General features: G+C 70.9%; 44 protein-coding genes and 1 pseudogene (1 of these 45 running past the window's edge). 23 read left to right on the top strand and 22 right to left on the bottom strand.

Annotated features, from left to right (window positions below; genetic code table 11):
• The 5 genes from ACWC5O_RS24875 to ACWC5O_RS24855 all read left to right on the top strand — a co-directional run.
• Positions 1 to 940 carry the 3' portion of an FHA domain-containing protein gene (locus tag ACWC5O_RS24875; protein ID WP_450582986.1) on the top strand. Its footprint begins 791 nt before the window's first position, so 940 of the gene's 1731 nt are visible here — the last part of the coding sequence; the start codon falls outside the window, past its left edge; its stop codon occupies positions 938 to 940.
• Positions 937 to 2496, top strand: a complete 1560-nt coding sequence (locus ACWC5O_RS24870; RefSeq protein ID WP_450582988.1) for a serine/threonine-protein kinase — start codon at positions 937 to 939, stop codon at positions 2494 to 2496. The genes ACWC5O_RS24875 and ACWC5O_RS24870 overlap by 4 nt, the downstream gene beginning before the upstream one ends.
• Before the next feature lie 27 nt (positions 2497 to 2523).
• The gene (locus ACWC5O_RS24865; RefSeq protein WP_450582990.1) at positions 2524 to 4194 is read left to right on the top strand and encodes a hypothetical protein; all 1671 of its coding nucleotides are present in this window, start codon (positions 2524 to 2526) and stop codon (positions 4192 to 4194) included.
• Between the two features lie 120 nt (positions 4195 to 4314).
• Complete coding sequence (locus tag ACWC5O_RS24860; protein WP_450582992.1) at positions 4315 to 5802, top strand: AlkA N-terminal domain-containing protein; 1488 nt, start codon at positions 4315 to 4317, stop codon at positions 5800 to 5802.
• A 13-nt stretch (positions 5803 to 5815) separates the two neighbouring features.
• A complete protein-coding gene (locus ACWC5O_RS24855; RefSeq protein WP_450582994.1) occupies positions 5816 to 6388 on the top strand; it encodes a methylated-DNA--[protein]-cysteine S-methyltransferase in 573 nt (190 codons plus the stop codon).
• Between the two features lie 19 nt (positions 6389 to 6407).
• On the opposite strand, the gene ACWC5O_RS24850 is transcribed toward ACWC5O_RS24855, so the two are convergent.
• The 4 genes from ACWC5O_RS24850 to ACWC5O_RS24835 form a co-directional block, all read right to left on the bottom strand.
• A complete protein-coding gene (locus ACWC5O_RS24850) occupies positions 6408 to 7142 on the bottom strand; it encodes an SIR2 family NAD-dependent protein deacylase (RefSeq protein ID WP_450582995.1) in 735 nt (244 codons plus the stop codon).
• A gap of 132 nt (positions 7143 to 7274) precedes the next feature.
• Positions 7275 to 8270 carry a terpene synthase family protein gene (locus ACWC5O_RS24845; RefSeq protein WP_450582997.1) on the bottom strand — a complete coding sequence of 332 codons (996 nt, stop codon included), beginning with the start codon at positions 8268 to 8270 and terminating at the stop codon, positions 7275 to 7277.
• Positions 8271 to 8548: 278 nt separating this feature from the next.
• A complete protein-coding gene (locus tag ACWC5O_RS24840; RefSeq protein WP_450582999.1) occupies positions 8549 to 10225 on the bottom strand; it encodes a SpoIIE family protein phosphatase in 1677 nt (558 codons plus the stop codon).
• Between the two features lie 520 nt (positions 10226 to 10745).
• Positions 10746 to 12338, bottom strand: a complete 1593-nt coding sequence (locus ACWC5O_RS24835; RefSeq protein ID WP_450583001.1) for a hypothetical protein — start codon at positions 12336 to 12338, stop codon at positions 10746 to 10748.
• A gap of 332 nt (positions 12339 to 12670) precedes the next feature.
• Here ACWC5O_RS24835 and ACWC5O_RS24830 point away from each other — a divergent pair, with 332 nt between their 5' ends.
• Together ACWC5O_RS24830 and ACWC5O_RS24825 are read left to right on the top strand one after the other, a co-directional pair.
• Positions 12671 to 14206, top strand: a complete 1536-nt coding sequence (locus ACWC5O_RS24830; RefSeq protein WP_450583003.1) for an MFS transporter — start codon at positions 12671 to 12673, stop codon at positions 14204 to 14206.
• A 263-nt stretch (positions 14207 to 14469) separates the two neighbouring features.
• A complete protein-coding gene (locus ACWC5O_RS24825) occupies positions 14470 to 15867 on the top strand; it encodes a hypothetical protein (protein ID WP_450583004.1) in 1398 nt (465 codons plus the stop codon).
• A 488-nt stretch (positions 15868 to 16355) separates the two neighbouring features.
• Here the strand turns inward: ACWC5O_RS24825 and ACWC5O_RS24820 are convergent, their stop codons facing one another.
• The gene (locus ACWC5O_RS24820; protein ID WP_450583006.1) at positions 16356 to 16817 is read right to left on the bottom strand and encodes a MarR family winged helix-turn-helix transcriptional regulator; all 462 of its coding nucleotides are present in this window, start codon (positions 16815 to 16817) and stop codon (positions 16356 to 16358) included.
• A gap of 135 nt (positions 16818 to 16952) precedes the next feature.
• On the opposite strand from ACWC5O_RS24820, the gene gap reads away from it, so the two are divergent.
• The 14 genes and pseudogenes from gap (at position 16953) to ACWC5O_RS24750 (ending at position 33263) form a co-directional block, all read left to right on the top strand.
• Positions 16953 to 17957 (top strand): type I glyceraldehyde-3-phosphate dehydrogenase, encoded by a 1005-nt coding sequence (gene gap, locus ACWC5O_RS24815; RefSeq protein WP_450583008.1) that lies wholly within the window; start codon positions 16953 to 16955, stop codon positions 17955 to 17957.
• Between the two features lie 116 nt (positions 17958 to 18073).
• Positions 18074 to 18928, top strand: a complete 855-nt coding sequence (ptlH, locus tag ACWC5O_RS24810; RefSeq protein WP_450583009.1) for a 1-deoxypentalenic acid 11-beta-hydroxylase — start codon at positions 18074 to 18076, stop codon at positions 18926 to 18928.
• A gap of 84 nt (positions 18929 to 19012) precedes the next feature.
• Positions 19013 to 20380 (top strand): MFS transporter, encoded by a 1368-nt coding sequence (locus tag ACWC5O_RS24805; protein WP_450583011.1) that lies wholly within the window; start codon positions 19013 to 19015, stop codon positions 20378 to 20380.
• A gap of 142 nt (positions 20381 to 20522) precedes the next feature.
• Positions 20523 to 21335, top strand: a complete 813-nt coding sequence (ptlF, locus tag ACWC5O_RS24800) for a 1-deoxy-11-beta-hydroxypentalenate dehydrogenase (protein WP_450583012.1) — start codon at positions 20523 to 20525, stop codon at positions 21333 to 21335.
• Positions 21308 to 23176 carry a neopentalenolactone/pentalenolactone D synthase gene (gene ptlE / locus ACWC5O_RS24795; RefSeq protein WP_450583013.1) on the top strand — a complete coding sequence of 623 codons (1869 nt, stop codon included), beginning with the start codon at positions 21308 to 21310 and terminating at the stop codon, positions 23174 to 23176. The genes ptlF and ptlE overlap by 28 nt, the downstream gene beginning before the upstream one ends.
• A gap of 64 nt (positions 23177 to 23240) precedes the next feature.
• Positions 23241 to 24161, top strand: coding sequence for a neopentalenolactone/pentalenolactone F synthase (gene ptlD, locus ACWC5O_RS24790; RefSeq protein ID WP_450583015.1), 921 nt, complete (start codon positions 23241 to 23243; stop codon positions 24159 to 24161).
• On the top strand, positions 24158 to 25171 hold the full coding sequence (locus tag ACWC5O_RS24785) for a polyprenyl synthetase family protein (RefSeq protein WP_450583017.1): 1014 nt from the start codon (positions 24158 to 24160) through the stop codon (positions 25169 to 25171). Before ptlD ends, ACWC5O_RS24785 begins: the two co-directional genes overlap by 4 nt.
• Before the next feature lie 299 nt (positions 25172 to 25470).
• Positions 25471 to 26481: a pentalenene synthase gene (ptlA, locus tag ACWC5O_RS24780; RefSeq protein WP_450583019.1), complete on the top strand. Its 1011-nt coding sequence runs from the start codon at positions 25471 to 25473 to the stop codon at positions 26479 to 26481.
• 114 nt (positions 26482 to 26595) lie between these two features.
• Positions 26596 to 27993, top strand: coding sequence for a pentalenene oxygenase (gene ptlI, locus ACWC5O_RS24775; RefSeq protein ID WP_450583020.1), 1398 nt, complete (start codon positions 26596 to 26598; stop codon positions 27991 to 27993).
• Positions 27990 to 28979 carry a 4-hydroxy-3-methylbut-2-enyl diphosphate reductase gene (locus ACWC5O_RS24770; protein WP_450583022.1) on the top strand — a complete coding sequence of 330 codons (990 nt, stop codon included), beginning with the start codon at positions 27990 to 27992 and terminating at the stop codon, positions 28977 to 28979. The genes ptlI and ACWC5O_RS24770 overlap by 4 nt, the downstream gene beginning before the upstream one ends.
• Positions 28976 to 30847 carry a 1-deoxy-D-xylulose-5-phosphate synthase gene (locus ACWC5O_RS24765; RefSeq protein WP_450583024.1) on the top strand — a complete coding sequence of 624 codons (1872 nt, stop codon included), beginning with the start codon at positions 28976 to 28978 and terminating at the stop codon, positions 30845 to 30847. The genes ACWC5O_RS24770 and ACWC5O_RS24765 overlap by 4 nt, the downstream gene beginning before the upstream one ends.
• A 13-nt stretch (positions 30848 to 30860) precedes the next feature.
• Complete coding sequence (ispG, locus tag ACWC5O_RS24760) at positions 30861 to 31988, top strand: flavodoxin-dependent (E)-4-hydroxy-3-methylbut-2-enyl-diphosphate synthase (RefSeq protein WP_450583026.1); 1128 nt, start codon at positions 30861 to 30863, stop codon at positions 31986 to 31988.
• Positions 31985 to 32305, top strand: a complete 321-nt coding sequence (fdxA, locus tag ACWC5O_RS24755) for a ferredoxin (protein WP_450583028.1) — start codon at positions 31985 to 31987, stop codon at positions 32303 to 32305. The genes ispG and fdxA overlap by 4 nt, the downstream gene beginning before the upstream one ends.
• Positions 32306 to 32471: 166 nt before the next feature.
• A pseudogene (locus ACWC5O_RS24750) lies at positions 32472 to 33263 on the top strand (integrase core domain-containing protein).
• Here ACWC5O_RS24750 and ACWC5O_RS24745 read toward each other — a convergent pair.
• The 6 genes from ACWC5O_RS24745 to ACWC5O_RS24720 all read right to left on the bottom strand — a co-directional run bounded on the left by ACWC5O_RS24745 (position 33206) and on the right by ACWC5O_RS24720 (position 42351).
• Entirely contained in the window at positions 33206 to 33709 is a 504-nt protein-coding gene (locus tag ACWC5O_RS24745; protein ID WP_450583029.1) for an NUDIX domain-containing protein, read from the bottom strand. The pseudogene ACWC5O_RS24750 and the gene ACWC5O_RS24745 sit on opposite strands and share 58 nt — an antisense overlap.
• Positions 33710 to 37429, bottom strand: coding sequence for an SAV_2336 N-terminal domain-related protein (locus ACWC5O_RS24740; protein ID WP_450583031.1), 3720 nt, complete (start codon positions 37427 to 37429; stop codon positions 33710 to 33712). It abuts the gene before it with no gap.
• 81 nt (positions 37430 to 37510) lie between these two features.
• A complete protein-coding gene (locus ACWC5O_RS24735; RefSeq protein WP_450583033.1) occupies positions 37511 to 38509 on the bottom strand; it encodes an AAA family ATPase in 999 nt (332 codons plus the stop codon).
• Positions 38506 to 40683: a VMAP-C domain-containing protein gene (locus ACWC5O_RS24730; RefSeq protein ID WP_450583035.1), complete on the bottom strand. Its 2178-nt coding sequence runs from the start codon at positions 40681 to 40683 to the stop codon at positions 38506 to 38508. Before ACWC5O_RS24730 ends, ACWC5O_RS24735 begins: the two co-directional genes overlap by 4 nt.
• A complete protein-coding gene (locus ACWC5O_RS24725) occupies positions 40684 to 41049 on the bottom strand; it encodes a CU044_2847 family protein (RefSeq protein WP_450583036.1) in 366 nt (121 codons plus the stop codon). It abuts the gene before it with no gap.
• 213 nt (positions 41050 to 41262) lie between these two features.
• Positions 41263 to 42351, bottom strand: a complete 1089-nt coding sequence (locus ACWC5O_RS24720) for an ADP-ribosylglycohydrolase family protein (RefSeq protein WP_450583037.1) — start codon at positions 42349 to 42351, stop codon at positions 41263 to 41265.
• 149 nt (positions 42352 to 42500) lie between these two features.
• Between ACWC5O_RS24720 and ACWC5O_RS24715 the strand changes: the two genes are divergently transcribed.
• On the top strand, positions 42501 to 43652 hold the full coding sequence (locus tag ACWC5O_RS24715; RefSeq protein WP_450583039.1) for a glycerate kinase: 1152 nt from the start codon (positions 42501 to 42503) through the stop codon (positions 43650 to 43652).
• Positions 43653 to 43673: 21 nt separating this feature from the next.
• Here ACWC5O_RS24715 and ACWC5O_RS24710 read toward each other — a convergent pair whose 3' ends face one another.
• The 10 genes from ACWC5O_RS24710 to ACWC5O_RS24665 form a co-directional block, all read right to left on the bottom strand.
• Positions 43674 to 44891 carry an alpha/beta fold hydrolase gene (locus ACWC5O_RS24710; RefSeq protein ID WP_450583041.1) on the bottom strand — a complete coding sequence of 406 codons (1218 nt, stop codon included), beginning with the start codon at positions 44889 to 44891 and terminating at the stop codon, positions 43674 to 43676.
• A gap of 206 nt (positions 44892 to 45097) precedes the next feature.
• Positions 45098 to 45916, bottom strand: coding sequence for a CDP-diacylglycerol--serine O-phosphatidyltransferase (gene pssA, locus ACWC5O_RS24705; protein ID WP_450583204.1), 819 nt, complete (start codon positions 45914 to 45916; stop codon positions 45098 to 45100).
• A gap of 22 nt (positions 45917 to 45938) precedes the next feature.
• Positions 45939 to 46595: a phosphatidylserine decarboxylase gene (locus tag ACWC5O_RS24700; RefSeq protein ID WP_450583042.1), complete on the bottom strand. Its 657-nt coding sequence runs from the start codon at positions 46593 to 46595 to the stop codon at positions 45939 to 45941.
• A gap of 170 nt (positions 46596 to 46765) precedes the next feature.
• Complete coding sequence (locus tag ACWC5O_RS24695; protein ID WP_450583043.1) at positions 46766 to 47971, bottom strand: acyl-CoA dehydrogenase family protein; 1206 nt, start codon at positions 47969 to 47971, stop codon at positions 46766 to 46768.
• Positions 47972 to 47974: 3 nt separating this feature from the next.
• Entirely contained in the window at positions 47975 to 48502 is a 528-nt protein-coding gene (locus ACWC5O_RS24690; RefSeq protein WP_023545597.1) for a MaoC family dehydratase, read from the bottom strand.
• Between the two features lie 5 nt (positions 48503 to 48507).
• Entirely contained in the window at positions 48508 to 49467 is a 960-nt protein-coding gene (locus ACWC5O_RS24685; protein WP_393481466.1) for an HpcH/HpaI aldolase/citrate lyase family protein, read from the bottom strand.
• The gene (locus ACWC5O_RS24680) at positions 49464 to 51491 is read right to left on the bottom strand and encodes a protein meaA (protein ID WP_450583044.1); all 2028 of its coding nucleotides are present in this window, start codon (positions 51489 to 51491) and stop codon (positions 49464 to 49466) included. Before ACWC5O_RS24680 ends, ACWC5O_RS24685 begins: the two co-directional genes overlap by 4 nt.
• A 9-nt stretch (positions 51492 to 51500) precedes the next feature.
• Entirely contained in the window at positions 51501 to 52838 is a 1338-nt protein-coding gene (gene ccrA / locus ACWC5O_RS24675; RefSeq protein WP_450583206.1) for a crotonyl-CoA carboxylase/reductase, read from the bottom strand.
• 447 nt (positions 52839 to 53285) lie between these two features.
• The gene (locus ACWC5O_RS24670; protein ID WP_450583045.1) at positions 53286 to 54107 is read right to left on the bottom strand and encodes a TetR family transcriptional regulator; all 822 of its coding nucleotides are present in this window, start codon (positions 54105 to 54107) and stop codon (positions 53286 to 53288) included.
• A gap of 169 nt (positions 54108 to 54276) precedes the next feature.
• Positions 54277 to 56082 carry a 3-hydroxyacyl-CoA dehydrogenase family protein gene (locus tag ACWC5O_RS24665; RefSeq protein ID WP_450583046.1) on the bottom strand — a complete coding sequence of 602 codons (1806 nt, stop codon included), beginning with the start codon at positions 56080 to 56082 and terminating at the stop codon, positions 54277 to 54279.
• A gap of 377 nt (positions 56083 to 56459) precedes the next feature.
• On the opposite strand from ACWC5O_RS24665, the gene ACWC5O_RS24660 reads away from it, so the two are divergent.
• Positions 56460 to 57041, top strand: a complete 582-nt coding sequence (locus tag ACWC5O_RS24660; RefSeq protein ID WP_450583047.1) for an adenylosuccinate lyase — start codon at positions 56460 to 56462, stop codon at positions 57039 to 57041.
• Between the two features lie 7 nt (positions 57042 to 57048).
• Here the strand turns inward: ACWC5O_RS24660 and ACWC5O_RS24655 are convergent, their stop codons facing one another.
• The gene (locus ACWC5O_RS24655) at positions 57049 to 57567 is read right to left on the bottom strand and encodes an N-acetyltransferase family protein (RefSeq protein ID WP_450583048.1); all 519 of its coding nucleotides are present in this window, start codon (positions 57565 to 57567) and stop codon (positions 57049 to 57051) included.
• Between the last annotated feature and the right edge of the window lie 104 nt (positions 57568 to 57671).

Here is a 57671-nt window from a genome sequence, read left to right as displayed (position 1 = left end):
GCTGCTCAAGCTGGAGGTGTCCGTTCCCGGCCTCGACGGGCTGGTGACCCGGCTCTACCAGGGCTTCGGCTGGCGGCTGTTCACCCGGACCGGGGTGCTGCTCGCCTGGCTGTCGGTGGCCGGCGGCCTGGTGGCGTTCTTCGCCGCCCAGGGTCGGCACCACCTGCTGGACTTCGCCGGGGCGGGCGTGTGGGGCCCGGTCCTGCTGGCCGCCGGGTACGTCACCGCGCTGCTGGTCCACGAGCTGACGCACGCGCTGGCCGTGAAGTCGTACGGCCGCAAGGTACGGCGTGGTGGATTCCTGCTGATGATGGGCATGCCGTTCGCGTTCGTGGACACCAGCGACATGTGGTTCGGCTCCCGCTGGTCCCGGGTCGTGGTGGCCCTGTCCGGGCCGCTGTCCACGGCGGCGCTGGCCGGCTGGTGCGCCACGGGCGCGGCCCTGCTGCCCGCCGGACCCGCCTCGGCGGTCCTCTACCACCTGGCCTTCGGCCTCTACCTGAATACCCTGTACAACTTCAACCCGCTGATGCCGCTGGACGGTTACCAGGCGCTGACCGACGCGCTGCGGGTGCCCCGGCTGCGTGAGGAGGCGAGCGCCTACTTCCGCACGGGCCTGTGGCGCGACCTGCGCGCGGGCAACCGGCCGGGGCCGCGCCAGGCGGGCATGGCCGCCTACGGCCTCGCGGTCGTCGTGGGCACCTACGGCTTCCTCGCCCTCGCCCTGCTGGCCTGGCGTTCCCGGATCGGCGACCTGCTGGAAGGCCGACTGGCCGAGCCGTGGACCACGGTGATCGAGGCGGCCGTGGTCGCCCTGGTCGCCTTCCCGGTCTGGGCCGCCCCCGTGCGCTGGGTGCTGCGCCGGGTACGGCGCCGGCGGGACGCGAAGGACGTACCGCAGGGCGCCGGGATCGCCACGCCCGTGGAGGGGACGGCATGACCGACGACGCCGCCTGGGCCGTACCCGGCTACGAGACCGTCCGCACGCTCGGCGAGGGAGCCGGCGGCCGGGTCGTCCTCGCCCGGCACACCGCGACCGGCGTGCCCGTCGCGGTCAAGTACCTGGGCGAACGCCTGCGCGTGGACCGCGAGTTCCTGGCCCGCTTCCGGTCCGAGGCCCGGCTGCTCGGCGAGCTGCGGCACCCGTGCGTGGTGCGGCTGTACGAGTACGTCGAGGCACGTGCCGGTGCCGCCATCGTGATGGAGGCGGTCGACGGAGTCAGCCTGCGCCACGTGCTGCGCCGGCACGGGGCGACCGGCCCCGAGGCCGCGCTCGTCCTGCTCAAGGGCTCCCTGCTCGGGCTGGGCGCGGCCCACACTGCCGGAGTGGTGCACCGCGACTACAAGCCGGAGAACGTCCTGGTCCGCGCCGACGGCACCAGCGCGCTGGCCGACTTCGGCATCGCCGTGCGCGGCGGCCGGGAGACCGAGGCCGCCGGCACGCCCGCCTACATGGCACCCGAACAGTGGGACGGCGAGCCGGCCGGCCCGGCCGCCGACGTCTACGCGGCCGCCGTGGTGTTCTTCGAGTGCCTGACCGGACGGCGGCCGTTCCCCGCCGACGACCTGACCGCACTGCGCCTGCAGCACCTGCGCGCACCGGCCCCGCTGGACGACGTACCCGCACCGGTACGGGGGCTGCTGCGCGCGGGCCTGGCGAAGGACCCGGCGGACCGGCCCGGCGTCGAGTCCTTCCTCGCCGACCTGGAACGGGCCGCCACCGAGGGGTACGGCGCCGACTGGGAGGAGCGCGGCCGCCGCCGGCTCGCCGAACTTGCCGCGCTGCTGGCCCTGTTGTTCCCGTTCATGACGACAGCGACGCTCGACGGCTCGGCCACCGCACTCACGCTGCTCGGCCGGCTGAAGCGCGGGGGATGGAAGGCGGCGACCGGCGGGGTGGCCGCGCTGGCGGTCGTCGCGGGCGGAGCGACCTATGCGACGGGCCACCCGCACGAGACGTCGACGACGGTCGCGAGTTCGACCCCGACCCCGGTCGACCCGCCTGCGGCACCAGGCACTTCCCCCTCCCCCTCCCCGTCCACTTCGCCGGGCAGCCTCCCGCCCACGGCCGACACCGCACCCTCGGCCGCCCCCTCGGGCAGCACGTCGTCCTCGCCCACTCCGTCCACGGAGCCGACCGCACCGGCCGGGCCCCCGGCCACGGCGGCCCCCAGCGCGGCCACGCCCGGCACCATCACCATCGCCATCGGCTCGTGGCAGCGCGGGCAGAGACCGGGCACGCTCGTCGCGGCGGTGACCGTCGAGACGACGGGCACCGGTCCACTGACCGTCACCGCGAACTACTACGTCGACACCCCCGCCGACCCGTACGGCTCCCAGTCCCAGCCCCTGTCCGGGAGCACCCGGTACGACCTGACCTTCGAGGCGGACTTCTCCAACCACCCCTGCCGGGGGAGCTGGGACGTCACGCTCAGCAGCGACCCGGCGGCCGCCGGCGGCCCCCAGACGGCCTCCCTGGACGCACCGCCGTGCTGAACACCGCCCGACGAGAAACGGAATGACATGACGACAGCCACCACAGTGGCCGGCCGGCCCCTGTCCGGCTGGTCACGGGACACGCGCTTCGGCACCTGGCACGCCCTGCGCCCGGACGGTTCCGGCGAGGCCGTGCTCGGGGCGCTGCGCATCGACCCGGCCCTGCTCGGGCCGCAGGGTACGCGCGAGCGCCTGGCGGCCGTGGTGCTCGCCACGGCGAAGCTCCGGCTGCCCGGACTGCTCGGCACGGTCGATCTCGTGGCCGAGGCCGGAGAGGTGTGGCTGCTCACGGCCCGGCCGCCGGCCCCCGCGCTCGCCGACGTCCTGTCCGCCGACGGCCCCCGCCCGGACGCGGGCAGCGTGGCGAGCATCCTCAACGAGACCGCACAGACCCTGCTGGCCCTGCACACGGCAGGCCTGGCGCACGGCTCGCTCCGCCCGGACACCGTGGTCCTCGCGCCCGACGGCGTGGCCCTGCTGGCCGAGGCGGGTCTGAGCACGGCGCTGGGCGACGCGCCGCACGCCGAGCCTCCGGCGGCGGAGACCGGCGGGGCGGTCGTACCGGTGCCGGGTGATCTTCCGCGCTCGGACCGCCGGGCAGCCGACACCGCGGCCTGGGCCGCCCTGGCCCGCACCCTCGGCGCCGCCTGGACCCAGACCGGAACCCCCGCGGCGGACTTGTTCGCCCACTGCGCCACCACCGCCGAGTCCGAGGGCCTCGCGGCGGCCCGCGCCGCGCTCGTGACCGGGCGCGCGGCACTCCCGGCGGACTTCCTGCGCCGTACGGCACTGCGCGCGGCGGCGGCAGCGGCGACTCCGCGGTACGCCCCACCGACCACACCACCCCCGCCCCCGACTCCAGCGGCCCCCGAGAGCCCGGCTCCGCCGGAGGACCGACACCCGACGCTCACACCGCCCCCCGTTTCACGTCCGGCCGCCGCCGAGCCCCCCGCCCCCGCCCCCACACCCGACACGACGACCCCGGACCATCGAGCCACCGCACCTCACCTCTCGGTAGCCGCCGGCCAGCTCACGGCTTCAGCAGCCGCAGCGGAGCTCACGGCCTCAGCAGCCGTCGACCAGCTCACCACCCCCGGCCGCGCCCACCGCTCCACCGCCCCGGACACCCAGGCCACCGTCCTCGGCAAGCGCCACCGCGTCACCTCGCACCCGGTACCCGTCGGGGAGGACTCCGGCGAGATCCTGCTCCGGTTCGGGCCCGGGGTGCCCGCCGACGAGCAGGACGTGCTGCGAGCCCGGTGGCGTGCCGAAGCCGCCGTACCCGCGCGGCAGCGGCCGCGCCGCAGACGCCGGGGCTGGGTCATCAGCACCGCAGCCGTGGCGATCGCCGCCGTCCTGCTCTGGCTCCTGTTGCGCCCGGCCCCCGCCCCCGAGGTCGTCGCCGTCCGGGTCCAGGCCCCCGCAGGGACGCTGCACTGCGGGCAGACGGCCGATCTGGCCGGTGTCGTCACCACCGACGGACACGGCGGACCCGTCACGTACCGGTGGCTGCGCGGGGACGGCCAGGACTCGGGCGAGCTGGTCCGCACCGCGCACCGCGGAGAGCGCCGGTTCCGGGTGCACCTGCGCTGGACGGTCCGCGGTCCCGGCCGCTTCCAGGGCACCGCCCGGCTGCGGATCGCGCACCGGCGGACCCCGATGGAGGCCAAGGCGAGCTTCACCTACGTCTGCCCCTGAAGCCCGGAACGCCACGCCTGCCGCGAGGGCCGGCCGCACGCCGCCGGATCCCTGGCCGGCCCCAGGTACGTGTCGGATTCTCGCCAGCGGACGCCCCCCGCGCTGGTCGATCCTGGACGCATGCAGACAGGGACGCACTTCGACCGGGAGCACTGCGTGCGCGCCGTGCAGTCCAAGGACGCGCGGTTCGACGGGTGGTTCTTCACGGCCGTCCTGACCACCCGCATCTACTGCCGGCCCAGCTGCCCGGTCGTCCCGCCCAAGGCGGAGAACATGACCTTCTATCCGAGCGCGGCCGCCTGCCAGCAGGCCGGGTTCCGGGCCTGCAAGCGCTGCCGCCCCGACACCAGCCCCGGCTCCCCGGAGTGGAACCGGCGTGCCGACCTGGTGGCCCGGGCGATGCGGCTGATCGCGGACGGGGTGGTGGACCGCGAGGGCGTGCCCGGGCTCGCCGCCCGGCTCGGCTACAGCGCCCGACAGGTGGAGCGGCAACTGCTCGCCGAGCTCGGCGCCGGCCCCCTCGCGCTGGCCCGTGCCCAGCGCGCCCAGACCGCCCGCCTCCTCGTCGAGACGACCCCGCTGCCCATGGCGGAGATCGCCTTCGCGGCCGGCTTCTCCTCCATCCGTACCTTCAACGACACCGTCCGCGAAGTCTTCGCCCTGTCCCCGAGCGAGCTGCGCGCCAGGGTGCCGAAGGACCGGACCAGTGCCCCGGCCACCCCCGGAACGCTCGTGCTGCGGCTGCCGTTCCGGGCCCCGCTCAATCCCGACAACCTCTTCGGACACCTGGCCGCCACGGCCGTACCGGGCGTGGAGGAGTGGCGGGACGGCGCCTACCGGCGCACGCTGCGGCTGCCGTACGGACACGGAATCGTCGCGCTCACCCCGAAACCCGACCACATCGCCTGCCGCCTCACCCTCAGCGACCTGCGTGACCTGACCGTGGCGAGCAGCCGCTGCCGGCGCATGCTCGACCTGGACGCCGATCCGGTGGCGGTCGACGACCACCTGCGCACGGACCCGTTCCTCGCGCCCCTGGTCGACAAGGCGCCGGGCCGCAGGGTGCCGCGCACGGTCGACGAGGCCGAGTTCGCCGTCCGGGCCGTGCTCGGGCAGCAGGTCTCCACGGCCGCGGCTCGCACCCACGCGGCCCGCCTGGTCACCGCCCACGGCAAGCCGCTGGACGACCCCGAGGGCGGACTCACCCACCTCTTCCCGTCCCCCGAGGCACTGGCCGCCGTGGACCCCGAGACCCTGGCCATGCCCCGCACCCGGCGCACCACCTTCACCACCCTCGTCCGTCAACTGGCCGACGGCACACTCCACCTGGGCGTCGAGTCCGACTGGGCGGCAGCCCGCGCACGCCTGCTCGACCTGCCCGGCTTCGGGCCGTGGACGGTCGACGTCATCGCCATGCGTGCCCTCGGCGACCCCGACGCCTTCCTCGCCACCGACCTCGGAATCCGGCGCGCCGCCGGGGAGTTGGGCCTGCCCGCCACCCCGGCCGCGCTCACCGCCCGGGCCGAGGCCTGGCGCCCCTGGCGGGCCTACGCGGTCCAGTACCTGTGGGCGACCGACAGCCACCCGATCAACTTCCTGCCCGTGTAAGGATCTCCGCGAGATGAGCGACATGAGTGACCTCAGCGAGACGCGACGGCACACCGTCGCCGACAGCCCCTACGGCCCCCTCACCCTCGTCGCCGACGACGGCGTCCTGTGCGGCCTCTACATGACCGACCAGCGCCACCGGCCGCCGGAGGAGACCTTCGGCAGCCTCGACGACACCCCCTTCGCCGCGGCCGAGGAGCAGCTGGCGGCCTACTTCGCGGGCGAGTTGACGGAGTTCACCCTCGAACTCCGCCTGAACGGCACCCCGTTCCAGCGCAGCGTCTGGGACCAGCTGACCCGCATCCCGTACGGCGAGACCCGCTCCTACGGCGAACTCGCCGAGGCCCTCGGCAACCCCGGGGCGTCCCGCGCGGTCGGCCTCGCCAACGGCAAGAACCCGATCGGCATCATCGTGCCCTGCCACCGCGTCATCGGAGCGGGCGGCGATCTCACCGGCTACGGCGGCGGCCTGGACCGCAAGCGCCGCCTGCTGGACTTCGAGCGGGGGACGGCCCTGTTCCAGCCGTCAACCGGTGCAGCCGGAGATGCCGCCCAGCGGGGTGCAGTTGTGCCAGGTTGTCCGTAAAGCCACGCCACCGGGGCGTTCAGTCGTTCTCGCAGCGCAGCCGGCGCAGAAGCTTCGGTAGGGCCGTGCCGATGGGTTCGTGGATCACCTCGTCGGCCCGGTCGTCGTACGGCGTGGGCTCGGCGTTGACGATGACGAGTCGTGCGCCGTTGTCGGCGGCGACGCCTGCGAGCCCGGCGGCGGGCTGTACCTGGAGGCTGGTGCCGACGGCGATGAAGATGGTGCAGGCCTTGGTGATGGCGAGTGCCTCGCCGAGGACGACGGGGTCGAGCCGCTGGCCGAACATGACGGTCGCGGACTTGAGGATGCCGCCGCATCCCAGACAGAGCGGGTCCTCCTCGCCGGCCTCGACGCGGGCGAGGGCGTCCTCCATGGGTCCCCGTGCGTGACACTTCGTGCACACCACGCTGCGTGCGGTGCCGTGCAGCTCGAGCACCTTGCGGGCGGGCATGCCGGCGAGCTGGTGCAGCCCGTCCACGTTCTGCGTGATCACCCGGACCGGGATCCCGGACTTCTCGAGCTCGGCGACGGCGAGGTGCGCGGCGTTGGGCTCGGCCTTCAGGGTGCGGTTCTTTCGCCGCATCTGCCAGGAGCGTCGGCGGATCTCGGGGTCGCCCATGTAGTGCTCGTACGTCACGAGCTTCTCGGCCTCGGGGTCACGCCGCCACAGTCCGTTCGGACCACGATAATCAGGGATCCCGGAATCGGTGGAGATGCCTGCTCCACTGAGGATGGCGACGAGTGGCCTGTTCATGGGCCGAGCGTAGGACGGCTACTCGCTCGGGGCGAACGGATATCCGTCGGCCGGTTCGCCGCGGCCGCACAGGGGAGGAGGACACCGGCCGTGTCGCGGGACCGCGGCGCACTTGGGCGATGGCCGAGGGTCCTACGGAATGAACAAGTCCGCCAGATAGGTCGGCTTGGCTTCTATCTCCGCATAGCGCCCGGTCTCCTTCGACCAGGCGACGTTCCCGGAAGTGAGCGCGTTGAAGTCCCTGACACAGCGCAGCGCGTCGTCGACGACGTCGTCGGCGAGGCCGGAACGCGTCAGCCGCCCGGGCAGGACCTGTTCGAGATCAAGGATGCGCTGGACGTATCCGGCCTGCATCGCGGCCACTCGCTCCGCCGCTTCCTGGAGGCTGCACCGGTGATGATGGCAGATCACCGTGACGGCGTTGAACGCATAGTCATGGGCGAGCTCTTTGGGCAGCGAGTAGAGATCGTTGATGCAGGCATTCGCATAGATCACTGCCTCTCGCATGTCAGCGAAGGCCGGGTTGGCATGCAGTTGGTCAGGCAGGTCCACACCGGTGCCGATCTCCATCAGGTCGAGGACGGCGTCGAATGCGAACGAGGCGCGGCGGTGCGCGAGGTATTGCTGCAGGCCGGGTACCCGCCCTTGCTCCCGATGGATCATATCCGCCCGGTAGCTGTCGAAATACCACAAAAGGTGCGGTACGAATCGGCGCTGCCATACGGAAGAACGAACATCCGTCGTGCGGCGCCACAGATCGGCCAAGGAGCGCGCCAGCCGCCCAGCCGTGACATCTCCGTCGAACACGGCGAACAACGGCCCGAACGCCTCCCGCCACTGCTCGGGCCGGTAACCCCGCACCGGGTCGTCGTCGAACTGGTCGTCCAACTGGAAGAGCCACGCGTTCCACTGGGTGATAAGCGTCAGCGCCTCCTGTGAAGCGTTCGGGCACAGCCACGCGGTGAGCCGGTCGACACGAGTGCGCTGCACATGCCGACGCGCCTCCTCGGTGGGCACCAGGCCGAACTCGTCCAGCCACGCCTCAGTCGCCGCAGCAGCCTCCTGGAGTTCCGGATTCAGCGCTGCCGGTACGGGTATGCAGAGGTCCGGAATCCGGAAATTGTCCATACGTCAGCTCGCTTCTCCGTAATCCGCTGCCCTTCGCGACATCCAGCGACATTGCCGATGCGGCATGCCAAAGCCCGCATGGAGCACGACCAGGCAGTCCCAGCCACCGACGTAAATTACCCTGCCTGTCGACGGCGTTCGACCAAGGTCTCGTTTCTTCGGCCTCATTGCCCCGCCCGGGGAGCGTCGCTTGTCGCAGACCGGGCAGATTCGGTTGGCCGCCAATACAAGTACCCGACGATCCACGCCTGTTGAGAACAGGCCCGCTGAGGGCCGGGTCAGCTGTGGCGGCCGGGCCTGTTCAGACGAGCCAGGAGCAGAGCGACGTCGTCGCCCAAGCCGTGAGTCTTCTGCGTACCGGCAAGGAGGTCGTCGACAACCGTCTCCAGGTCCGCCGTGGGAGCCCCTCGCAGACCCCGGAGAAACCTCTCGATGCCCTGGTCGATGTCCTTGTTCACTGCCTCGAGCAGGCCGTCGGTGGTCAGTGCGAGCACGCTGCCCGGAGCGATACGCAGGCGGGTGGTCGGGTACCGCTGCTCCCGGTCGATCCCCAGAGGCAGACCGCCGGGGACCTCCAGGAGGCGCGGCGGTTTGCGGGGCGTGATCAGCGCTGGGGCCGGATGGCCCGCCCGGCACACTCGGAGCGTTCCGTCGGAGGGGTTGAGTGCGATGTAGCAGCATGTGGCGAACAGGGCCCTGTCCGGGTCGTTGTTCAGTTCGGCCAGCAGGCGGTTGGTGCGTTCCAGGACGGCCGAGGGCGTGTGTCCTTCGTTCGCGTAGGCGTGTACGGCGGTACGCAGCCGCCCCATGAGAGACGCGGCGTGAACGCTGTGTCCCTGCACATCTCCTATGACCAGAGCCACGCCGCCGTCGGGCAGGCTGATGGCGTCGTACCAGTCGCCACCGATCCACATGCCGGAGGTGGCGGCTTGGTAGCGGGCGGCGATGGTCACACCCGGCACCGTGAGCGGCCCACGCGGCAGCATGCCGCGCTGGAGCTCGGTGGCGAGTGCGTGTTCCGCCTCATACATGCCGGCTCGCTCCAGTGACTGGGCGAGCAGTCCCGTGGCGGCGACCAGGAGGGCCCGTTCCTCGGGCAGGAATTCTTGCGGCTCGGGGAAACCGACAAGGCAGGAACTGACGCGGCCGCGCGAGTCCGTGAGCGGCAGTACCGCCCACGCCTGTGGGGCCGACTGTGCGTGCGGTGCCAGGTGCGGATAACCGGTGATCAGCGCGTCCGCGGAGCCGATGAGAACGGGCGCCCCACGGTCGAGCGACTCCTCCACGAGTGTGCGGGCCGTGGGGTCGAGGACTCGCAGGGAGTCCTCGCCCTGCTCGTCGTCGGCGCACGAGGCGACGACGGTCAAGCGGTTTCCCTCCGGGGCGATCACCGCCAGCGTGTCCGCTCCGAAGGTACGCAGTCCTGCCTGTGCGGCGGCCATGATGTCCTTGACCGTCACCGCGGCGGCCAGGGCCGCGGTCAGCTCCCGCATCCAGCGGTCACGGGTGGCGCGCTCGTACAACCGCCGCCTTTCCGCCTCGTGGCGTTCATGGACGGCCGTGGTGTCCATGACCACTCCGACCATGCGGGCCGGCAGCCCGTCGGGGCCGGGCAGGACGCGGCCCCGGGCTTCCAGGGACCGGTTCCGGTCGTCGTCGGAAGTGACCCGGTACTCGATCTGGTAGTTGCCGCAGGATTCCGCTATCAGGCCCAAGGCATTGCGCACATCGGCCAGATCGGACTCGTGAACCGCGGCCAGGAAGCTCGAGATGTCCGACGGGCCGTTCTCGGGCATGCCGTGCAGCGCGAGGGTGAGCGGATCGCAGCTCACCTCGCCCGTGGCGATCTCCCAGCAGAAGAAGCCCGCCTGCACGATGCTCGCGCTGGCCTGGAAGGCGCCGGGATCGGACTCATCCTCTCGTACGGCGGTACGCACCGGCCCGACGTCTTTCACCAGATCTCCCTGCCGTGGCGTGAACTGCTTCCCTCCGGGGGATCAACGGCGCTCAACCGGATGGGCCACGCACTGTGCTGGGTGGCCGATGGAAACCGGTCAGTGGGGCGACTCGAGAGCCTACGGGACTGCGACACCATTCCCTCCTAGAGACGAACGGGGCTCTTGCACCGGGGTGTGCTCCCGCTCTTCCGGGGAAGATCGCCTGACCGACCCGACTGTGGCCGGATCGTGCGCATGCTAGTGACTTTCCGGATCTTGCGCTAGACACCCACCCGGCAGACTCGGGGCCGCCAGGACGAGCCGAAGGGCTTCGGGTGGCGGGACTCCCGCGATCTGATCGTCCGGGCCCGCTTCCAGCTCGGCGGCACGGCCTGAATACGAGCCCGGGGTGACGAGCGGGACACGCCGACGGGCCTGCAACCCTGCGGCGAGCGATCGCCAGGCTGAGGAACGCCGGCTGAACCAGCGGCCGGGATGCACTTCCTCTCGGGGTGCGTCGTGCCCGACGGTCGGTGAGCTACTTCCCCGGCTGGGTGAACGTGAGGATTCTCGGTGTCAGCAGCTTGGAGGAATCCGGCCCGCGTGCGGTTCCCGGCTTGATGTAGTCACGCAACGAGGCCATGAACATGCCGTGCAGAGCGGGGTCACCTTCCGCGGTGGTGTTCACGTGTGACGGCAGCATCCGAGTGGTGATCTCGGTGCAGTTCTTCGGCCAGCCGGGCAGGCCCCGGAGCACCGCGCAGTCCCGGGCGAAGTAGTGCACGAAGAATTTGCCGCTGTTCTTGACCGTGTTCGCATAGCCGTCCGCGGACCCTTTCAGGGTGGTGTCCAGAACGTTCGTCACGCCCGCCAGCAACGAAGCGTCGTTCACGGACAGAGCGGTGTACGTCGCGTTGCCGGTTTCGGTGGCGAGGGTGTCGACCACCGCGTAGACCTGTCCGGAATCGAGCGGGAGCGGCCGTTCGAAGAAGTAGGCCGCGTCCTGCTGGTCGCCCAGGCAGTTCATGTTGATCTCGCGGCAGTACGGCCCGGTCCACCCGTAGTCCCGCACCAGGTCGGGGATCAGGAGGGATGCCGGCTGCTGCTGCGTGCAGTCGCTGGTCTGAAGATGCGCCGTACCGCCGACACGGTCGCACACCGCTCTGACCAGGTTTCGCAGGTCACCTGCCAGGTGAGCCTCGCTGTTCGCCGTTCGCTTCGCGAAGGTCAGCGATCCGTAGCGCTGTACCGGCCCCAGGGAGGCAGGGGCGCGTACGCGCATCACCGTCAGCGGAGGATTCTTGCGCCACTTGTCCGCAGCCTGCTCCTGGCCCGGGGCGGGAACGGCGTACCGGAACGCGGTGAAGAAGTCGATGGCGTTCTTGCCCATGCCCAGCGGCCCGAGCGAGCCGTGGTTGTCGCGGGCGGGAATCTGCTCGGTGAAGATGTCCTCGCCGGGAACGCCCTGGGCCCGCAGGGCCTGGCGTACGGCGCGGTCGGTGGTGGCGCTGGGGGTGATGACGAAGTACCGGTTCTTCTCGAAGGAGTAACCGGATTGCCGTTCCATGACGACGTTGTTGACGGTGTCCCCGAGTGCGGACGCGCTCTGGACCCGCCCCGACCGCCGGCCGTCGGCTGGGATCGTGTCGAACAGGTACTGCATGGGGACAGGCCGGTCGGCCGTGCGCTCCCACTTGAGGTAGTCACTGGCCTTCCACTGCCCCCACTGGCTGAATTCCCATGTCTGCAGCCCCATGTAACGGCCCGGGGGAGGCATCTTCCCGTAGATCACGACCGCGTCCCGCGGATCGAGCCGGTAGGTCGTGGTGTAGCCGGGCCGCGTCCGGCCAAGAGCGTTCACCGTTGCCGGGTCTACGTACTCGTTCGGCCAGGTCTTCACGACGGGCGTCACGTACGGGGCCGCGGGGTTGTTCGCGAGGCAGTTCTTCAGCAGTGGATAGGTGTAGTCCTTGCAGTCCTGCTGGGTGTACAGCCACGGGTACCCCGAATTGACCTGAAATCCGCTCTTTTGCAGGTCGGCGACCAGTCCCGCGGTGATCGCATCACCGGCTGCACCCGATTTGGCGCCGGTCTGGGGCCGGCCACACCCGGATGCGGCGATGAGCATCACGCACGTCAACGAATACCAGACCCTCGGCGCGACGTGGCCCACAGTCGTCCCTCCATGTTGCGCAGCCAGGTCGTGCCGTGGCTCCGCGCACTCCGGCCCGACACCGAAGCACCCGGCAGCATGACTCTCAGTAGTCGAAGTGTCACCTTTCGTGCGCGATCTTGGCAAACGTAATGGGGCAGCCGGGCGAGGTGCGGCCAGTGCCGGCCCCGGACTCGGGCTGACCCGAACGTTGGGCTTCTGTGCGCGTCGGCCCGGCGAAGCCCGACGGCACGCGGTGGCCTGGTCTAGCGTCGACCTGCGCACGACGTGGGAGCAGGGGAGGTGTCGCGGTGTCGGCAGTTGGGTCACGCACCGACGCGACACCCCTGCCGATCATCCTCGGACTCGCCCTCGCTTTCACGGTCACGGTCGTCGACCCGCTGGTGTTCAGCCTGAATCTGCCGCAGGTGAGCCGGGCCCTGCGCGTGCCGCCGCAGCTCGTCGGGCTGCTGGGCGGAGCGGCGACGCTGGTGATGGCCGCCTCCGTCCTCGCCGCGGGCAGGCTCGGGGACTCCGTGGGGCTCAAGCGGCTGCTGATGCTGGGACTGATGGTGGTCACGGTCGTCGACCTCCTCTCCACGCTCTCGCCCGGTTACGGCTACCTGCTGGCGATGCGCTTCCTGGCCGGACTGGGGATGACCGCCCTGCTGGGAGTGCCGCTGGCCCTGCTGAAAGTGTCCGTGGCGCCGGAGAAGCGGCCGGTGGCCATCGGTGTCCTGATGGCCATCGACGTGCTCCTTTGCGGGGTGATCCCCGCATTCACCGGTTGGGTGGTGGCGGCCGTCGGCTGGCGATTCCTGTTTCTGATCGCCCCACTGCTGTGCCTGGCCTCGCTCGGGTTGACCGCCCGGTACGTCCCGGAGTCGCCCGTCCAGCAGCACCGTCGTCTCGACGTGGTCGGTGTCACCCTGATCGGGGTGGCCCTGCTGGCCCTCGTCGTCGGGCTCGCCGCGGCGCAGAACGGCGTCTCCCGGTACCAGACGTGGGGACCGCTGGTGATCAGCACGGTCGTCGCCGTGCTTTTCGTGCTCCATGCCCGCCGCGCTCCCGACCCCGCCCTGGATCTGGCGCTGTTTAGCAGCGCACCGTTCAGCGTGGCTCTGGCGGCGACCCTCACGCTGAACTTCCTGATCGCCGGGCTCGGCATCGTCCTCGGGCAGTTCGGCAGCGCGGTGCTGGCGCTGTCCCCCGAGACCATCGGCTTGCTGTACCTGCCGGGAACGCTGCTGATCGCCGGTGCCGTGATCCTGGCCGGGCGCCTGGTCGGGAAGTACAGCCCGCGGCCGGTGATGGTCACCGGACTGCTGGTGATGGCGGCAAGCGGGCTGCTGTTGGCGGGCACCGCCGGCCCCGGGATGGCGGTGTGGCTGCTCGTGCTGGCCACTTGGCTGTGCAACCTCGGGTCGGTGGTCACTTCCACATCGGTGTCCGAGACGGTCCTCTCCCAAGCGCCGCCCGGGCGTTCGGGCACGGTCGCCTCCGTTCAGATGGCCTTCGCGGTGACCGGCGCCGCGTTCGGGCCCACCGTCTACCTTCTGCTTCTCAACTTCTTCTTCCAGCGGCGATGGCTGGCGGACGCGAAGTCACGCGGGCTGTCGGTGGCCGGGGCCGAGAGTGCCGTGAATGCCGTGCGCAGCGGGATGGCGCAGAGCCCGGGGAGCACCGTGTACGACCCGAACCTGCTCCGTCAGGCTTCGGGACTGGACCTCGGGCTGGACTTCGCCACCGGACTGCGGCTCACCATGCTGATCGTCAGCCTCCTGCCGCTCGTTGTGGCGCTGGTGGCCTTCCTGCTGATGCCCCGCCGCAAGGAGCCCCGCGCATAGGGCTCGGCTCAGGCTGTGCCGGGATGACGTCCCCGGACTGGATCACGGCTCGGCGCGGAATTCCTTTTCGATACCAGTGCGACTCTCGTCGAGCCTGCACCTCAGGATCTTTTCCTTCGTCGAAGACTCGAGTGGTGAATCGATTGTGGTGCCTTTACAGTGAGAATGGAGCCTTGAGGAGCATATTCATGGTCGCGAAACCGAATCCACCGCTTTCCGCTCCGAGTCGCACTCTCACCGCTCGGCCGGAATACGATGCAGTGGTGCGTGAATTCGCGCTCGATGACACGCCCGCCAGCTTGCGGTACAGCTTGAATGTGGGTGATCTGTCCTTTTCGTCCGTCATCTCTTACGACTCGATTCCGGCGTGGTCCGACGTATTTGCTGTCATGCCCGTAGAGGAGAACGCTCTACGGCTCGTCAGCGCGTTGATCGCCTGGGACGCCATGCGGTTTCTTGCACTGGGCGGTGAGCGGCTTGTGCTGCCCCCTGGGCTGCCCTGTGATGCCGTGATCAGCTCAATCTGGCGCAGGTGTTTCCTGAGCCAGTTCGGTGAGTGGCGTTACCGCAACGGCATCCGCTACCGCGGTGGAGCGCCGGAGTTGATCCCGTCCACGCGTTCGTCCTCGGTGGAGGTACGTGGGGGAGGCGGCACGTCGCGCACCGGGGGCCGCGCCCTGTTGACCAACGGCGGCGGCAAGGACACCTTGGCCGGAATGATGATCCTCGACAGGAGCGGGATCGATCACGATGTATATGAGGCTTGTTTGCCGGTCGGCGGTGACCATGAACTCCAGCGTCGTCTGCTGGACAACCTGAGGACCAGTGCGTCGGCGCAGCACACCAAGGTGGTCCGCGTGTACGTCCGTGACGACTTCTACGGCAGACCGGCCATCGAGTTCACTGACGCCGGCGTGACAGCTGATCATTATCAGACCGACTTCGCCGTCGGACACACTGCCGGCTACATCGGTTACATACCGGTCATCCTCCATGGTGGCTATGATCGCGTCTGGTTCAACATCGAGCGATCCGCAGACGACCCTCATGTGGTGTGGGAGGGCGAGGAAATCAGCCACCAGTGGTGCAAGAGCAGAGAATACATGTCGATATCATCGAGACTGTTCTCGGAACTTACCGGCTGCGACTGGTTCATGGGGTTCGATTCCACGCTGCGCGGTCTTTACGACCATGCAATCTACGGTATAGTCGCCACCCGGCCGGACCTTCTTCTCCGAACACACTCGTGCAACTATGGAAAACCTTGGTGCGGCAGGTGTCCAAAATGCTGCTTCTGCTACCTCATGACGACCGCGTTTCTGGGCGAGGATTATGCTCGCCGATTGCTTGGTGTGAGAGACAGTCTGCTGGCGGATCCGCGGAATCTTCCGGTATGGGAGTCCCTCATGGATTCATCCCAGGTGGCATGGGAATGTGTACCGTCTCATCAAGAAATTGTAACCGGGGTGGACCAATGCCTTGCGCGAGGCGTTGATTACCCGGTACTGCGCCAGTACGCGCCTGGGCGGGCGGCGGCGGCCCGGCTCCGCAGACACTTTGTCGACATCGACTGGTCGAACGTCCCCGCTCCGATAGCGGCAGCCGTGCGTGAGCTGGCGAGAAGTCCGGCCCTCTCGTCGCAGGTGCGGTACCCAGGTTGAACTGGGCCGTCCGGTCGTGTCGCCGCAGCAGCTGAACCCGTCAGCCGAGCCAGGCCCCCACCGCATCCCCGCCACCACCCCCAGGGTCAGGGCCGGTGTCACCCAGCCCCGCCCCGCCAACCGCCGTACCGACGGCAGCAGCCGCAGGATCAGCACGGCGGCCGCGGCCAGGAGGCTCAGGGCGCAGGACAGGACGATTGCGGCGTACGCCTCGTCGTCCCAGGGGTCCGACGGGCGGATGGTCGGCGCGGTCCGGCAGAAGAGCGCGGTGGTGAGGGCCGGCAGGGTCAGAGGGACGGCGAGGACCAGGCGGACGCAGCCGCGGTCGTCGTCCGGGCCGGCGGGGTGGGGCATCGGTGTGGCGCGTTCCTTGCGGGTGGTGGAGTGGACCATTTCGGTGCGGGGCTTCGGATGCCGGCGTCCGCATGGCCCAGGCGGCCGTCGTACAAGTGCCGCCGGAATGGGAACCGGCCGACGCGCGCTTCGTCCTACGGCCGTGCCCGCATGCCGAGTTGGGCCAGGTGGGCGAAGACGGGCAGGGCCGCGGCGATGGTCCGCCGCTCCTCGGACGTCAACTCGTCGATCAGGGGCCGCAGATGACGGGCCCGGTCCGCGTGCCGGGCCTGACCGATCTTGCGGCCCTCCTCGGTGATGTGCACGAGGACGGCACGGCCGTCGGTCGGGTCGGGGCGGCGTTCCACGAGTCCGTCCCGTTCGAGCCGGGTCACCAGCTGGGTGACGCCCGGCTGGCTCAACTGCTCCGTTCTGACCAGGTCCGTCAGTCGTGTCGGACCCCTGAAGGCCAGCGTGTCCAGCACCGACAGCGTCGTGAACGACAGCTTCTGCACGGAGGCGAGCCGGATGTAGAAGCGGTTGAAGTTCTCGATCGCCCTGGTGAGGTCGTCGACGTCCAAGTCGGCTTCGTGGCTGGTGTTCTGATGAGAGGTCACCCTGGAAATGTATCGCATGCTTATATAAGGTCGTGATGCACCACGTCCCCGCCCCGCGGTGATGTGTGGTCCGGCATCGCACCTCGGCGCAACGGCGCGTCAACCACCCAGCAGCGCAAGGTGAGGGACACATCTATGACTGTGCGCATCGGCATCAACGGTTTTGGACGCATCGGCCGCAACGTCTTCCGCGCGATGGCCGCGCGGGGCCCGGAGTTGGAGATCGTCGCCGTCAACGATCTCGGTGACGTCGACACCATGGCCCATCTGCTCGCCTACGACTCGATCCTGGGCCGCTTCCCCGAGGAGATCGCCGCCGAGCCGGGCGCGATCCGCGTGGGCAGCCGGACGATCAAGGTGCTCGCCGAGCGCGACCCGGGCGCCCTGCCCTGGGGCGATCTCGGCGTGGACATCGTGATCGAGTCCACCGGCATCTTCACCGACGCCGCCCGGGCGCGCGCCCACGTCGACGGCGGTGCGAAGAAGGTCATCATCGCCGCCCCGGCCAGCGGTGAGGACATCACGGTCGTGCTCGGGGTCAACGAGGACGCCTACGACCCAGAGCGGCACACGATCATCTCCAACGCCTCCTGCACCACCAACTGCCTCGCCGTGCTGGCCAAGGTGCTGCACGAGAGCGTCGGGATCGAGGCGGGCATGATGACCACCGTCCACGCCTACACCCAGGACCAGAACCTCCAGGACGCCCCGCACAAGGACCTGCGCCGGGCGCGCGCCGCGGGCCTGAACATCGTGCCGACCTCCAGTGGCGCCGCCAAGGCCATCGGCCTGGTCCTGCCGGAACTGGCCGGCCGCCTCGACGCCTTCGCCCTGCGTGTGCCCGTGCCCACCGGCTCGGTCACCGACCTGACGGTGACCCCGAGCCGGCGCACCTCCGTCGCAGAGGTGAAGGAGGCGTACGCGGCGGCCGCGGCCGGCGCCTACAAGGGCCTGCTGTCGTACACCGAGGCGCCCCTCGTCAGCACCGACATCGTGGGCGACCCCGCCTCGTGCGTCTTCGACGCCGAACTGACCCGCGTGACCGACCAGCAGGTCAAGGTCGTCGGCTGGTACGACAACGAGTGGGGTTACTCGAACCGTCTCATCGACCTCGCCCTGCTGGTCGGCGCCACCCTCTGACGCACCGGCCGGCCACCGACGCCGGCGCGGCCGCCGGCCTTCCCGCGCGCCGGGCGGGACACGTCTCACGCCCCTTCGGACCATGCCACCAGGCCATGTCACAAGGACGGGAACCCATGACGTACATGACCGGGGAATACACGGACTGCGCGCCTCTGCTCGACGACCGCGAGGCGCTCGACGGCTTCTTCGAGGAGCACGGCTACCTGTATCTGCGCGGCGTCCTCGACCGTGACCTCGTCCGGACCGCCGCGGAGCAGATGCTGGAGGGCCTGATCGCGCTGGGTGCGGCGGACCCGGCGGCCACGCTGGACGACGTCGGCATCGACTCCTTCGAGGAGGTCGACGAGGTGGCGATGCACAAGTACGTGAAGTACGACGAGTTCTGGAACCACCCCTCGACCCTCAGGGTGTTCGAGCAGGTCTTCGGTGAGCCCGTCTTCGTCTTCCGCTCCACGACCATCCGCTACTACCCCTCGGCCGCGGCCGCGGAGAACCCGTCGTTCGCCCACCTGACGCCGTTCCACCAGGACGGCTTCTACATAGGTCCCAACAAGGACTTCCGGCCCACGTGGATACCGCTCATCGCGACCACCGAGGAGTCCGGCGGGGTCGCGCTCGCGGACGGCAGCCACCGGCGCGGTCCGCGCGAGCACGTCGTCCACGAGTCCTTCCGCAGGTTCGGCCACCCAGTGCGCGGCATACCCGCCGAACTCATGGGCGACGACGAGGTCTTGCTGCATTCCGCCATGGAGCCGGGCGACGTCCTGTTCCTGCACGCCTACACCTGCCACAGGTCGGTACCGAACCTGTCCTCCCCGCCCGTCATGCGGATGTCGATGGACACCCGGGTGCAGCCGGCCGCGTCGGAGCGCGGCTTCAACGCGCTGACGCCGTGGACGGAGTCGGCGAAGGACCCCGCCAAGGGAATCATGTCCAAGATCACCGGAACCCCCAGCTCGGTTGAATAGATGACTCATCGCGAAGCACCCCCCACCGGCGCTCCCGGAATCCAGGAGCAGCCACCCCCGCGGGAAGCCGACAGGCCCGCCGGCTTGTCCACGACCGGACTGGTCGTGGTGCTCACCGGGTTCGCCCTGTCCATCGTCGACTTCTTCATCGTCAACGTGGCGCTGACCACGATCGGCCACGACCTGAACGGCAGCGAGACCGCACTGGAGCTGGTGGTGTCCGGCTACGGCATCGCCTACGCGCTCGGGCTCGTGCTCGGCGGGCGCCTGGGCGACGCCTACGGCAGGCGCCGGCTCTTCGTGTGGGGCCTGATCGCCTTCACCCTCAGCTCCGCGCTGTGCGGTGTGGCCCCGACCGTCGGCTTCCTCATCGCCGCCCGGCTCCTGCAGGGCGGGGCCGCGGCCCTGCTCGTGCCGCAGGTCCTCGCGACCATCCAGGCGGCCACCGAGGGCCAGGCCCGCGCCCGCGCCATCAGCCTCTACGGCGCGACCGCCGGACTCGCGGCGGTGGCCGGGCAGATCCTCGGCGGACTGCTGGTCTCGCTGGACATCGCCGGGGTCGGCTGGCGGTCGGTCTTCCTGATCAACGTGCCCGTCGGGGTGGCCGCGCTGCTGGCCGTGCGGCACATGCCGGACACCAGGGCCGAGCGCAGGCCGGGCTTCGACCTGACCGGCACCCTGCTGTTCGGGGTGGCGCTGGTCTGTGTCCTGCTGGTGATCGTGGAGGGGCAGGCGCTGGGCTGGCCGCTGTGGCTGTGGGCGCTGCCCGTGGTCGCCGCCGCCGCGGTGGTGGCGCTGGTCCGGGTCGAGCGGCGGCTGGAGGCGGAAGGCGGTTCGCCGCTGCTGCCTCCGTCGGTCCTCTCGCAATCCGGGATGCGCCGGGGACTGCTCGCGATGGTTCCGTTCTCGATCGGCTTCGGCAGTTTCATGTTCGTCTACGCCCTGGTCGCCCAGGACGACTTCGGTCTGGGCGGGCTGGGCTCGGGAGCGGTGCTGTCGCCGTTCGCCTCCGCCTTCTTCGTGGTCGCGCTGTTCACCCCGAAGATCGCGGCGGCCCTCGGCCGGCGCATCGTCACCCTCGGGGCCACCGTCCAGGGAGCCGGACTGCTGCTGATGGCGCTGTTGGTCGGGGTCACCTGGCCGGACGTCCCGGTCGTCCTGGTGCTGGCCGTACTGGCCTTCACCGGCGTCGGGCAGGCCCTGATCGGGCCCACCCTGTTCCGGATGATCCTCGCCGACGTCCCGCCGGCCCAGGCCGGCATGGGCAGCGGTGTGCTGGTCACCAGCCAGCAGACGGCCACCGCCCTGGGCGCGACCGTGGGCGGCACCCTCTACCTCGCCCTCGGCGACTCGATGGGCCACTCCTCGGCAGCGGTGATCGTCCTCGCCCTGCTCTCCGTCTTCTCGCTGACCATCTTCGCCATCAGCCTCAGACTGCCCGACCCCGCCTGAACCACCGGTGGCCTCCGCCCGGCTCCCCACGGGGTGGAGGCCACCGGGTCCAGGGCGGACGCCCGCCCCGCACACCCCCTCCGGGTCGCAAGGACGCGGCCCGTGCCTTGCCCGCCCCAGGATGCGAGGAACGGACGGTCCCGTGCACCTACACCCCAGGACGGCCGTGGTCACCGGCGCGGCGAGCGGTATCGGCCTCGCCCTCACCGCCCGCCTCGCCCGGTCCGGAGTCGACGTGGTCATGGCGGACATCCAGGGCGACGCCCTGCACCGCCGGGCTGCCGAACTCACCGCGCGCGGCGCGCGGGTTCGCGCCGAGACAGTGGACCTCACCGACCCCGACGCGGTGACGGCCCTGGCCGACACGGCGTACGACACGCTCGGCGAGATCGACGTGGTCTGCAACAACGCCGGTGTCGTCGGCCCCGTCGGGATGCCGCTGTGGTCCGTGCCGCTGGACCGGATGCGCGAGGTGTTCGAGGTGAACCACTGGGCGCACGTCCATGTCGCCCGCGCCTTCGTGCCCCGGCTGCTGGCGAGCGGGCGGCCCGCGCACCTGGTGCACACCGCCTCCATGTCGGCGTTCGCCGTGGGCAGCGGCAGCGCGGCCTACGCCGCCTCCAAGCACGCCGACCTGGCCGTGGCCCGCAGCCTGCGGGCCGACCTCGCCGGAACTCCCGTGCGGGTCTCGGTGCTCTGCCCCGGCCGGGTCGACACCCCGATGGTCCGCGGGCTCGCCGCGCCACGGGACGCGACCGGCGACACCACGGTCTCCGCCGAGCGGGTGGCCGAGACCGTGTGGGACGCGCTGGGCTCCGACCGCTTCTACCTGTTCACGAACGCCGACGCGCCCACCCGGCTGCGCGACCAGTTCGACGACGTACGGCGCCACCTGACCTCACCTGTCCACCCCACGCAGGAGACGCTGTGGAACGCTCTGGAACAGAACCCTTAGCCGACGGCGCGTCAGGCCCCGCCGACACCGCCGACACCGCCGACACCGCCGACACCGCCGACACGGTCGACATCGAGACGGTGCGGGCGAAGTACCGCGAGGAGCGCGACAAGCGCCTGACCGCGGCCGGCGGCCGGACGTACCGCCCAGCGCGCGGGGAACTGTCCCGCTACGCCGCCGACCCCTACACCGAGCCGGTCGACCGAGACCCCGTCACCGACGAGGTCGACGTCGCCGTCGTCGGCGCCGGCATCGGCGGCCTGCTGGTGGGCGCACGGCTGCGCGAGACCTGCGGCTTCGAGCGGATCCGCCTGATCGACGCGGCCGGTGACGTGGGCGGGACCTGGTACTGGAACCGGTTCCCCGGGCTCCGGTGCGATGTCGAGAGCTACGTCTACATGCCGCTGCTCGAAGAGCTGGGCACCGTGCCGACCGAGAAGTACGTGACCGGGGCCGAGATCCTCGCGCACTGCCAGGCCGTCGCCCGGCGCTACGGCCTCTACCGGGACGCGCTGCTGCAGACCTCGGTCACCGAACTGCGCTGGGACGAGGACGCCGCGCACTGGCTGGTGCGCACGGACCGCGGCGACCGCTTCCGGGCCCGGTACGTGTGCATGGCGATCGGCTCGTTGCACCGGCCCAAACTCCCCTCCGTCGAGGGCATCGAGACCTTCCGCGGGCACTCCTTCCACGCCGCCCGCTGGGACTACGGCTACACCGGCGGCGGAGTGCCGGGCAGCCTGGCGGCGCTCCAGGACAAGCGGGTCGGGATCGTCGGGACGGGCGCGACGGCCGTCCAGGTGATCCCGCACCTGGCCGAGGCGGCCGCGCACACGTACGTCTTCCAGCGCACCCCGCCCGCGGTGGGCGTACGGGCCAACCGGCCGACCGACCCGGACTGGGCGAAGGGCCTCGAACCGGGCTGGCAGCAGCGGCGCATGGACAACTTCCACGCACTGACCTCGGGAGTCGCCGCCCAGGAGGATCTCGTCGCGGACGGCTGGACGGAGATCACCGCCAGGCTCGCGGCGATCCTCCCGAAGTCCGCCGGGACCAGCCCCGAGGAGGCGGCCGGCGCCGTCGAGCGCGCCGACTTCCGCAAGATGGAGGAGCTGCGGGCCCGCGTCGACGCCGTCGTCCACGACCCCGCCACCGCGGCCGCCCTGAAGCCGTACTACCGGCTGTTCTGCAAGCGGCCCTGTTTCCACGACGGTTACCTGGAGACCTTCAACCGGCCCGACGTCACCCTGGTGGACACCGAGGGCCGCGGAATCGAGCGGCTCACCGAGCACGCGGTGGTCGCGGCCGGCCGGGAGTACCCGGTGGACTGCCTGGTCTTCGCCTCGGGTTACGAGTCCGAGTACGCGGTGCCGTACACCAGCCGGGCCGGCTACGAGGTCGTGGGGCGGGACGGGCTGCGGCTGTCGGAGAAGTGGGCGGACGGGGCGCGAACGCTGCACGGACTGATGGTGAATCGTTTCCCCAACTGCTTCGTCCTCTCCAAGGTCCAGTCGGGCCTGCACGTCAACGTCCCGTACATGCTGGGCGAGCAGAGCAGGCACGTCGCCCACATCCTCAAGGCCGTACAGGACCAGGGCCGGCACGTCGTGGAGGCGTCCGCCACGGGCGAGAAGGAGTGGGTCGAGGAGATCCTCCGGCTCGCGGGCCGCAACCTCGACTACGCGGAGTCCTGCACCCCGGGCCTGTTCAACAACGAGGGCCGGCCGAGCGAGCTGCACGTCCTCAACGGCAGCTACGGCGGCGGCTCGGTGGAGTTCGTGAACGTCCTGCGCACCTGGCGCGAGGCCGGTGACCTCGCCCATCTCGAACTGAGCGACTGACCCACCCGTCCACGCAGCAACCACGCAGCATCCACGCAGCATCCACGAAGGGGGACGCAAGGCCATGGACGTCTCGCCGATACCAGGCTCCTCGGTCGGAGCCGTCGTGCACGGCGCCGCCATCACCCCGGACCTCGACGACACCACAGTCGAGCGGATCTGGGCCGCACTCGACCGGCACCTGGTGCTGGTCTTCCGCGGCCACCGGGACCCCTCGAACGACGAACTGCTCGGCTTCGGACGTCGCTTCGGGCACATCCCCAGGACCGGGCTCACCACCGGCGCCAGCCCCGACCACAACGAGATCCTGATCATCTCCAACATCGTGGAGAACGGACGGAAGATCGGCGTCGGCGACGCCGGCTGGATGGACTGGCACACCGACTACTCCTTCCGGCCCCGGGTGTCCCGGATCGGCTTCCTCGCGGCCGTGGAACTCCCCGTCTCCGGCGGCGGACAGACCCTGTTCACCGACATGTACGCCGTCTACGACGCCCTGCCCGCGCAGCTGCGCCGGCGGCTGCACACCTACCGGGCCCGGCACGCCCTGCGCTCCGGCTACGAGGAGACCATCGAGGAGAGCTACCAGGGCGAGGTGTCCCTCGCCGGCCCCGAGGGCGGCACCGGACCGGCCGACGCCGCGATCCTGCCCGAGGACGGCACCTCCACCGTCCACCCGATGATCGCCCGCAACCCCCGCACCGGCCGCCACGCCGTCTACGTCAACTCGCTCAACACCAAGCGCGTCCTCGAACTCGGCCCCACGGCCAGCAAGGAGCTGCTCCAGGAACTGTGCGGCTACGCCGGCGCCCCCGGGCTGACCTACGCCCACACCTGGCAGCCCGGCGACATCGTCATGTGGGACCAGCTCGGCACCATCCACGCGAAGACGCCCTTCGACCCGGCGGACCGGCGCATCCTGCGCAAGGTGGTGGCCATCTTCGACGACCCGGTGGAGCCCTGGCGAGCGGAGGCCGTGGCGTGAGAGTCACCCCCGCGAGCCTGCACCGCGGCCGGGACGTCACCACGCCCGGCCTGCGCACCGCCCTTGACCTGCTCGACCGCCGCACCCGCCACCAGGCCGCCTACCACCTCGGCTGGATCACCGCCGCCGGCGCGCCGACCGCGGCCGACGGCGGCAAGGCCGTACGCCCCGCCCTCGCCCTGCTGTCGGCCGAGGCGGTCGGCGCGCGACCCGAGACCGCGCTGCCCGGCGCGGTCGCCGTCGAGCTGGTGCACAACTTCTCCCTGCTGCACGACGACCTGATGGACGGTGACGAGGAGCGCCGCCACCGCCGTACCGTCTGGTCGCTGTGGGGCGCCTCCAGCGCGATCCTCACCGGCGACGCGCTGCTGGCCCTCGCCCAGGAGGTGCTGCTCGACTGCGGGCTGCCCACCGCGGCGCCCGCGGCCGGACTCCTCGCCCGCACCACCCGCCGGCTGATCCACGGTCAGGTCCAGGACATGGCCTTCGAGCAGCGCCAGCACGTGACCGTCGAGGAGTGCCTGGAGATGGCCGGCGGCAAGACCGGCGCGCTGCTGTCGGCGAGCGCCGCGATCGGCGCCCTGCTGGCCGGGGCACCGCAGCCCGCCGTGGACGCCCTCGCGCTCTACGGCGAACAGGTCGGCCTCGCCTTCCAGCTCACCGACGACGTCCTCGGCATCTGGGGCGATCCGGCCACCACCGGCAAGTCCGTCCACTCCGATCTGCGCGCCCGCAAGAAGTCCCTCCCGGTCGCCTACGCGCTCAACCAGGGCGGCACCCTCGGCGTCGAACTGGCCGCGTGGCTGGCCGCGCCCGGCGACCCCGACCCGGCGGAGCTGCGCCGGGCGGCCGACCTGATCGAGGCCGTCGGCGGCCGTGCCTGGGCCCAGGCCGAGGCGGCCCGCCGGATGGCGCTGGGCGAGGCGGCGCTGCGCGGCGCCGGACTGGACGCCGGTGCGTGTGAGGAGTTGCTCGCGGTCGGGCGGTTCATCGTGCGTCGCGAGGTGTGAGAAGTCCGGCCGGACCAGGAGCCGTAAGAGATCTGTCAGCACTGTCGAGGACCGTAGGGGACACGGGCCGTGGCCCCGCCGCCACCCCCGAGGGCGACGGCGCCACCGGCCAGGCCCCGGCTCCGCGGGCAGCGTCGCCCCGGAGCCTCCCTCGGGCCGCGGGCAGCGTGGCCCGCGGTCTCCCCCCACCCGTCCGCATCCCCCGTGGGGCAGCGCCGCCCGGTCGTCCTCCCGAGGGGACATGACCCGCCGCCCCACGCCACCGTCGTTTTCCCCAGCGCCCCACCACGGAGATCACCATGCCGCAGGACGTCGACTTCCGAATACCGCTGCCCGGCCGGCAGAGCCCCGACCACCGCCGCGCCGAGGCCCACCAGTTGGAGTGGCCGCGCTCCCTGGGCCTCATCACCACCGAGGCCGCCGCCGCACGCCATCTGCGCGGCGCCTACGCCGACCTGGCCTCGCGCTTCTACCCGCACACCACCGGCGCCGACCTCGACCTGGGCGTCGACCTGATGTCGTGGTTCTTCCTCTTCGACGACCTCTTCGACGGACCGCGCGGCGAGGACCCGGAGGAGACCCGCGGCCTCACCGACGCGGTGGCGGCCGCCCTCGACGGCCCGCTGCCCGACACCGCACCGCCCATCGCGCACGGCTTCGCCGACATCTGGCACCGCAGCTGCGCGGGCATGTCCCCCTCCTGGTGCGCACGCAGCGCACGGCACTGGCGCAACTACTTCACCGGATACGTCGACGAGGCCCTCAGCCGCTTCCACGACACCCCCTACGACTGCGCCGCCCAGTACCTGGCCGTGCGCCGGCAGACCATCGGCGTCCAGCCCACCGTGGACATGGCCGAGGCCGCCGGGCACTTCGAGGTGCCCCAGCGGGTCTTCGACAGCGCGGTGCTCTCCGCGATGCTGCAGATCGCCATCGACGTCAACCTGATGTTCAACGACATCGCGTCGCTGGAGAAGGAGGAGGCCCGGGGCGAGCGGAACAACCTGGTCTTCATCCTGCAGCGGGAACACGGCTGGCCGAAGAGCCGCAGCATCGCCCACCTCCAGGACGAGGTGCACGCCCGCCTCTCCCAGTACCTGCTGCTGGAGAGCTGCCTGTCCAAGGTGTGCGACATCTACGACCTCGACGCCGCCGAGCGCGAGGCCGTGGAGCGGTACCGCACCGACGCCGTGCGCACGGTGATCCGCGGCTCCTACGACTGGCACCGCTCCTCGGGGCGCTACGACGCCGAGTTCGCGGTGGCCGCCAGCGTCCAGGGCTACCTCGAAGAACTCGGCAGCAGCCGCTAGGGGGTGTCGTTCGGATCATCCCGGCGTCGCCCAGCCCGCACCGCTTGTCACAGCCGACCTGATCCAAACGACACCCCCTAGCCCCCCCAACCACCCACCCGATGTGAGGTTGCGATGCCCCAGCAGACCTACAGCGCCGGGACGGCCCCCGGGGCGGTCCCGGTCGTCGGCCACGCCCTGCAGATGATGCGCCAGCCCGTCCGCTTCATGTCGTCGCTGTCCGCCCACGGCGACCTGGTGAAGATCAAGATCGGTCCGACCTCCGCCTACGTGCCCTGCCACCCCGGACTGCTGCGCGACGTGCTGACCAACGACCGCACCTACGACAAGGGCGGCGTCTTCTACGACCGGGCCCGTGACATCGCCGGAAACGGCCTGGTCACCTGCCCGTTCAAGGACCACCGCCGGCAGCGGCGGCTGATGCAGTCGGCCTTCCAGCGCTCCCAGCTCAAACGCTACGCCACCGCCATGCACGCCGAGATCGAGGCCACCTCCGGCCGCTGGCACGACGGCATGGTCGTCGACGCCTTCCCGGAGCTGTACGGCATGGCCCTGCGCACGGTGGCCCGCACCCTGTACTCCACCCCCGTCAGCAAGGAACTCGCCGACGGCGTGGAGCGCGCCTTCGACACCGTGCTCAACGGGCTGTTCCGGCAGATGTTCCTGCCCCGCTTCCTGCGCCGCCTGCCCACCCCGGCCAACCGCCGCTACCGCCGCAGCCTGGACTACCTGCACGCGACCACCCAGCAGCTCATCGACGACTACCGCCGCGACGACGCCGAACACGACGACCTGCTCTCCGCCCTGCTCGCCTCGCGGGACGAGGACGGCGGCCGGCTGGACGACACCGAGATCCACGACCAGGTCATCACCGTCATGGCGGCCGGCACCGAGACCGTCGCCGGCACCCTCACCTGGATCTTCCACCTGCTCTCCCAGCACCCCGACATCGAGGCCGCGCTGTACGAGGAGATCGACACCGTCCTCGGCGGCCGGGCACCGCAGTGGGACGACCTGCCGAGCCTCTCACTGACCGACCGGATCATCAGCGAGACCCTCCGACTGCACCCGCCGGCCTGGCTGTTCACCCGGCTCACCGCCGCCGACACCGAACTGGCGGGCCGGCGCCTGCCGAAGGGGACCACCATCGTCTTCAGCCCCGCCGCGGTGGCGCTGAACGAGGAGGCCTACCCCGACGAGCACCGCTTCGACCCCGACCGCTGGCTGCCCGACCGGGTCAACCCGCTCGCCCGGCAGGCGTTCATGCCGTTCGGCACCGGCGCCCGCAAGTGCATCGGCGACCTGTACGCCCGCACCGAGGCCGCCCTCGGCCTCGCCACCGTCCTCGGCAAATGGCGGATCACCTGCGAGCCCGACGCCGACGTCCGGCCCGTCCCGCTGGCCACCGTCTACCACCCCCGTCGGCTGCGGCTGCGCATCAACGCCCGCACCGAGCGCCCCACGGCGGGAGCGGTCCCCTCGCCCCGCATCGGCGGGGGTGACGCCGCGTGAGCGGAGCCGGCAAGGTCGTCCTCGCCCAGCCGCGCGGCTTCTGCGCCGGAGTACGGCGGGCGATCGGCATCGTGGAGCGGGCCCTGGACCTGCACGGCGCACCGGTGTACGTGCGCAAGGAGATCGTGCACAACCACTACATCGTCTCCGAACTGGAGCAGCGCGGCGCGGTCTTCGTGGACAGCGAGGAGGACGTCCCGCACGGCGCCGTGTGCGTCTTCTCCGCGCACGGCGTATCCCCGGCGGTGCGGGCCGGCGCGGACCGGCGCCGGCTGGAGGTCATCGACGCCACCTGCCCGCTGGTGGCCAAGGTGCACCAGGAGGCCCTGCGCTTCGCCCGCGACGGCCGCACCATCCTGCTGGTCGGCCACGCCGGCCACGAGGAGGTCGACGGCGTCCTCGGCGAGGCGCCCGAACGCACCGTCGTGGTCGAGACCGTGGACGACGTGGCCCGGCTCGACCTGCCGGACGACACCCCGGTGGCCTTCCTCACCCAGACCACCCTGTCCTTCGACGAGACCGCCAAGGTGGTCGAGGCGCTCCGCGCGCGGTTCCGGGACATCGTCGCCCCCGGCGGTGACGACATCTGCTACGCGAGCCAGAACCGGCAGAACGCCGTCAAGGACCTGGCACGCCGTCACGACCTGGTCCTCGTCGTGGGATCCGGCAACTCCAGCAACTCGCTGCGCATGGTCGAGGTCGCGCGCGAGCACGGCTGCCGGGCCCACCTCGTCCCCGACCGGGACCACTTCGAGGAGGCCTGGCTGGACGGCGTGGCGAGCATCGGCGTCAGCGCCGGGGCCAGCGCACCCGAGGTCCTCGTCCGCGGGCTCCTCACCCTGCTGGCCGAACTCGGTTACCGCGAGGTGGAGTTGCAGCAGGCGATGCCCGAGGACGTGGTCTTCGCCATGCCGGCCCGGCTGGCCGATCCGGTCACCGGCCGGATCCCGCGCACCCCGCTCGCGGACGAGGCCCAGGTGCGATGAACGCGACAGAGGAGGTACGCGTGACGACGGAGACACGCGCGGCGGAGACCGGCACCGGCAAGAACATCGTCGAGGAGATACAGGGGCCCGAGGACGTGCGGGCCATGTCCACCCAGCAGGTCCACCGGCTCGTACCGGAGATCCGGCGGCTGCTGGTGGACACCATCACCCGCACCGGCGGACACCTCGGCCCCAACCTCGGGGTCGTCGAACTGTCCGTCGCCCTGCACCGCGTCTTCGAGTCCCCGCGCGACCGCATCCTGTGGGACACCGGCCACCAGTCCTACGTCCACAAGATCCTCACCGGCCGGGCCGGCGCCCTCGGCTCGCTCCGGCAGCGCGGCGGACTGTCCGGGTACCCGTGCAGGGCCGAGTCCGCGCACGACGTCATCGAGAACTCGCACGCCTCCACCGTGCTGTCCTGGGCGGCCGGCGCGGCCCGCGCGTCCGGGCTGCGCGGGGACACGGACCGTGCCGTGGTGGCGGTCCTCGGGGACGGTGCGCTCACCGGGGGCATGGCCTGGGAGGCGCTGAACAACATCGCGACCGCCCCGGGTCACCCGGTGATCGTGGTGCTCAACGACAACACCCGTTCCTACGGCCCCACCACCGGCGGCATCGCCGAGCACCTGGCCGCGCTGCGCACCAGGACCACCCCGGAGTGCCTGTTCGAGACCCTGGGCCTCACCTATCTGGGGCCCGTGGACGGGCACGACATCACGGCCGTGGAGGCGGCCCTGCGCCGGGCGCGGGACCTCGGCCGGTCCGTCGTCGTGCACTGCGTCACCGAGAAGGGCCGCGGCCACGCCCCGGCCGAACAGGACGAGGCGGACCGCCAGCACGCCGTCCGTCCGCTGCGCCCCGGCCGGCCGAGCGGTGACGGCTCGCCCTCCTGGACCGCCGTGTTCGGCCGGGAGCTGGCCGAACTCGGCACACAGCGACCGGATCTGGTGGCCGTCACCGCGGCCATGCTCCACCCGACCGGCCTGACCGAGTTCGCCGCCCGCCACCCGGAGCGCACCCTCGACGTGGGTATCGCCGAACAGCACGCGGTCACCGCCGCCGCGGGCCTGGCTCTGGGCGGGATGCACCCGGTGGTGGCGATCTACGCCACCTTCCTCAACCGCGCCTTCGACCAGCTGCTCATGGACGCGGCCCTGCACCGCGCCCCGGTCACCCTGGTGCTGGACCGGGCGGGCGTCACCGGCGACGACGGCCCCTCGCACAACGGCATGTGGGACCTGTCGCTGCTGAACCTCGTTCCCGGACTGCGGCTCGCGGTGCCCCGCGACGCCGCCACCCTGCGCCACGCCCTGCGCGAGGCCGTCGCCGTCCACGACGGCCCGACCGCCCTGCGCTTCCCCAAGGGCACGACGGGCGAGGACATTCCAGCCGTCCGCACCGTCGGCGGGGTCGACGTGCTCCGGCGGGGGGAGCACGCGGACCTGCTCCTCGTCTCCGTCGGGGCCATGGCCGGCACCTGCCTCGAGGTCGCCGCGCTGCTCGCCCTGGAGGGCGTCGGCGTCACCGTCGTCGACCCGCGCTGGATCAAGCCGGTGCCACCGGCCCTGGTGGAACTGAGCCTGGGACACCGGCTGGTCGCCACGGTCGAGGACAACGGCCGGGCCGGCGGAGCCGGGGCCGCGGTGGCCCAGGCGCTGAGCGACGCGGGCGCGCCCGCCCCGGTGCGCGTCTTCGGCCTGCCCCAGCGGTTCCTCGCCCACGGCTCCCGGTCCGAGATCCTCGAGTCCGCCGGACTCACCGCCTCCCGGATCGCCGACGACCTGGCGGCGGCACTGACGTACAGCTGTGCCGCCGTGCGCCGCGCCCACCGTGCCGTACCCCACCCAGCTGTACCCCCACACTGAGGAGAACCGTGCCATGTCCGTCTCGCTCGGGGTGCCGACCGTGCCGTTGCGCCTCGCCCCACGCCGCGTCAGCCGGCAGATCAGGGTCGGCTCCGTCGCCGTCGGCGGCGACGCGCCCGTCTCGGTCCAGTCCATGACCACGACCCCGACCGCCGACGTCGGGGCCACTCTCCAGCAGATCGCCGAACTGACCGCGGCCGGCTGCCAGATCGTCCGGGTGGCCTGCCCCTCGCAGGACGACGCGGACGCCCTGCCGGCCATCGCCCGCAAGTCCCCGATCCCCGTCGTCGCCGACATCCACTTCCAGCCCCGCTACGTCTTCGCCGCCATCGACGCCGGATGCGCGGGGGTCCGCGTCAACCCGGGCAACATCCGGCAGTTCGACGACAAGGTCAAGGAGATCGCCCGGGCAGCCGGGGACGCGGGGGTCCCGATCCGGATCGGGGTGAACGCGGGCTCCCTCGACCGGCGCCTGCTCGCCAAGTACGGCAAGGCCACCCCGCAGGCGCTGGTGGAGTCCGCGCTGTGGGAGTGCTCGCTGTTCGAGGAGCACGGCTTCCGGGACCTCAAGATCTCCGTCAAGCACAACGACCCGGTGGTCATGGTCAGCGCCTACCGGCTGCTCGCCGAGCAGTGCGACTACCCGCTTCACCTGGGCGTCACCGAGGCCGGCCCCGCCTTCCAGGGCACGATCAAGTCGGCGGTGGCCTTCGGCGCGCTGCTCAGCGAGGGCATCGGCGACACCATCCGTGTGTCGCTGTCGGCCCCGCCCGCCGAGGAGGCCAAGGTCGGCATCCAGATCCTGGAGTCGCTGAACCTGAGGCAGCGCCGGCTGGAGATCGTGTCGTGCCCGTCCTGTGGGCGGGCCCAGGTCGACGTCTACAAGCTCGCCGACGAGGTGACCGCCGGTCTGTCCGGCATGGAGGTCCCGCTGCGCGTCGCCGTCATGGGGTGTGTCGTGAACGGCCCCGGCGAGGCTCGCGAGGCCGACCTCGGCGTCGCCTCCGGCAACGGCAAGGGGCAGATCTTCGTCAAGGGAGAGGTTATCCGGACCGTACCCGAATCGAAGATCGTGGAGACCCTCATCGACGAGGCACTCAAGCTCGCCGAGCAGATGGAGAGGGAGAAGGAGCTTCCATGACCTACGTGGTCGCCCAGCCCTGCGTCGACGTCAAGGACAAGGCCTGCATCGAGGAGTGCCCCGTCGACTGCATCTACGAAGGGCAACGCGCCCTGTACATCCACCCCGACGAGTGCGTGGACTGCGGAGCCTGCGAGCCGGTCTGCCCGGTCGAGGCGATCTTCTACGAGGACGACACCCCCGCGGAGTGGGCGGAGTACAAGGCGGCGAACGCCGAGTTCTTCGACGACCTCGGCTCGCCCGGGGGTGCCGCGGCCCACGGGCTGATCGACCGCGACCACCCGGTCGTCGCCGGGCAGCCGGTCCGTACGGCCTGAGCGCACCCGCCGCCGGGGTCACACCGCATCCCGGCGGCATCAGGACCTGGGGGACAGGCCCCTGGGTGTATTGATCACGAGCGTTGTTGACACTGGCTGGGCTTGATCATGGCGAAGACCTCCGGTGTGGTGGAGCTGTCTAGGACTGCACCGCACGGAGGTCTTCGTGTCCCACCGTAATGCCCGCCTGACCGTCTTTGGCAGGCGGCTGCTTGTCGGGCGTGTCCACTCCGGCCGAGCCGTGGCACATGTCGCGGCAGAGATGAGCATCTCCCGCACGACGGCGCACAAGTGGGTGCGCCGGTGGAGGCAGGAGGGGGAAGCCGGACTGGCCGACCGTTCCAGCCGTCCCCGCAGGACACCGCACCGGACCCCGGCCGCCACCGAGGCGTGTGCGCAGGCTGCGGCAGGACCGCAGGCTGGGCCCGGCACGCATCGGCCCGATCCCGGGCCTGCATGGGCTTCGACTACATGCACTCCGCCGTCGACGACCACACCCGCCTGGCCTGCAGCGAGATCGACAGCGACCGAGAAGGCCGCCACCTGCGCCGCCTTCCTCCGCCGGGCCGCAGCGTGCTTCCATACGGCCGGCATCACCTGGATCGAACGGGTCCTGACCGACAACGCCTGGCCCTACCGCAAGAGCTTCGCCCGGCGCCAGGCACTGGCCGACCTCGGCGCGGCCGGCAAGCTCACCCGCGCCTGCCGGCCGCAGACCAACGGCAAGGCCGAACGCTTCAACCGCACCCTGCTCGACGAACGGGCCTATATCCGCCCCTACACCAGCAACACCGAACGGACCCAAGCCCTGGCAGACTTCCTGTACACCTATAACCACCACCGCTGCCGCACCGCGCTCGGCGGCCGGCCACCCATCAGCCGTGTGAACAGCGCTGCGGGTCAATACACCTGGGCCACCCGGTGGCCGTTCTCCAGCTCCGCCGTGCCCGTGCCCTGAGCCAGGACGTCCAGTGCGGCCAGGACGCGGCGGCCGAGGGCGCCGGGCAGGTACTCGGGGATCTCCTCGTGGGCCACCAGACGCCAGGACAGCAGCTCCTCCTCCTGCAGCCGGATCGCCTTGAAGTCGGTCTCGGGCAGCACACCCCCGTCGTACAGGTAGGCCACCAGCGACGGCCGGCCGGTGCCGTGCACCCAGTCGACCGCCAGCAGCCGGCCGAGTTCCCGGTCCAGGCCGACCTCCTCGAGGGTCTCGCGGCGCGCCCCCTGGCGGGGCGTCTCACCGTCGTCCGACTCGATCGTGCCGCCCGGAAGGGCCCAGCCCTCACGGTAGTTGGGCTCGACGAGCAGCACGCGCCCCTCGTCGTCCCGGAAGAGCGCGGCGGCACCGGCGAGCACGCGGGGGAGGCTCGCGATGTATGTGGCGAAGTCTTGGGTGGTGGTCACTCAAGAAGGGTAGCGGTGGGGGGAATCCGCCTCCGGGAACGGGTTGTCGCCGAGCAGACGCCGTGTCGCGAGCGTGTCCTCGTGATCCGCTCCGAGCACCCGCACGCGCTGCATGTACAGATTCAGCGCCAACTCCGTCCCCTGCTCCTCCTGGCCTGATCCGAACAGCGCGATGGCGAGTTCGTGGGCACTCGCCATCGTGCTGGGGTGACCGTCGCCAAGGATCCGGATTCGGCCCCGGTGAGCGGCGCGAGCCTGCCGCAGCGCCTCGTCGTAGCGTTCGAGGGCGATCAGCGTGGCGGCCAGGCTGTGCCGGGTCAGCAGAGTGGCGGGATGCTGCTCGCCGACCGAGGCCAGCCAGCCGTCGAGCACGTCGCAGTACACCGCGTACGCCTCGTCGGTGCGGCCGAGCCTGTTCAACGTGTACGCACGCTGCTGGTGCGCGTACAGGGTGTCCGGATGCTTGGGGCCCAGCGCCGTCACGCGCCGTGCCGCTGTGTACGTGAAGGTGTCGAGCGCTTCCCCGTACCTCCCCCACCACAAGTACATGGTGCCGATCTCATAGTGGCTGGAGAGGGTGTCGGGATGGTCGGGACCGAGCAGGTCGCGCTGTTCGACGGCGATGTCCTGCAGCGCGATCACGGCCTCGCGAAGGCGCCCGGACCGCCCCAGGTAGACCGCTTGGCGCTGCTCGTCCGTCAGCTTCGCCGCCGGATCGACACGCGGCGCCGTCAGCAATCGCCGGAAGCCGACGGTGTGCCGGGCCGCGCCGTACGTGAGGCTGCCCGCGCCCTCGTCGTCGAGCACGATCCGGTAGCCGAGCTCCGTCGGGGGGTCGGCCGCGCCCTCCAGCACCAGCAGATGGACGCCGAGTTCGGGTGGCAGGGCGCGCTGCCAGGCGGCGGTCGTCCCCGGGTCCTGCGCCTCGGTGACCACGACCACCGGGCTGAGCGCCGGGCGGGGCCGGCCTGCCGCACGGGCCTCGTCGAGCAGGGCCCGACGAAGCCGCAGTTCCCCTCCGAGCGCCTCGTGCACGTCCCCGGTCTCCGACGGGAACACCACCTGGCGCAGATCCCTGGCGGCCGGTGGTTCCAGATAGAGGCGAGCGTCCCCGACGAGGACGAACCGGACCTCGTCCGGCGCGTAGATGCGGCGCGCCATGCCGTTCACGATGATGTACAGCAGCGCGGCCCGTGCGGCGAACGGCCCCTGCACGCTGCCGTGCGGGCCCATCACGGCGAAGTCGAGGGCCACCTTCCGACCGTCGTCGCCGACGCCCACCGGAACGGAGCTGCGCAAGGCCGGCGGCGGGCCGGTCTGATGCCCGAAGTGCTTGAAGAACATGGCGAGATGGGCTGCCGACGGCCGGTCTGCGAGCACCGGGCCGCGGCAGCGTTCCAGCAGCGCGCGCAGCCCGGGCCCCAGCCAGGGGCCGGCCGCCTCCAGCAGGAGCGACCCCAGGCTCGCGATGTCGTCGTCACGGTCCCCGGAGTGCTCGTCGGCACTCCATCCGGTGATGCAGACCTCCTCACTGTCCGGCAGGATCCGCTGCGCGGTGAGACCCCCGTGCATGATTCCCCTGGCGTGCGCGTGGGCGAGTACGTCAGCCGCGTGATGGGCGATGTGGATGAACTCCTCCACCGGAAGCGGACCCAGCAGCTCCACACGGTGGGCGAGACTCGGGACGGGGTACGGGGGATCACCCTCCGCCAGGAGCAGTTCCGTCGCCGTCCAGGTGCCGCCCTGGTCCAGCAGTTCGGGCGCGCCCCTTCCCTTCAGCCCCTGCAGCGCCTCGACCTCCCGCTTCACGGGCGCGCGCTGCGCGGACTGCGGGCCCTTCAGCCGGATCGCGGCCGTCCGGCCGCTGAGGTCCCGCCCCAGGAACATCCCCTCGTGGGTCCAGGCGTGCTTGTGCCGGGCGAACAACCACCAGTTGCGCACCTTCCGTGGATTGCCGTACCCGAGCGACAGCCACGGCGAACCGGGTGCGTCGACGTACGCGGGCGGCGGTTCCTCCGGTGCCTCGTCCGCAGGTCGTACGGGATCCCCGCCGACCCGGCCCGGCGCCGGTGCGCCGCCCTCGTCCGCGGGCACGCCCAGCCTCCGCAGCAGACGCCGGTCGATCCAGCCGAACGGCTCCGACTCGGCCACGGCCTCATCGGCACCGTCCGGATGCGCCAGCCAGGCCGGGAAGTCGGGGGAGCGGCCGACGAGCCGGGCCAATCGGTCGGCCACGGCGCGGCCCGTCTTGAGGAGTTCCACGGCCGGAGCCGTACCGAGCAGGATGCCGCGGGCCTCTTCGCAGAAGTCGTAACGACGGTGCTGCGGGACGAGTGGACCCGGACCCGCCCCGGTGGGCCGCATCAGCCCGCCGAGGAACACCTCCGCGAGGTGACCGGTGTCGAAACGCGGGCCGAGCACCTGCTGGACGAGCCGCATGACCGGGACGGACACCGGAGCCATCGCCGCCAGATGCGCGGCGAGCCGGTAGGCCTCGGGGGACGCCGTCTCACGGAACCGCAGGACGGCCTGCGCGGCTCCCGCAGCAGCGCTGGGGAGACGGACGGCGGATGGAGCGGAGAGCAGGGGCAGCACCGTGCTGGTCCCCGGTGACGTCAGGAGCGACGCCCACGCGCCCAGCGCCTCGGGATCGGGCGCGAGGACCGGCACCTCGACACCGTCGAACACCACCAGCTCTGGCGGCAGCACCGGGTCCGCCACCTCCCATGCGAGATTCGGAGCGCCGCGCCGTCTAGTGGTGACGCGCCAGCGCGCGGCCCGTAACCCGGATCCCTCCCACAAGTGCGGGGGCAGGGCATGCAGCACTGCCGTCGGGCCGTACCGCCCCCACTGCCCGAGCTGCCTTCGCATCCGGCCGTCGCGCCAGGCCGCGCCCACGCCGTCGCTGACGACGAGGACGAGTGTCCGGCCGGTCGTGTCGGTGACGGTCGAGGGGGGCAGGCCGGCGGTGTCGGCCAGGAACGGGCGGGGCGTCAGCCGCGGGGCGTGCGAACCGCGCGTGTCCAGGCCCAGCACGCGTACGGTGCGGAAGGCGCCGCTGCGCTCAAGCAAGCTCTTGACCTCGCTCGCGAGGCGCTGCCACAGCAGCATCGAGGTCCCGTCGTCCACCAGGAGCGTGACGTCTAGCCAGCGCGCCTGCGACGGTCGCAGCACGGCGTCCGGCAGACCCGTCTCCGCCGTGGCCTCGGCGGTGGCCGTCTCGTCCAGCTCCGAGTCCCGTGGATCCCGGACGCGCAGCTTCAATGGCCGCAGAGAGCGCCCCAGTTGAAGCTGGTCGAAACGCGAGGCCCGGGGGGTGGGGGCGCTGACGGCGTGGACGGGCGTGCCGGGACGGGACGAGGGCCGGACGGCGGCCGCGTGCAGGGGAAGGCGCGGCTGGGGCGGCCGCGGGACAGCCTGGTCGGGACCGCGCGGAAGGGGCGGCGCGACGACGGACGCGGGTGGCGGGGCTTTGGGCGGGGACGACCACTCCGGCGTGGGGGCGGGCACGGAAGCCGGGACGGCGTCGTCCAGGATGCCCGGCACTGCGTCCGGCTTCGGACCGTCAGGGCCGCTCACCTCGCCGACCGCCCGTGCCAGCGGCGTCGAACCGTCCGCGCGCAGGCGTCCCGCCAGCCACAGCGTGTCCAGCAATTCCTCGGGGGACAGCTCCACACCGCTGTCGGCGAGAAGCGTGGCCACCTGCCCAAGGGCCTGCATGCCTGGTGCTTTCGGGGACGACCGATCCGGGTCCGGCGCCCGGCCGTCGCCGCTCCGCCCGGATCCGGACCGCACCGTCCCCTACACCGTTCCGCCGAGCCGGTGCAGCACGGCTTCCAAAAGCTTCCCCTCGGGGAGGTCGACGCCCCCCTTGCGGAGGAACACCGCGTTGAGCAGCTGGTCGGTGGCCAGCTCACCCAAGGTACGGCGGGCGAGGAACTTGCTCAGCAGATCGTCGACGTCCTTGAGATCCGCGTCCTTGAGATGAGCCCGCACGATGTCACGCAACTGGTCGTCCGTGGGCTTCTCGATCTCCAGGCGCACGCAGCGGCGCAGGAAAGCGGGCGGGAACTCGCGTTCGCCGTTACTGGTGATCACGACCACGGGAAACTCCGAACAGCGCACCCGGCCCCGGACGACCGGCACCCGCGCCCCGAGGTCCGCGGTCAGCACCTCGATTCGGTCGTGCTCCTCGGGCAGCCGGGCCAGTTCGGGGATCTCGAACTCGCCGTCCTCAAAGACCGCCAGCAGGTCGTTGGGCAGGTCCACATCCCCCTTGTCGAGCTCGTCGACGAGTAGTACCCGGGGCCGCTCGGACGGGACGAGCGAGGTGCCCAGGGGGCCGAGACGGACGTACGAGCCGATGTCCGGCCCCTGCTCGTGAGGCGGCTGCTCAGAGGGCTGTTCCCGGCGCAGGTTGGACTCGCGCAGCCGTCCGATCGCGTCGTAACGGTAGAGCGCGTCCTGCAGCGTGGAACGGCTGTTGACCGGCCAGTTCAGGACCCGGCCGAGGGACAGTTCGTGTGCGACGGCCTGGGCCAGGGAGGATTTACCCGTGCCCGGGTGGCCGGTGACGAGCAGCGGGCGACGCAGCAGGAGGGCCGCGTTGACCACATCGGCCTCGGCGGGGCCGATCAGATAGGGCAGTGGCTTCGGTGGCTCGGATGCGCCCGGTGCGGAGGCGAACCGCCGCCAGGGCGGAGCCTCGGGGAACGCGACCTGCCGGGCCTGCCCGTCGCCCCGGAACAGCCGCCAGCCGTCGGGCCCGGAGCCGTGGCCCGGGGCGTGCGGTGCCGTCATCGGCTGGGTGCTCCTTCGTCCGGGTCGGTCAACTGCAGGCCGGGATCCTCGTGGGCCAGCCTGTCCCACGTGAGGTCCTCCCACACGAGAGAGGGGCTCGCCTGACGGGCCGAAGGATCCGCCCGCTTCTTCGCCGGCTTCTCCGCTCGGTACTCGTGCACGCGGCGGGGCAGTCCGTGCAGCGGCCCGGCCGGGTTGACCGGGGCGAGGTGTTTGGCGTGGTCGTGGCTCTGTGCCTCTCGGTCCCACACCACCACGGGCACGCCCAGGGCCAGACAGAGGTCGAGGAGCTGGTTGCGCAGCTCGGGCGGGCCGTGCAGCACCACCTGGTTGGCGTCCAGGTAGGTCGACCTCAGCAGCCCCGCCACTTCCCGGCTGTCCGCGTGCTGCCTGCCGATGACCAGGGGCCGTCCGTGCCCGTCGCCCCACCGGCGCTGCCGCTCCGGATCACGGGTGGGCACCTGTCGGCTCATCTCCGGGCAGCGCAACGTCAGTTGGTGGAGCACGCCCAGCGGCAGGCTTGGTTCGAAGGCGTTGGGCGGTGTCGGCTCCCATTCGTCGAGCGGCAGATGGAGCCCGGCGCGGTCCACCTCTATGTCCACCGCGGGGGGTTCCCCACGGGTGGCATGCTGAAGGCGCTGGGCACCGTCGCGGATCACGGTGGCGACCTGCTCGGGCGTGAGGGGCCCGTCGCCGGCGGTGGTGTCCATGCGGTGCTGGGAGCCGTCCGGCCGTTGCTGCCAGAGCCGGCACCGGAATCTTCCGGGCGCGGTTGGGCCGTACACGTCGAGTCGGGCCAGCAGCCTGGCCCGGGGAGCCGTCCGCAGCCCGGCCCACTGCCGGGCGTCCTCGCGCCGCTGGTTCCGGGCCGCCGTATGCACCCCGAGCCGGTCGCAGACCCGGTCGCTCCAGTCCTGAAGCGCCTGTCGCCGGGGCGCGGGCAGCCCGGCGGCGATGAATTCGACGACATGGACCAGGGAGGGAACGCGAGGCGTGTCCTCCGGCCCCGGACCGCCCTCGTGGCAGCCCTCCAGCCCGGTGATCACCTCGCCCACCGCCTCGGGCCGCAGCACCGGCTCGCAGAGGGCGTCGGGAGGTTGTGTGAACCGCAGTGCTTCCTGCGCCGCACGGGCCGGCAGCATGCTGTCCCGGGCAGCCACCTCGCGCAGTCGCTCCTCCAGGAACGCGTACTCGCCGTGCGACAGCAGCCCGGCCGCGTCGATGACCCGGCCGAGCGCGAGCAACGCGTTCAGCCGCTCCGGCCGCGCTCCGTCGGGACCGGTCACCAGGCATTCGCTGAGCGTCGGCAACGCGCGTGGTGTGCGCAGGAGTTCGGCGGCCAGCTCTTCTACCGTCGGTGCGCTGCCGTCCTGGGGCGCGTTGAGTTTCAGCTCCTGCACGAGATGCCGTGCGGGCTCCGCCCGGGCGACTGGGGTGGGCAGCAACTCCCGTAGTGCGGCCACGAGTTTGGCGCCGACCGGGTCGTGTGCCGGAACCGCACGCACCGTGCGGCAGGCCGTGACCACGGCCCGGGCCCCAGCGCGGTCCAGTTCCGCGCGCAGCGTCTGCCAAGGAAGTGCCCAGGCCCGCCGCACTGTGTGCCCGGACGCCAGGGCGCCGCCCGGCGGTTTCAGTCTGCCGACGACCAGGCCCACCGCCGTGCCCGACGCGGTCCACAGCGGACCGCCGCTGAACCCCGGTCCGATCGAGGCCCCTGACAACTGACCGTCCAGATAGCCGACATGCCGGTCGAGCAGTTTCATCTCGACGTCCGCGAACGCGACCGGATCACCGCAGCTGTGCCAGGCCCGAAGAGGCTGCCGCTGGGTCATGTCCGCCCAGACGACAGGCGGCACCCACTCCGGCGCGGGCTCGTCGAGCCGCAGCAGGCACAGATCACCGTGCCAGACCGCAGCAATATTCGTGGGCGGCACCCACTTCTTGATCCGTGCCGGGCTCCGCGACGCTCCGCGGGCGAAGGTGACGTCAAGGCCCTTCTCCGCGGGCCACTCGGTGCTGAGCTGCGGCAGCCCGAGGGCTTCGTTGACCACGTGCGCGCAGGTCAGCACCCACTGCGGGGAGAGCAGCGCGGCGGCTCCGGCCGCCGTCTCTGCATGGGGGGCGTGGACGGCCACGACCGGCGGGGGCCCCGCGGAATGTTGGAACCAGCTCACCTACGCTCCGTGCGAATTTTGCCGCCAGGTCGCCGACACCGTCATCGTGGCCCTGCCCCGGGCGCTCACGATGCCGAGTTTGAGATCCTTGCCCAGCTCGACACCGAACTCGACCGTGAAGGACTCGGGTGGCTGCTGCGCCCCCGACACCGCCGAGTGGACCTCGTCGAGGAGCGGGCCCAACGGGCGCAGTGCCACCCGAAGTCCGTCAGCGGCGAGAGCGGTGACCCGGCCGCCGCCGGTCGCGACGGGGCTCGGCACGCCGAACTCCGCAGGCAGCCCCGAGGACTCCGGCGCCTCGCCCACATCGGCGAGTTCCACGCGGACTTCGGCTCCGGACAGATCGAGTTCCAGGTACTCCGGCATGACGTCATTGTGCCGATCGCGACTCGGTGTTGGTGGCGTTTACGACGGATTCGCGCCGACAAGTGACGCGAGCCGCCGCTCCGACTCGCCGCCGAGGAGCGGAACCCGGTGACGTCGCACACCTTCCATCGCGCCGCGAACTCCTGGATGGTGGCGTGGAGTTCGTCGACCGGCTCGGTGAATCCGCTCCTGCGTCCGGCTTCTCCGCACTCTTCAACGGGGTACGGGGCCGGCAACCGCCTCCGCCAGGCGCAGGGTGCGCTCGGCCAGCGCACTGATCCGTACCCCGTCGAAACCGAGCACCGCGCTCCGCACGGTGTCCTCGAGCGGGTCCTTCCACTGGGCCGGGACGGCCGCCGCGCCGGTGAGGACCCCGGCCACCGAGCCGGCCGTGGCGCCGTTGGAGTCGGTGTCCAGGCCGCCGCGGACGGTGAGGGCGATGGTCCGGGTGAAGTCGCCGTCGCCGTAGAGCAGCCCGGCCGTCAGGACGGCCGCGTTCGGGACCGTGTGGATCCAGCCGAGGCCGGCGGTCTCCGCGGACACCGTGGCCAGCGTCTCCTCCCAGGGCAGCCGGGTCTCGTGCAGGGACACGACCCGGCGCACGGTCCGGGCCAGCCGGCTGCTCGCCGGGATCACGGCGAGCGCGCTCTCCAGTGCCTCCCGCACACCCGGCGCGGTGAACGCCGCCGAGATCAGCGCGGCCGCGAACATCGCGCCGTAGACGCCGTTGCCGGTGTGTGAGAGCGCCGCGTCCCGGCGGGCCAGCGAGGCCGCGCGGCGCGGGTCGCCCGGGCACGTCCAGCCGTAGACGTCGCCGCGGATCAGCGCGCCGATCCACTCTTGGTACGGGTTGTCGTACGTCGCCGTCAGCGGCGGTTTCAGACCGTTCACGAGGTTGCGGTACGCCGCCCGCTCCGCGGTGAAGGTCTGCAGGTACGGCAGTCTGAGCAGCCACAGGTCGCCGACCTGCTCGGTGCTGAAGTCGAACCCGTGGGTCTCCAGCAGGTGCAGGCCGAGGATGGCGTAGTCGACGTCGTCGTCGCGGCAGCTGCCGTGGATGCGGCCGCGTACGCACTGGCGCCATTCCGGGCGCAGGACGGCGCAGTCGGCCGCGTCGGCGGGCTCGGGCAGGTAGTCGGTGAGCGGCAGGGCGGCGGCCTGCCGCAGATAGCGGTCGATGCGCTCGCGGGTCCACACCTCGCCCTGCTCGACCGGTTTGCCGAGCATGTTGCCCGCGATCCGGCCGAGCCAGCCCCCGTGGATGCGGTCGGCGAGGTCCGGTCCGGTGCCCTGATTGCTCATGGCTGGGATCTACCCGTTTTCCCAGCCGGCTCCCAGGTGCTGCCCAGGGTTCGGTCGGGGCATGACGGCGGGGGTGTCCTCCGGTTAAGGTCGCAGCGGCGCGACTGGCCCTGACGTGCGCGGGGCCCGGAGAGCAAGGGGAAAGCAAGGTGGCGGACGCTGCAGTGAACGAGACCCGCAGGGTGCTCATCGCCGCGGACAAGTTCAAGGGCTCGCTGACGGCCGTGCAGGTCGCCGAGCGGGTGACGGCCGGGCTGCGCCGGGTCGTACCCGGCGTCGAGGTCGAGGCGCTGCCCGTGGCCGACGGCGGCGACGGCACCGTGGACGCGGCGGTCGCGGCCGGCTTCGAGCGCCGGGAGATCCGGGTCGCCGGGCCGCTGGGTCAGGAGGTGACGGCCGCGTTCGCGCTGCGCGGCGACACCGCGGTGGTGGAGATGGCCGAGGCGAGCGGCCTGCAGCGGCTGCCGGCCGGTGTCTTCGCGCCGCTGACCGCCTCCACGTACGGCTCGGGAGAGCTGCTGCGGGCCGCGCTGGACGCGGGCGCGCGGACGATCGTGTTCGGCGTCGGCGGCAGCGCCACGACGGACGGCGGCGCCGGGATGCTGTCGGCGCTGGGCGCCCGGTTCCTGGACGAGGACGGGGAGCCGGTCCCGCCGGGCGGCGGCGGTCTCGCCGAGCTGGCGCGCGCGGACCTGTCCGGCCTCGACCCGCGCCTGTCCTGTGTGGAGCTGGTGCTCGCCAGCGACGTCGACAACCCGCTGACCGGGCCGAAGGGCGCGCCCGCGGTGTACGGCCCGCAGAAGGGAGCCGCACCGGACGACGTGGCGAGCCTGGACGCGGCCCTCGCCCACTTCGCCAAGGTCGTGGAGGCGGCCGTGGGGCCGCGCGCCGCCGAGCACGCGGCGGCACCGGGCGCCGGGGCGGCAGGCGGCATCGGCTACGGCGCACTCCTGCTGGGCGCCCGCTTCCGGCCCGGCATCGAGGTCATGCTGGACGTCCTCGGCTTCGCTCCGGCGCTGGAGCGGGCCGACCTGGTGATCACCGGCGAGGGCTCGCTGGACGAGCAGACCCTGCACGGGAAGGCACCGGCGGGGGTCGCCGCGGCGGCCCGGGCCGCGGGCAAGGAAGTCGTCGCGGTGTGCGGCCGGCTCGCCCTGCCCACGGAGGCCCTGCTGCGGGCCGGGATCGGCCGGGCGTACCCGCTGACGTCCGTGGAGCCGGACGTGGCGAAGTGCATCGCGGACGCCGGGCCGATCCTGGAGCGGGTCGCGCAGCGGATCGGTCAGGACTTCCTGCTCTGAGCGGTGGCCGCACGGCCCGTCCTATTCCAGTTCGGTCAGTTCCCCGTCCGGATCCCGGTAGTAGCTGCCGCTCGTGAGGCCCCACACCTTCTGGTGGGCCAGCCACTGCTTCGTGATCTGGTGCAGGACCTTGGCGGGGCGCTCCCAGACCATGGAGTGTCCCGCGCCTGCCAGCTGGAACATCAGCTTGTCGGGCCCCGGGACGGCCTTGTAGAGGTCCGGGACGGAGAAGCGCAGGACCGCCGGTACCGGGAGGGCCGCCGGGGTGTTGGCCGTCCGGTCCAGTTCGCCGTGGACGAGGGCGATGGGCACCTGGTTGCCGAGCACGTTGTTGTACTTCGCGGTCTCGTTGTTCCAGCCCCACCAGAAGGAGTTCCGGAACCGGTGGACGCCCTCGTGCGTGCCGTCCGGCAGCACGGGACCCCACTTGGCACCGACGGGGTCGCTGTCCATCATGGCGGCCCACACCGTGTCCTCGATGCCGGGTTCCCGCTGGAGCGGGCTGCCCGTCTCACGGTCCCATGCGATCTTGAAGCCGGTCTTGCTGTTGACGTGCATCGGGAAACCGAACATGGCCTGCGGCGGGGACACGGGCAGGTTCGTGACCCCTTTGGGGAGCCCGAACGGGTCCGTGGGCTTCTCCGACCACCGTCCCAGTGGCGCGAAGATCGGGGCGAGGAAGAACAGGCTCTTGACCTCCGTGGGGTGCAGGAGGGCGTACGGCCCCATGAGCGGCCCCGCGGCGGACCAGCCGATGAAGTGGATCGGCTTGTTCATGCACCGTGACCTGACGAACTTGACGACGGTGGCCAGCTCCGCCCATTCGCTCTGCGAGGTACCGAACTCGTGCGGGTACGGGGGCGTCCCGCACGGGGCCGCGAGCGAGCCCAGGACGTCGTCCCGCTGGGACGGGTTGGCGTTGCACGGGTCGTCCATCATCAGGCGTGGCGATTTCCCGTTGCCCTGCACGTCCATCATGTACACGTCGTAGTGTTCCTTGGCCAGCTGCTGGGCCCAGCTGTACCTGATGGCGTCGTCCCCGGGCACTCCGGGAATCACGAGGTCGTATCCGGCGAGCACCGGCACGCTTCTGCCGTGGAGCATCAGCACCGGTTCGGGGTCGTGGCCTGGTTGGGTGCCGTTCCACTCCCGGACGAAGAGGTTCACCTGCTTGTTCGGGTTGGCCGGATTGTTCGAGGTGTGCGCGACCGGGTAGTCCGTCTGCACGGGTCCGGGCATGGCCTTCCTCCCATCCGCATAGTGGGACGAATATCCGCAAATCCCCCCTGTTTCCACCGTCCTCCTCCCCCTGAACAGCTGCAACTCGACAGGGAACAGGGGTAGTTGACGGGGCAAAGGCGAGGCGAACGCAGCCCTTGAACGCGAAACGGATGTGGCCCGAGCCTCGGAGGCTCGGGCCACACCCGGTGTGTCGGTGGCGAGGGTCAGGGCAGCTGGGCCGCCCGTGCCTCCCGACGGTTGTCGCGGAAGTTGTTCACCCGGCGTGCCGTGGCGAACAGCGGGATCACCGCGCCCATGACCAGCTGCAGGGCGCAGCCCGTCTGGAGGAGCAGCTGGCCGCCCGGGGCGTCGAAGGCCCAGGCGGTCAGGAGGCCCATGGACAGGACGATCCAGCACAGCATGGCCACGGCGAGGCGGCCCCGCGGCTTCGGGTACTCGACCCGGCTCACCATCAGCCAGGCCGTACCGAGGATCGCCAGGAGCGTCGCGAAGAAGGGCAGCTCCAGGAGCACGATGGAGACGACCGTCAGCGCGCCGAACGGTGAGGGCATGCCCTGGAACATGCCGTTCGTCGGCGTCACGCACGAGAAGCGCGCCAGACGCAGCACCACGGCCAGGAGCACCACGATTGCCCCGACCGCCGCCACCTTCTGGTACGCGTCGTCCGCGACCATGCCGTAGACCAGCACGAAGTACGCGGGCGCCAGGCCGAAGCTGATCAGGTCCGAGAGGTTGTCCAGCTCGGCGCCCATGGGGGAGGAGCGGAGCTTGCGCGCCACCAGGCCGTCGAACAGGTCGAACACGGCTGCGCACAGCATCAGGATGACCGCCGTGGCCGCGCTGTTGCGCGCCATGCCGGACTCCTGGCTGTCGGTGAGGTGCGGGATCAGGATGCCGGTGGTGGTGAAGTACACCGCCATGAAGCCGCACGTGGCGTTGCCCAGCGTGAGGGTGTCCGCTATTGAGAGGCGGAGCGAGAGGGGCATCTCCTCCTCTTCGTCCACCTCGTCCGCCTCGGGCACCCAGCCCGCCTGGGTCTCCGGATCAATCACGGTCAATGCGAGTCACCCCAGCCACGGTCTTCTGACCGACCTCGACCGCGACCTCCACGCCCTCGGGCAGGTAGAGGTCGACACGCGAGCCGAAGCGGATCAGACCGATTCGGTCGCCCTGCTCGACCTTCGTACCCTCCGGGATGTAGGGCACGATGCGGCGGGCCACCGCGCCGGCGATCTGGATCATCTCGATGTCGCCGAGTTCGGTGTCGAAATGCCAGACTACGCGCTCGTTGTTCTCGCTCTCCTTGTTGAAAGCCGGAACAAAGCCGCCGGGGATGTGCTCGACCGACGTCACCGTGCCCGCGAGGGGTGCGCGGTTGACGTGGACGTTGAGCGGGCTCATGAAGATCGCGACGCGGGTGCGGCCGTCCTTCCAGGGCATGATGCTCTGCACCACACCGTCGGCGGGCGAGATGACGCGGCCCTGGGCGATCTCGCGCTCGGGGTCGCGGAAGAACCACAGCATGCCCGCCGCGAGCGCGGTGGCGGGCACGGCCACGGCCTTGGCGGCGCCGGAGCGGCGCGCGCGGGCGAGGCTGAGGGCTGCGGTGGCGACGGTCGGGAGAAGCCACGGCGATGCTCCGCGCGCGAGGCGTACGCCGACCTGGCGGTCGCGAGGTGCAGAGGTTTGGCTGTGGGGCATGGATGACCTTCGTAGCGGATGATGCCGCGCTCTGACGGGGGACGGCGGCTTTCCCGGGATCGTACCGGGCGCGGGCTGCAACTGGGCAAGCCAAGAAGCCGAGTCGGCGGCCGAAGAGTGTCTACGGGGTGTGATCTTCTTCTCGAAGAAAACACCCCGTATCCGGACAATCAGCCCTGGAATCGATACTCTTCGAGCAGCCTGCGCCCGATGATCATTTTCTGGATCTCGGCGGTACCTTCACCGATGAGCAGCATCGGAGCCTCCCGGTAGAGGCGCTCGATCTCGTACTCCTTGGAGAAGCCGTAGCCGCCGTGGATCCGGAAGGCATCCTCCACGACCTCCTTGCAGTACTCGGAGGCGAGGTACTTCGCCATCCCCGCTTCGAGGTCGTTTCGTTCCCCGGAGTCCTTTTTACGTGCCGCGTTGACCATCATGGCATGCGCGGCCTCGACCTTGGTGCCCATCTCGGCCAGCTTGAACTGGATGGCCTGGTGCTGGGCGATCGGCTTGCCGAAGGTGTGCCGCTGCTGGGCGTACTGGACACCCAGTTCGAAGGCACGCTGAGCGACGCCGCAGCCACGCGCCGCCACATTGACGCGGCCGACCTCCACGCCGTCCATCATTTGGTAAAAACCTCGGCCGGTGACGCCGCCGAGCACCCGATCGGCGGGAACCCGCAGGCCGTCCATGATCAGCTCGGTGGTGTCGACGCCCTTGTAGCCCATCTTCTCGATCTTGCCCGGGATGGTGAGGCCGGGGCGGACCTCGCCGAAGCCGGGCTCCTTCTCGATCAGGAAGGTCGTCATCGACTTGTGCGGCGCCGTGCCCTCGGGGTGTCCTTCGTCACTCCGGACGAGAACGGCCACCAGTGACGAGGTGCCGCCGTTCGTCAGCCACATCTTCTGACCGTTCAGGACGTACTCGTCGCCGTCCTTGACCGCCTTCGATGTGATGGCCGACACATCGGAGCCCAGGCCCGGCTCCGACATCGAGAACGCGCCCCGGATGTCGCCGGCCGCCATGCGCGGCAGGAAGTGGTCCTTCTGCTCCTGCGTGCCGTGCTGCTTGAGCATGTACGCGACGATGAAGTGCGTGTTGATGATGCCGGACACCGACATCCAGCCGCGGGCGATCTCCTCCACGCACAGCGCGTAGGTGAGGAGCGACTCGCCCAGGCCCCCGTACTCCTCGGGGATCATCAGACCGAACAGGCCGAGTTCCTTCAGGCCGTCCACGATCTGCTGCGGGTACTCGTCGCGGTGCTCCAGCTCGGTCGCGACAGGGATGATCTCCTTGTCGACGAAGTCCCGAACCGTGGAGAGGATCTCCTGCTGGACGTCGGTCAGACCGGCGGTCTGGGCGAGACGGGCCATGGCCTACTTCTCCGTGTTCTTGTCCGCAGGTGCGGTCAGTTCCGGGCGGCCGGGCTGCTCGCCGCCGCGCTCCTTGATGTACGTCTCGGTGGGCACCATGACCTTGCGGCGGAAGACGCACACCAGGGTGCCGTCCTGCTTGTAGCCCTTGGTCTCGACGTAGACGATGCCGCGGTCGTTCTTCGACTTCGACGGCCACTTGTCGAGCACGGTCGTCTCGCCGTAGATCGTGTCGCCGTGGAAGGTCGGCGCCACGTGCTTGAGCGACTCGATCTCCAGGTTGGCGATCGCCTTGCCGGAGATGTCCGGCACGCTCATGCCGAGCAGCAGCGAGTAGATGTAGTTCCCGACGACGACGTTCTTGCCGAAGTCCGTCGTCTTCTCCGCATAGTTGGTGTCCATGTGGAGCGGGTGGTGGTTCATGGTGAGGAGACAGAACAGGTGGTCGTCGTACTCCGTGACCGTCTTGCCCGGCCAGTGCTTGTACGTCGCCCCGACCTCGAACTCCTCGTAGGTGCGTCCGAACTGCATCGCGCTCAGGCCTCCGGGATCTCGAACTTCGACGTGCGCTGCATGCCGGCGGCGCGGCCCTTGCCGGAGATGACCAGGGCCATCTTGCGGCTGGCCTCGTCGATCATCTCGTCGCCGAGCATCGCGGAGCCCTTCTTGCCGCCGGCCTCGGACGTGTAGTAGTCGTACGCGTCCAGGATCAGCTCGGCGTGGTCGAAGTCCTCCTGGGAGGGCGAGAAGATCTCGTTGGCCGCCTCGACCTGGCCCGGGTGCAGCACCCACTTGCCGTCGAAGCCCAGGGCCGCGGCGCGCTGGGCGACCTCGCGGTAGCCCTCGACGTTGCGGATCTGCAGGTAGGGGCCGTCGATCGCCTGGAGGTTGTTGGCGCGGGCGGCCATCAGGATCTTCATCAGGATGTAGTGGTAGGCGTCCGCCGGGTAGCCGGGCGGCTGCTCGCCCACGACGAGCGACTTCATGTTGATGGAGGCCATGAAGTCGGCCGGGCCGAAGATGATCGTCTCGACGCGCGGGGAGGCCTGCGCGATCGCGTTGACGTTGTTCAGGCCCTGCGCGTTCTCGATCTGCGCCTCGATGCCGATCTTGCCGACCTCGAAGCCCATGGTCTTCTCGATCTGCGTCAGCAGCAGGTCCAGGGCGACGATCTGCTCGGCGGTCTGCACCTTCGGCAGCATGATGCAGTCGAGGTTCTGGCCGGCCCCCTCGACGACGGTGACGACGTCACGGTACGTCCACTCGGTCGTCCAGTCGTTGACGCGCACGACCCGCGTCTTGCCCGTCCAGTCACCCTCGTTGAGGAACTTGACGATGGTGTGCCGCGCCTCGGGCTTGGCCAGCGGTGCGCACGCGTCCTCCAGGTCCAGGAAGACCTGGTCGGCCGGGAGGCCCTGCGCCTTCTCCAGGAAGCGGGGGTTGCTCCCCGGCACGGCGAGGCAGGAACGCCGCGGACGAAGACGGTTGACGGTCATGCGGGGACCTCCAGGGGGTCGAGCTTGTTCGCTTTCCGGATCTCGTCGACGATGCGGCCGATGATCCCGGTGATGTCGAAGTCCTTCGGGGTGAAGACCGCGGCCACTCCTGCGGCCCGCAGCTGGTCGGCGTCACCATTCGGGATGATGCCACCAGCGATCACGGGTATATCTGTGGCACCGGCCACACGCAGCCGTTGGAGCACGTCCGGCACCAGCTGGGCGTGCGAGCCGGAGAGGATCGACAGGCCCACGGCGTGCACGTCCTCCGCCAGGGCGGCGTCCACGATCTGCTCGGGCGTCAGCCGGATGCCCTGGTAGACCACCTCGAAGCCGGCGTCACGCGCACGGACGGCGATCTGCTCGGCGCCGTTGGAGTGCCCGTCCAGGCCCGGCTTGCCGACCAGGAAGCGGAGCTTGCCGACGCCCAGCTCGCGGGCGGTGGCGTCCACCTTGGCGCGGACCTCGGCGAGTGCCGAGCCCGCCTCGACGGGAACGGCGATGGGAGCGGAGGAGACGCCGGTCGGCGCGCGGAACTCGCCGAACACCTCCCGCAGCGCGCCCGCCCACTCGCCGGTCGTGACCCCGGCACGGGCGCACTCCAGGGTGGCCTCCATGAGGTTGTCGGTGCCCTTGGCGGCCTCCTTCAGCCGCTCCAGCGCCTTGCAGGGGCGCGGGTGGTTGAAGGGCGGCTGGTAGCGGGTGTCGCGCCAGCCTCCGATCGCCTCGACGACCCGGGCCTCGACCGCCGGGTCGACCGTCTGGATCGCGGTGTCCAGGTCGGCCGTGAGCGGGTTGGGCTCGGTGGTCTCGAAGATGTTGACGCCGACGATCTTCTCCTGGCCGGACTCGATCCGGGCCCGGCGCTCGGCGTGCGAGGAGACCAGCTGCGACTTGAGGTAGCCGGACTCGACGGCGGCCATCGCGCCGCCCATCTCCTGGATCCGGTCGATCTCGGCGAGGGACTCCTCGACGAGGGCGTTCACCTTCGCCTCGATGACGTGCGAGCCCTCGAAGATGTCCTCGTACTCCAGCAGGTCGCTCTCGTGCGCGAGGACCTGCTGGATGCGCAGCGACCACTGCTGGTCCCAGGGGCGGGGCAGGCCCAGGGCCTCGTTCCAGGCCGGCAGCTGCACGGCACGCGCGCGTGCGTCCTTGGAGAGGGTCACGGCCAGCATCTCGAGGACGATCCGCTGGACGTTGTTCTCCGGCTGCGCCTCGGTCAGGCCGAGCGAGTTGACCTGGACGCCGTAGCGGAACCGGCGCTGCTTGGGGTTCTCGATGCCGTACCGCTCACGCGTGACCTTGTCCCAGATGCGGCCGAACGCCCGCATCTTGCACATCTCCTCGATGAAGCGGACGCCCGCGTTCACGAAGAAGGAGATGCGCGCGACCACGTCGCCCATGCGCTCCTGCGGCACCTGGCCGCTGTCGCGCACGGCGTCGAGGACGGCGATCGCGGTGGACATCGCGTACGCGATCTCCTGCACCGGCGTGGCCCCGGCCTCCTGCAGGTGGTAGCTGCAGATGTTGATCGGGTTCCACTTCGGGATGTGGGAGACCGTGTACGCGATCATGTCCGTCGTCAGGCGGAGCGACGGCCCGGGCGGGAAGACGTGCGTCCCCCGGGACAGGTACTCCTTGACGATGTCGTTCTGGGTCGTGCCCTGGAGCTTGGTGATGTCCGCACCCTGCTCCTCGGCGACGACCTGGTAGAGCGCCAGCAGCCACATGGCGGTGGCGTTGATCGTCATCGAGGTGTTCATCTGCTCCAGGGGGATGTCCTGGAACAGCCGGCGCATGTCACCGAGGTGCGAGACGGGCACGCCGACCCGGCCGACCTCGCCGCGGGCGAGGATGTGGTCGGGGTCGTAGCCGGTCTGCGTCGGCAGGTCGAACGCCACCGACAGACCGGTCTGGCCCTTGGCGAGGTTGCGTCGGTACAGCTCGTTGGACGCCTCGGCCGTCGAGTGGCCGGCGTACGTCCGCATGAGCCACGGACGGTCCTTCTGACGCTCTGTCATCTAAGGCTCTCAGACGTTCCGGAAGCGGTTGATGGCGTCGATGTGCTTTGCGCGCATCTCCTCGTCGCGCACGCCCAGGCCCTCCTCGGGAGCCAGGCAGAGCACGCCGACCTTGCCCTGGTGGAGGTTGCGGTGCACGTCGTACGCGGCCTGGCCGGTCTCCTCCAGGGAGTAGACCTTCGACAGGGTCGGGTGGATCTTGCCCTTCGCGATGAGCCGGTTGGCCTCCCAGGCCTCGCGGTAGTTGGCGAAGTGCGAGCCGATGATCCGCTTCAGCGACATCCACAGGTAGCGGTTGTCGTACTCGTGCATGTAGCCCGAGGTCGAGGCGCAGGTGGTGATGGTGCCGCCCTTGCGGGTGACGAAGACCGAGGCGCCGAAGGTCTCGCGGCCGGGGTGCTCGAAGACGATGTCGATGTCCTCGCCGCCGGTGAGCTCGCGGATGCGCTTGCCGAAGCGCTTCCACTCCTTCGGGTCCTGGGTCTGCTCGTCCTTCCAGAACTTGTAGCCCTCGGCGTTGCGGTCGATGATCGCGTCGGCGCCCATGGACCGGCAGATGTCCGCCTTCTGGTCGCTGGAGACGACACAGATCGGGTTGGCGCCGCCCGCGAGCGCGAACTGCGTGGCGTACGAGCCGAGTCCGCCGCTCGCGCCCCAGATCAGGACGTTGTCGCCCTGCTTCATGCCGGCGCCGTTGCGGGAGACCAGCTGGCGGTAGGCGGTGGAGTTGACCAGGCCCGGGGCCGCGGCCTCCTCCCAGCTGAGGTGCTTGGGCTTCGGCATCAGCTGGTTGGACTTGACGAGCGCGATCTCGGCGAGACCACCGAAGTTGGTCTCGAAGCCCCAGATGCGCTGCTCGGGGTCGAGCATCGTGTCGTTGTGGCCGTCGCTGGACTCCAGCTCGACGGACAGACAGTGCGCGACGACCTCGTCACCGGGGTTCCAGGCGTTCACGCCGGGGCCGGTGCGCAGGACGACGCCCGCGAGGTCGGAGCCGATGATGTGGTACGGCAGGTCGTGGCGCTTGGTCAGCTCGGAGACCTTGCCGTAGCGCTCGAGGAACCCGAAGGTCGACAGCGGCTCGAAGATCGAGGTCCACACGGAGTTGTAGTTGACGGAGGAGGCCATCACGGCCACCAGCGCCTCGCCGGGGCCCAGTTCGGGCACCGGCACCTCGTCCAGGTGGATCGACTTGCGCGGGTCCTTGTCGCGGCTCTGAAGGCCCGCGAACATCTCCGTCTCGTCCTTGTGCACGGTGATCGCGCGGTACGACTCGGGGAGCTGCAGGGCTGCGAAGTCGGCCGGCGTCGATTCCGGCGACTGGATCGCGTCCAGGATGTCCTTCATGGTCACGGTATTGCCTCCGGCGGTGAGCGCCCTGAGGGAGGGGCGCTGAGGGTTCGTCGGTGCTGCTGGGAGTGCTGCTGAGGGTTTTGGGTGATGCCGTCGGTTCGGCGGGTGGTGCTTCGGCAGCGCTTTGTGGCGCGGGAGGTTGCCTGTGACGCAGGCGTCCGGGCGCGCAGGCCATGAGCCTGCGGGGACAGCCGGCGAGCGAACGGTCTCTGCTCGCCGGCCGCCCGGACACCTTCAACGTATGACACCGCGTGTCAGGTGGCAAGGCACTGAGTGCCATGAGTTCGACTCAGATGAAATCTTTACGTAACAAATGAGCGATGATCGATCGAACGGCCTCTGAAATCCACCGGAAAAGGGCCTCTGACATGCCAAAACGGCCACCCCGTGGGGTGGCCGTCGTCACAGCGGGAACGCGTGCTCGGAGGGTCTCGGCGCGCCTCAGCGCTCCTTGAGCGCCTCCTCGATGGTGCGCATGACCTCGTCCAGCGGGGCGTCCGTGCGGGCGATCGTCACGAGCACCTCGCCCTGTGCGGACACCGTCGCCGGGGCCGTGGCGGCCGCCGGCTTGGCCGCCGAGCCGCGTCCGGCGCCGATGCCCGTGCCGAACGTCTTCCGCACGATCGCGAAGGCGTGGTCGAGCTGGGCCTCCACGTCGCCCTGGCCGCCCGCCCGCAGCCAGCGCCGCAGGACGTGGTTGTGTGCGGTGACGACGGCGGAGGCGGCGACCTCGGCGAGCAGCGGGTCGTCGTTGGCGTCGTCGGCATGCGCGTGCTCGTCGAAGTGGCCGAGCAGATAGCGGGTGAACAGGCGCTCGTAGCGGGCCACCGAGGCGATCTCGGCCTCGCGCAGGGTGGGCACCTCGCGCGTGAGCTTGTAGCGGGCGACCGAGATCTCCGGCCGGGCCGCGTACATCTTCATGACTTCCTTGATGCCACGGCACACGGTGTCGAGCGGGTGCTCGTGCGCGGGGGCGGCGTTGAGGACCGCCTCGGCACGGATCAGCGTGTCGTCGTGGTCGGGGAAGATCGCCTCTTCCTTGGAGCGGAAGTGGCGGAAGAAGGTGCGGCGCGCGACCCCGGCCGCGGCCGCGATCTCGTCGACGGTGGTCGCCTCGTACCCCTTGGTCGCGAACAGTTCCATCGCTGCGGCCGCCAGTTCCCGGCGCATTTTCAGCCGCTGGGCGGCGGCGCGACTGCCTGCGGCACTTTCCGGCGCGTCGGGCGTGGCTGGTGTACGTGAGGACTTGGCGGGCTGGGACATGACCCGAACGTACTGCATGTCCGCAGCTCGATGCGCAGGTCCGGGGTTTCCCCCGCCCGTGGAGGGCGGGGGAGTGCCGGGGCCGGAGAGCGCGGGAAACGCCGCTGGGTCCAGCAGCCCGCCCCAGTCCGCGCCCTCGGCGGCACCGTCGAACCAGTCACCGACGCCCTCAGCGGCGGGCATACTCGCGGAAGCCGCGACCGGTCTTGCGGCCGAGGCAGCCCGCGGCCACCAGGTGCTCCAGCAGCGGGGCCGGGGCCAGGCCCGGATCGCGGAACTCGCGGTGCAGCACCTTCTCGATCGCGAGCGAGACGTCCAGACCGACGACGTCCAGCAGCTCGAAGGGGCCCATCGGGTAGCCGCCGCCGAGCTTCATCGCGGCGTCGATGTCGTCGAGGGACGCGTAGTGCTCCTGGACCATCTTGACCGCGTTGTTCAGGTACGGGAACAGCAGCGCGTTCACGATGAAACCGGCCCGGTCGCCGCAGTCCACGGCGTGCTTCCTGACCTTCGCGCAGACCTCGCGGACGGTGGCGTGGACGTCGTCGGCCGTCAGGACCGTGCGGACGACCTCGACCAGCTTCATCGCCGGGGCCGGGTTGAAGAAGTGCATGCCGATCACGTCCTGCGGGCGCGAGGTGGCGCGGGCGCAGGCGACCACGGGCAGCGAGGAGGTGGTGGTGGCGAGGACCGCGCCCGGCTTGCAGACCTTGTCCAGCGTCGCGAACAGCTGCTGCTTGATCTTCAGGTCCTCGGCGACCGCCTCGACGGCCAGGTCGACGTCGGCGAAGGCGTCGTAGGAGCCCGCCGGGGTGATCAGGTCCAGGGTCTGGGCGGCGGCCTCGGCGGTCAGCCGGCCCTTGTCGACGGAGCGCGCCAGGGACTTGCCGATCCGCGCCTTGGCGGCCTGGGCCTTCTCCTCGCTGCGGGCGGCGAGGACGACCTCGTACCCGGCCTTGGCGAAGACCTCGGCGATCCCGGAGGCCATCGTGCCCGAGCCGGCGACCCCGACGGAGCGCACGGAACGGCCCGCGGCCTGCGTGTTCCCCTCGACCGGGGTCAGCGCGTCCGGCACGGTGGTGGCGCTGCCCGGCGCCTCGTACGTGTAGAAGCCGCGTCCCGACTTGCGGCCGGTCAGGCCCGCCTCGCTGAGCTGCTTCAGGATCGGGGCGGGGGCGTGCAGCCGGTCGCCGGACTCGGCGTACATGGCGTCGAGGACCGTACGCGCGGTGTCGATGCCGACGAGGTCCAGCAGGGCGAGGGGGCCCATGGGCAGGCCGCAGCCGAGCCGCATGGCCGCGTCGATGTCCTCGCGGGAGGCGTACCGGGCCTCGTACATCGCGGCGGCCTGGTTGAGGTAGCCGAACAGCAGCCCGTCCGCGACGAAGCCGGGGCGGTCGCCGACCGCGACCGGCTCCTTGCCCAGCTCGATCGCGAGGTCGGTGACCGCGGCGACGGCCTGCGGCGCGGTCAGCACCGAGGAGACGACCTCGACCAGCTTCATCGCCGGGGCCGGGTTGAAGAAGTGCAGGCCGAGCACGCGCTCCGGGCGGGCCGAGTCGGCGGCGAGCCGGGTGACCGACAGGGCGTTCGTGCCGGTCGCGAGGATCGTCTCGGGGCGGACGACGGCGTCCAGGTCGCGGAAGATCTGGTGCTTGATCTCGTACGACTCCGGGGCCACCTCGATGACCAGGTCGGCATCGGCGGCCGCGCCGAGGTCGGTGGAGGTGCGGACCCGGGCCAGGACGTCGGCGCGCTCCTGCTCGGTCAGCCGGCCGCGCTCCACGGCGCGGGCGGTGGCGGCCTCCAGGGCGGCGACGGACTTCGCGGCCTGGGCCTCGCTGATGTCGATGCCGATCACCTCGCGGCCGGCCTTCGCGAGGATCTCGGTGATGCCGGTGCCCATGGTGCCGAGGCCGACGACGGCGATCGTCTTGAGCTGGGACAGGGGGGTGTCGGACAGGGGAGTGGCCATCGCGGGACTCCAGGAATGAGGGTGACGACTGGGAATGCACCGGGTGCGCCACAAGGCGCACAACGGCGCGGGAGAAATGCGGGTGTTGTCGGGCTGCAAGCGCACACGCCCGGGGGGCGTCGCCGCGGGCGTGCACACGCCCGGGAGCGACTGATTCCGACCGGCCCTGTCCCGGAGCCGGGTCGTAATGCGGTACCGAGGTACCGAACCGACCACGCTCACGACGGCTGCGTCACCAAACCGTCGTCAGTGGATGTGCGAGTGGGTAACTCGCTCGTCTGAGCTTAACCGGCGAGTAACGAGCGCGCCATACCTGAGCCGGACCGAGTTTGTGATGTAGCTCCCTCCAGGGGCGCGACCCGCCTACGCTGGTCTTCGTGGACGAAGAGTTGCGATCGCTCACGGAACGCGTACGGCAGGAGTCGCGCGGCTCGGCTGGGTACGAGCGGCTGGCGGCGACCGAGGACCACGACGAACTGGCGGAGGTGCTCACCGCGCCGGGACAGCCGCTGTGGGCCAGGGAGCTGGCCGCGTTCCGGCTGGGTGTCGCCGGCGACCGGCGCGCCTTCGAGTCCCTGGTGCTGCTGCTCAACCACCGGGACCCGCCGCGCTGCGCCTCCGCCGCCTACGCGCTCGCCCGCCTCGGCGACCCGCGCACCGCCCGCGCGGCCGCCGCGCTCGCCACCAACGAACTGCGCGTCGCCTACGCCCTGCATCCGGTACGGCTCCTGGTCGAGCTGCGCGCCCCCGAGTCCGTGCCCGCGCTGATCACCACCCTGGAGCGGCGGCTGCGCCCGCACGACCCGTACCGGCGGGTGGCCCTGGCCTGCGTGGAGGGCCTCGGCACCCTGGGCGACGCCGACGCCCGCCGGGTCCTGAACGAGGCCCTCGCGCATCCGGCGCTCGCCGAGGCCGCGGTGCACGCGCTGGCCCGCATCCCGCAGCAGAAGCCGAGGTGACGCCCGCTCACAGCTCCCTGACGTAACGCACCTCGGGGACGGCCACGCCGTCCACGTCGAAGGGCTCCTCGGCGCCGTCCGCACGGAAACCGGCCCGCTCGTAGAAGCGGCGGGCGCGCGCGTTCTCCTTCAGGACCCACAGGAGCATGCGCGGGTACCCCGAGCACCGCTCGACCGACGCGGCCAGCAGCGCCCGCCCGATCCCGCTGCCGATGTGTGCGGGGTCGAGGTAGAGGGCGTACAGCTCGGAGTCCCCGGTGCGCACCTCACCGTCCCGGTACGGTCCGTGCGCCGCCCAGCCGACGATCCGGCCCTCCAGTTCGGCGACCAGGTTCACCACGGAGCCGTTCCCCTGCCCGAACCAGACCCGTCGCTTCTCGGCGTCCCGCGCCACGCTGAGCGCGTCGAGGTACGGCTGCGGCATGAACCCCCGGTAGGCGTGCTGCCAGCCACGGACGCGGATCTCCGAGACACGGTCGCAGTCGGCGAGAGCCATCGGACGGATGTACGGGAGCGGGTTGTCCATGGCGGCACCCTAGTGCCCCGACAGGCAACGTTCGCCCCGTCGCGACGCCCGGCACGCACTCTCGCCGCACCGGCCGAAAGCCCAAGTACGTCCAGTACGAGGAC

It is taken from the genome of Streptomyces sp. NPDC001450, assembly GCF_053597295.1.
This window is presented reverse-complemented; position numbering and strand designations above follow the sequence as displayed.

What these genes read in the sequence shown, in the direction of transcription:
- ACWC5O_RS24870 (WP_450582988.1), top strand. Translation starts at nt 937, where the DNA reads ATGACCGACGACGCCGCCTGGGCCGTACCCGGCTACGAGACCGTCCGC.
- ACWC5O_RS24865 (WP_450582990.1), top strand. Translation starts at nt 2,524, where the DNA reads ATGACGACAGCCACCACAGTGGCCGGCCGGCCCCTGTCCGGCTGGTCA.
- ACWC5O_RS24860 (WP_450582992.1), top strand. Translation starts at nt 4,315, where the DNA reads ATGCAGACAGGGACGCACTTCGACCGGGAGCACTGCGTGCGCGCCGTG.
- ACWC5O_RS24855 (WP_450582994.1), top strand. Translation starts at nt 5,816, where the DNA reads ATGAGCGACATGAGTGACCTCAGCGAGACGCGACGGCACACCGTCGCC.
- ACWC5O_RS24850 (WP_450582995.1), bottom strand. Translation starts at nt 7,142, where the DNA reads ATGAACAGGCCACTCGTCGCCATCCTCAGTGGAGCAGGCATCTCCACC.
- ACWC5O_RS24845 (WP_450582997.1), bottom strand. Translation starts at nt 8,270, where the DNA reads ATGGACAATTTCCGGATTCCGGACCTCTGCATACCCGTACCGGCAGCG.
- gap (WP_450583008.1), top strand. Translation starts at nt 16,953, where the DNA reads ATGACTGTGCGCATCGGCATCAACGGTTTTGGACGCATCGGCCGCAAC.
- ptlH (WP_450583009.1), top strand. Translation starts at nt 18,074, where the DNA reads ATGACGTACATGACCGGGGAATACACGGACTGCGCGCCTCTGCTCGAC.
- ptlD (WP_450583015.1), top strand. Translation starts at nt 23,241, where the DNA reads ATGGACGTCTCGCCGATACCAGGCTCCTCGGTCGGAGCCGTCGTGCAC.
- ptlA (WP_450583019.1), top strand. Translation starts at nt 25,471, where the DNA reads ATGCCGCAGGACGTCGACTTCCGAATACCGCTGCCCGGCCGGCAGAGC.
- ptlI (WP_450583020.1), top strand. Translation starts at nt 26,596, where the DNA reads ATGCCCCAGCAGACCTACAGCGCCGGGACGGCCCCCGGGGCGGTCCCG.
- ACWC5O_RS24765 (WP_450583024.1), top strand. Translation starts at nt 28,976, where the DNA reads ATGAACGCGACAGAGGAGGTACGCGTGACGACGGAGACACGCGCGGCG.
- ispG (WP_450583026.1), top strand. Translation starts at nt 30,861, where the DNA reads ATGTCCGTCTCGCTCGGGGTGCCGACCGTGCCGTTGCGCCTCGCCCCA.
- fdxA (WP_450583028.1), top strand. Translation starts at nt 31,985, where the DNA reads ATGACCTACGTGGTCGCCCAGCCCTGCGTCGACGTCAAGGACAAGGCC.
- ACWC5O_RS24740 (WP_450583031.1), bottom strand. Translation starts at nt 37,429, where the DNA reads ATGCAGGCCCTTGGGCAGGTGGCCACGCTTCTCGCCGACAGCGGTGTG.
- ACWC5O_RS24735 (WP_450583033.1), bottom strand. Translation starts at nt 38,509, where the DNA reads ATGACGGCACCGCACGCCCCGGGCCACGGCTCCGGGCCCGACGGCTGG.
- ACWC5O_RS24725 (WP_450583036.1), bottom strand. Translation starts at nt 41,049, where the DNA reads ATGCCGGAGTACCTGGAACTCGATCTGTCCGGAGCCGAAGTCCGCGTG.
- ACWC5O_RS24720 (WP_450583037.1), bottom strand. Translation starts at nt 42,351, where the DNA reads ATGAGCAATCAGGGCACCGGACCGGACCTCGCCGACCGCATCCACGGG.
- ACWC5O_RS24710 (WP_450583041.1), bottom strand. Translation starts at nt 44,891, where the DNA reads ATGCCCGGACCCGTGCAGACGGACTACCCGGTCGCGCACACCTCGAAC.
- ACWC5O_RS24700 (WP_450583042.1), bottom strand. Translation starts at nt 46,595, where the DNA reads ATGCCCCACAGCCAAACCTCTGCACCTCGCGACCGCCAGGTCGGCGTA.
- ACWC5O_RS24695 (WP_450583043.1), bottom strand. Translation starts at nt 47,971, where the DNA reads ATGGCCCGTCTCGCCCAGACCGCCGGTCTGACCGACGTCCAGCAGGAG.
- ACWC5O_RS24690 (WP_023545597.1), bottom strand. Translation starts at nt 48,502, where the DNA reads ATGCAGTTCGGACGCACCTACGAGGAGTTCGAGGTCGGGGCGACGTAC.
- ACWC5O_RS24685 (WP_393481466.1), bottom strand. Translation starts at nt 49,467, where the DNA reads ATGACCGTCAACCGTCTTCGTCCGCGGCGTTCCTGCCTCGCCGTGCCG.
- ACWC5O_RS24680 (WP_450583044.1), bottom strand. Translation starts at nt 51,491, where the DNA reads ATGACAGAGCGTCAGAAGGACCGTCCGTGGCTCATGCGGACGTACGCC.
- ccrA (WP_450583206.1), bottom strand. Translation starts at nt 52,838, where the DNA reads ATGAAGGACATCCTGGACGCGATCCAGTCGCCGGAATCGACGCCGGCC.
- ACWC5O_RS24670 (WP_450583045.1), bottom strand. Translation starts at nt 54,107, where the DNA reads ATGTCCCAGCCCGCCAAGTCCTCACGTACACCAGCCACGCCCGACGCG.
- ACWC5O_RS24665 (WP_450583046.1), bottom strand. Translation starts at nt 56,082, where the DNA reads ATGGCCACTCCCCTGTCCGACACCCCCCTGTCCCAGCTCAAGACGATC.
- ACWC5O_RS24655 (WP_450583048.1), bottom strand. Translation starts at nt 57,567, where the DNA reads ATGGACAACCCGCTCCCGTACATCCGTCCGATGGCTCTCGCCGACTGC.